This window comes from Citrobacter sp. Awk 4 (assembly GCF_028069725.1).
GTDB lineage: Bacteria > Pseudomonadota > Gammaproteobacteria > Enterobacterales > Enterobacteriaceae > Citrobacter_D.
Genome location: NZ_JANEWG010000016.1, coordinates 1 through 57,671, shown reverse-complemented (window position 1 = coordinate 57,671; position 57,671 = coordinate 1). Strand labels below are relative to the sequence as shown.

Annotated in this window: 50 protein-coding genes, 1 tRNA gene and 1 pseudogene (1 of these 52 running past the window's edge); 24 read left to right on the top strand and 28 right to left on the bottom strand. The window is 51.8% G+C overall.

The annotated features are described in order from the left end of the window. From cdd to NNO04_RS09050, 3 genes are all read left to right on the top strand, one after another. On the top strand, positions 1-710 hold the 3' portion of the coding sequence (gene cdd / locus NNO04_RS09060; RefSeq protein WP_271444369.1) for a cytidine deaminase. The gene continues 175 nt to the left of window position 1, outside the view; the window shows 710 of its 885 coding nt (coding positions 176-885); its start codon lies beyond the left edge, outside the window; the stop codon is at positions 708-710. A gap of 166 nt (positions 711-876) precedes the next feature. Further along, positions 877-1,596 (top strand): outer membrane permeability protein SanA, encoded by a 720-nt coding sequence (gene sanA / locus NNO04_RS09055; protein ID WP_192612801.1) that lies wholly within the window; start codon positions 877-879, stop codon positions 1,594-1,596. A gap of 2 nt (positions 1,597-1,598) precedes the next feature. After that, positions 1,599-1,838, top strand: coding sequence for a DUF2542 family protein (locus NNO04_RS09050; RefSeq protein ID WP_271444368.1), 240 nt, complete (start codon positions 1,599-1,601; stop codon positions 1,836-1,838). A 45-nt stretch (positions 1,839-1,883) separates the two neighbouring features. Here the strand turns inward: NNO04_RS09050 and mglC are convergent, their stop codons facing one another. From mglC to folE, 6 genes are all read right to left on the bottom strand, one after another. Then, complete coding sequence (gene mglC, locus NNO04_RS09045) at positions 1,884-2,894, bottom strand: galactose/methyl galactoside ABC transporter permease MglC (RefSeq protein ID WP_162379242.1); 1,011 nt, start codon at positions 2,892-2,894, stop codon at positions 1,884-1,886. Positions 2,895-2,909: 15 nt separating this feature from the next. Then, positions 2,910-4,430, bottom strand: coding sequence for a galactose/methyl galactoside ABC transporter ATP-binding protein MglA (gene mglA, locus NNO04_RS09040; protein WP_271444367.1), 1,521 nt, complete (start codon positions 4,428-4,430; stop codon positions 2,910-2,912). A gap of 79 nt (positions 4,431-4,509) precedes the next feature. Beyond that, positions 4,510-5,508, bottom strand: coding sequence for a galactose/glucose ABC transporter substrate-binding protein MglB (gene mglB, locus NNO04_RS09035; protein WP_271444366.1), 999 nt, complete (start codon positions 5,506-5,508; stop codon positions 4,510-4,512). Positions 5,509-5,805: 297 nt separating this feature from the next. Further along, the gene (galS, locus tag NNO04_RS09030; RefSeq protein ID WP_271444365.1) at positions 5,806-6,828 is read right to left on the bottom strand and encodes an HTH-type transcriptional regulator GalS; all 1,023 of its coding nucleotides are present in this window, start codon (positions 6,826-6,828) and stop codon (positions 5,806-5,808) included. A 149-nt stretch (positions 6,829-6,977) separates the two neighbouring features. Then, complete coding sequence (gene yeiB / locus NNO04_RS09025; RefSeq protein WP_271444364.1) at positions 6,978-8,135, bottom strand: DUF418 domain-containing protein YeiB; 1,158 nt, start codon at positions 8,133-8,135, stop codon at positions 6,978-6,980. Positions 8,136-8,149: 14 nt separating this feature from the next. Beyond that, positions 8,150-8,818 (bottom strand): GTP cyclohydrolase I FolE, encoded by a 669-nt coding sequence (gene folE, locus NNO04_RS09020; protein ID WP_043000121.1) that lies wholly within the window; start codon positions 8,816-8,818, stop codon positions 8,150-8,152. A 329-nt stretch (positions 8,819-9,147) separates the two neighbouring features. Between folE and fghA the strand changes: the two genes are divergently transcribed. Continuing rightward, positions 9,148-9,984 carry an S-formylglutathione hydrolase gene (gene fghA, locus NNO04_RS09015; protein ID WP_271444363.1) on the top strand — a complete coding sequence of 279 codons (837 nt, stop codon included), beginning with the start codon at positions 9,148-9,150 and terminating at the stop codon, positions 9,982-9,984. A gap of 287 nt (positions 9,985-10,271) precedes the next feature. Beyond that, positions 10,272-12,257 carry a ligand-gated channel protein gene (locus tag NNO04_RS09010; protein ID WP_271444362.1) on the top strand — a complete coding sequence of 662 codons (1,986 nt, stop codon included), beginning with the start codon at positions 10,272-10,274 and terminating at the stop codon, positions 12,255-12,257. 102 nt (positions 12,258-12,359) lie between these two features. Here the strand turns inward: NNO04_RS09010 and lysP are convergent, their stop codons facing one another. Beyond that, complete coding sequence (gene lysP / locus NNO04_RS09005; protein ID WP_271444361.1) at positions 12,360-13,829, bottom strand: lysine-specific permease; 1,470 nt, start codon at positions 13,827-13,829, stop codon at positions 12,360-12,362. Positions 13,830-14,150: 321 nt separating this feature from the next. Then, complete coding sequence (gene yieE / locus NNO04_RS09000; RefSeq protein ID WP_271444360.1) at positions 14,151-15,020, bottom strand: DNA-binding transcriptional regulator YeiE; 870 nt, start codon at positions 15,018-15,020, stop codon at positions 14,151-14,153. Positions 15,021-15,138: 118 nt separating this feature from the next. Between yieE and NNO04_RS08995 the strand changes: the two genes are divergently transcribed. Continuing rightward, on the top strand, positions 15,139-16,188 hold the full coding sequence (locus tag NNO04_RS08995) for a YeiH family protein (protein ID WP_271444359.1): 1,050 nt from the start codon (positions 15,139-15,141) through the stop codon (positions 16,186-16,188). Between the two features lie 79 nt (positions 16,189-16,267). Then, entirely contained in the window at positions 16,268-17,125 is an 858-nt protein-coding gene (nfo, locus tag NNO04_RS08990) for a deoxyribonuclease IV (protein WP_271444358.1), read from the top strand. Positions 17,126-17,198: 73 nt separating this feature from the next. Here the strand turns inward: nfo and fruA are convergent, their stop codons facing one another. The 3 genes from fruA to fruB are packed head-to-tail and all read right to left on the bottom strand — an operon-like array spanning position 17,199 to position 20,975. Further along, positions 17,199-18,890 (bottom strand): PTS fructose transporter subunit IIBC, encoded by a 1,692-nt coding sequence (gene fruA / locus NNO04_RS08985; RefSeq protein WP_271444357.1) that lies wholly within the window; start codon positions 18,888-18,890, stop codon positions 17,199-17,201. 16 nt (positions 18,891-18,906) lie between these two features. Continuing rightward, a complete protein-coding gene (gene fruK / locus NNO04_RS08980; RefSeq protein ID WP_192612813.1) occupies positions 18,907-19,845 on the bottom strand; it encodes a 1-phosphofructokinase in 939 nt (312 codons plus the stop codon). Continuing rightward, positions 19,845-20,975, bottom strand: a complete 1,131-nt coding sequence (gene fruB / locus NNO04_RS08975) for a fused PTS fructose transporter subunit IIA/HPr protein (protein ID WP_271444356.1) — start codon at positions 20,973-20,975, stop codon at positions 19,845-19,847. Before fruB ends, fruK begins: the two co-directional genes overlap by 1 nt. Positions 20,976-21,342: 367 nt before the next feature. Between fruB and setB the strand changes: the two genes are divergently transcribed. Next, complete coding sequence (gene setB / locus NNO04_RS08970; protein ID WP_271444355.1) at positions 21,343-22,524, top strand: sugar efflux transporter SetB; 1,182 nt, start codon at positions 21,343-21,345, stop codon at positions 22,522-22,524. Here the strand turns inward: setB and NNO04_RS08965 are convergent. After that, positions 22,521-22,775, bottom strand: a complete 255-nt coding sequence (locus NNO04_RS08965; protein WP_271444396.1) for a YkgJ family cysteine cluster protein — start codon at positions 22,773-22,775, stop codon at positions 22,521-22,523. The two genes, setB and NNO04_RS08965, sit on opposite strands and share 4 nt — an antisense overlap. Before the next feature lie 153 nt (positions 22,776-22,928). Between NNO04_RS08965 and yeiP the strand changes: the two genes are divergently transcribed. Further along, positions 22,929-23,501 (top strand): elongation factor P-like protein YeiP, encoded by a 573-nt coding sequence (gene yeiP, locus NNO04_RS08960; protein WP_271440077.1) that lies wholly within the window; start codon positions 22,929-22,931, stop codon positions 23,499-23,501. A gap of 66 nt (positions 23,502-23,567) precedes the next feature. Here the strand turns inward: yeiP and uxuA are convergent, their stop codons facing one another. Then, positions 23,568-24,758, bottom strand: a complete 1,191-nt coding sequence (gene uxuA / locus NNO04_RS08955) for a mannonate dehydratase (RefSeq protein WP_271444354.1) — start codon at positions 24,756-24,758, stop codon at positions 23,568-23,570. Between the two features lie 204 nt (positions 24,759-24,962). On the opposite strand from uxuA, the gene NNO04_RS08950 reads away from it, so the two are divergent. The 9 genes from NNO04_RS08950 (at position 24,963) to yejF (ending at position 36,653) form a co-directional block, all read left to right on the top strand. After that, on the top strand, positions 24,963-26,429 hold the full coding sequence (locus NNO04_RS08950; RefSeq protein ID WP_271444353.1) for a mannitol dehydrogenase family protein: 1,467 nt from the start codon (positions 24,963-24,965) through the stop codon (positions 26,427-26,429). A gap of 120 nt (positions 26,430-26,549) precedes the next feature. Beyond that, positions 26,550-27,536, top strand: a complete 987-nt coding sequence (locus NNO04_RS08945; RefSeq protein WP_271444352.1) for a CobW family GTP-binding protein — start codon at positions 26,550-26,552, stop codon at positions 27,534-27,536. Between the two features lie 34 nt (positions 27,537-27,570). After that, positions 27,571-28,284, top strand: a complete 714-nt coding sequence (locus NNO04_RS08940; RefSeq protein ID WP_271444395.1) for a phosphatase PAP2 family protein — start codon at positions 27,571-27,573, stop codon at positions 28,282-28,284. A 417-nt stretch (positions 28,285-28,701) separates the two neighbouring features. Further along, a complete protein-coding gene (gene mepS / locus NNO04_RS08935) occupies positions 28,702-29,271 on the top strand; it encodes a bifunctional murein DD-endopeptidase/murein LD-carboxypeptidase (protein ID WP_162379222.1) in 570 nt (189 codons plus the stop codon). A 189-nt stretch (positions 29,272-29,460) separates the two neighbouring features. Further along, entirely contained in the window at positions 29,461-31,017 is a 1,557-nt protein-coding gene (locus tag NNO04_RS08930; protein ID WP_271444351.1) for a cyclic di-GMP phosphodiesterase, read from the top strand. 110 nt (positions 31,018-31,127) lie between these two features. Further along, positions 31,128-32,942 carry an extracellular solute-binding protein gene (locus NNO04_RS08925; protein ID WP_271444350.1) on the top strand — a complete coding sequence of 605 codons (1,815 nt, stop codon included), beginning with the start codon at positions 31,128-31,130 and terminating at the stop codon, positions 32,940-32,942. Next, positions 32,943-34,037 (top strand): microcin C ABC transporter permease YejB, encoded by a 1,095-nt coding sequence (locus NNO04_RS08920; protein ID WP_271444349.1) that lies wholly within the window; start codon positions 32,943-32,945, stop codon positions 34,035-34,037. It begins immediately after the preceding gene. Beyond that, positions 34,037-35,062, top strand: a complete 1,026-nt coding sequence (locus NNO04_RS08915; RefSeq protein ID WP_271444348.1) for an ABC transporter permease — start codon at positions 34,037-34,039, stop codon at positions 35,060-35,062. The genes NNO04_RS08920 and NNO04_RS08915 overlap by 1 nt, the downstream gene beginning before the upstream one ends. A gap of 1 nt (position 35,063) precedes the next feature. Further along, entirely contained in the window at positions 35,064-36,653 is a 1,590-nt protein-coding gene (gene yejF, locus NNO04_RS08910) for a microcin C ABC transporter ATP-binding protein YejF (RefSeq protein WP_271444347.1), read from the top strand. A 3-nt stretch (positions 36,654-36,656) separates the two neighbouring features. Here yejF and NNO04_RS08905 read toward each other — a convergent pair whose 3' ends face one another. The 3 genes from NNO04_RS08905 to rsuA all read right to left on the bottom strand — a co-directional run bounded on the left by NNO04_RS08905 (position 36,657) and on the right by rsuA (position 39,273). Further along, the gene (locus NNO04_RS08905; RefSeq protein WP_192612826.1) at positions 36,657-37,001 is read right to left on the bottom strand and encodes a YejG family protein; all 345 of its coding nucleotides are present in this window, start codon (positions 36,999-37,001) and stop codon (positions 36,657-36,659) included. A gap of 334 nt (positions 37,002-37,335) precedes the next feature. Next, positions 37,336-38,526: a Bcr/CflA family multidrug efflux MFS transporter gene (locus tag NNO04_RS08900; protein ID WP_271444346.1), complete on the bottom strand. Its 1,191-nt coding sequence runs from the start codon at positions 38,524-38,526 to the stop codon at positions 37,336-37,338. A gap of 51 nt (positions 38,527-38,577) precedes the next feature. Beyond that, on the bottom strand, positions 38,578-39,273 hold the full coding sequence (gene rsuA, locus NNO04_RS08895; RefSeq protein ID WP_271444345.1) for a 16S rRNA pseudouridine(516) synthase RsuA: 696 nt from the start codon (positions 39,271-39,273) through the stop codon (positions 38,578-38,580). A 150-nt stretch (positions 39,274-39,423) separates the two neighbouring features. Here rsuA and NNO04_RS08890 point away from each other — a divergent pair, with 150 nt between their 5' ends. Together NNO04_RS08890 and rplY are read left to right on the top strand one after the other, a co-directional pair. Beyond that, complete coding sequence (locus NNO04_RS08890) at positions 39,424-41,184, top strand: DEAD/DEAH box helicase (RefSeq protein ID WP_271444344.1); 1,761 nt, start codon at positions 39,424-39,426, stop codon at positions 41,182-41,184. 124 nt (positions 41,185-41,308) lie between these two features. Further along, entirely contained in the window at positions 41,309-41,593 is a 285-nt protein-coding gene (gene rplY / locus NNO04_RS08885) for a 50S ribosomal protein L25 (RefSeq protein WP_162379212.1), read from the top strand. A gap of 147 nt (positions 41,594-41,740) precedes the next feature. On the opposite strand, the gene yejK is transcribed toward rplY, so the two are convergent. Continuing rightward, positions 41,741-42,748: a nucleoid-associated protein YejK gene (gene yejK / locus NNO04_RS08880; protein WP_162379211.1), complete on the bottom strand. Its 1,008-nt coding sequence runs from the start codon at positions 42,746-42,748 to the stop codon at positions 41,741-41,743. Between the two features lie 134 nt (positions 42,749-42,882). Here yejK and NNO04_RS08875 point away from each other — a divergent pair, with 134 nt between their 5' ends. The 4 genes and pseudogenes from NNO04_RS08875 to NNO04_RS22770 form a co-directional block, all read left to right on the top strand. Further along, complete coding sequence (locus NNO04_RS08875) at positions 42,883-43,110, top strand: YejL family protein (RefSeq protein WP_162379210.1); 228 nt, start codon at positions 42,883-42,885, stop codon at positions 43,108-43,110. A 31-nt stretch (positions 43,111-43,141) separates the two neighbouring features. Continuing rightward, complete coding sequence (gene yejM / locus NNO04_RS08870; protein WP_271444343.1) at positions 43,142-44,902, top strand: LPS biosynthesis-modulating metalloenzyme YejM; 1,761 nt, start codon at positions 43,142-43,144, stop codon at positions 44,900-44,902. Positions 44,903-44,975: 73 nt separating this feature from the next. Next, positions 44,976-45,052, top strand: a tRNA-Pro gene (locus NNO04_RS08865). Between the two features lie 150 nt (positions 45,053-45,202). Beyond that, positions 45,203-45,932 (top strand): annotated as a pseudogene (locus NNO04_RS22770) (phage integrase central domain-containing protein); the annotation flags it as partial. A gap of 299 nt (positions 45,933-46,231) precedes the next feature. On the opposite strand, the gene NNO04_RS08855 reads toward NNO04_RS22770, so the two are convergent. From NNO04_RS08855 to NNO04_RS08805, 11 genes are all read right to left on the bottom strand, one after another. After that, the gene (locus NNO04_RS08855; RefSeq protein ID WP_271444341.1) at positions 46,232-46,615 is read right to left on the bottom strand and encodes a DUF1090 domain-containing protein; all 384 of its coding nucleotides are present in this window, start codon (positions 46,613-46,615) and stop codon (positions 46,232-46,234) included. Between the two features lie 173 nt (positions 46,616-46,788). Continuing rightward, positions 46,789-47,304 carry a hypothetical protein gene (locus NNO04_RS08850; protein ID WP_271444340.1) on the bottom strand — a complete coding sequence of 172 codons (516 nt, stop codon included), beginning with the start codon at positions 47,302-47,304 and terminating at the stop codon, positions 46,789-46,791. Between the two features lie 256 nt (positions 47,305-47,560). Further along, on the bottom strand, positions 47,561-49,108 hold the full coding sequence (locus NNO04_RS08845; protein ID WP_271444339.1) for a PglL family O-oligosaccharyltransferase: 1,548 nt from the start codon (positions 49,106-49,108) through the stop codon (positions 47,561-47,563). A gap of 1,669 nt (positions 49,109-50,777) precedes the next feature. Next, a complete protein-coding gene (locus NNO04_RS08840) occupies positions 50,778-51,305 on the bottom strand; it encodes a fimbrial protein (RefSeq protein WP_271444338.1) in 528 nt (175 codons plus the stop codon). Positions 51,306-51,319: 14 nt separating this feature from the next. Next, positions 51,320-51,826, bottom strand: a complete 507-nt coding sequence (locus tag NNO04_RS08835; RefSeq protein WP_271444337.1) for a fimbrial protein — start codon at positions 51,824-51,826, stop codon at positions 51,320-51,322. Continuing rightward, positions 51,823-52,320, bottom strand: a complete 498-nt coding sequence (locus NNO04_RS08830) for a fimbrial protein (RefSeq protein ID WP_271444336.1) — start codon at positions 52,318-52,320, stop codon at positions 51,823-51,825. Before NNO04_RS08830 ends, NNO04_RS08835 begins: the two co-directional genes overlap by 4 nt. A 10-nt stretch (positions 52,321-52,330) precedes the next feature. Beyond that, the gene (locus NNO04_RS08825; RefSeq protein WP_271444335.1) at positions 52,331-52,960 is read right to left on the bottom strand and encodes a fimbrial protein; all 630 of its coding nucleotides are present in this window, start codon (positions 52,958-52,960) and stop codon (positions 52,331-52,333) included. A 29-nt stretch (positions 52,961-52,989) separates the two neighbouring features. Continuing rightward, positions 52,990-53,742 (bottom strand): fimbria/pilus periplasmic chaperone, encoded by a 753-nt coding sequence (locus tag NNO04_RS08820; protein WP_271444334.1) that lies wholly within the window; start codon positions 53,740-53,742, stop codon positions 52,990-52,992. 6 nt (positions 53,743-53,748) lie between these two features. Continuing rightward, entirely contained in the window at positions 53,749-56,295 is a 2,547-nt protein-coding gene (locus tag NNO04_RS08815) for an outer membrane usher protein (protein ID WP_271444333.1), read from the bottom strand. Positions 56,296-56,347: 52 nt separating this feature from the next. After that, positions 56,348-56,893 carry a fimbrial protein gene (locus NNO04_RS08810; protein WP_271444332.1) on the bottom strand — a complete coding sequence of 182 codons (546 nt, stop codon included), beginning with the start codon at positions 56,891-56,893 and terminating at the stop codon, positions 56,348-56,350. Between the two features lie 75 nt (positions 56,894-56,968). Further along, on the bottom strand, positions 56,969-57,493 hold the full coding sequence (locus NNO04_RS08805) for a fimbrial protein (RefSeq protein ID WP_271444331.1): 525 nt from the start codon (positions 57,491-57,493) through the stop codon (positions 56,969-56,971). Between the last annotated feature and the right edge of the window lie 178 nt (positions 57,494-57,671).

The following is a 57,671-nucleotide window of genomic DNA, read 5'->3' as shown; positions in this document are numbered from 1 at the left end:
TGGCGGCCGCCTGCGCGCGTACCGACCTTTCCCATTTTAACGTTGGCGCCGTGGCGCGTGGCGTCAGTGGGACATGGTATTTCGGTGGCAACATGGAGTTCCTGGGAGCCACCATGCAGCAAACCGTTCACGCCGAACAAAGCGCCATCAGCCACGCCTGGTTACGCGGCGAAAAAGCCCTTGCGGCCATTACCGTCAACTACACCCCTTGTGGTCACTGCCGTCAGTTTATGAACGAACTGAACAGCGGACTGGATCTGCGCATTCACTTGCCAGGCCGCGAGCCACATACGCTGCGTGACTATTTGCCAGACGCTTTCGGTCCTAAAGATCTGGCGATCAAAACGCTGCTGATGGACGCACAAGATCACGGCTTCGCCCTGAAAGGCGATGCACTGACTCAGGAAGCGATTCGTGCCGCCAACCGATGCCATATGCCGTACAGTAATTCCCCAAGCGGCGTGGCGCTGGAGTGTAAAGACGGGCGTATTTTCGCCGGCAGCTATGCTGAAAACGCCGCGTTTAACCCCACACTGCCACCTCTGCAAGGCGCATTAAACTTGCTGAATCTGAACGGTTACGACTATCCGGATATCCAGCGCGCCATTCTGGCCGAGAAAGCGGATGCGCCGTTGATTCAATGGGATGCCACCGCCGCGACGCTGAAAGCGTTGGGTTGCGACAACATTGAGCGCGTACTGCTGGCGTAAATCGTTGTGCCCGGTGGCGCAAGCTTACCGGGCCCGAAACGCAGCGCCTATTCAGGCAACGTTGAGGTATGTCGAAAATCCCCGCAATCAGACTACCGATTCTTGCGCAACGCCGCTGGGTAAAGTAGCCTGATTGAAATTTCTTCCTTTTATCGAGTTCTCCGTAATGTTAAAGCGTCTGTTTTACAGCCTGTTAGTCCTGGTCGGCTTGCTGCTGTTAACTGCGCTTGGCCTAGACAGATGGATGAGCTGGAAAACCGCCCCTTACATCTACGACGAATTGCAGGACCTGCCCTATCGCCAGGTCGGCGTGGTCTTAGGCACCGCCAAATACTATCGCACCGGTGTGATTAATCAGTATTACCGCTACCGTATTCAGGGCGCGCTTAATGCCTACAACAGCGGTAAGGTTAATTACCTTCTGCTTAGCGGCGACAACGCGCTGCAAAGCTATAACGAGCCGATGACAATGCGTAAAGACCTGATCGCAGCAGGCGTTGATCCTGCGGATATCGTGCTCGATTACGCGGGTTTTCGCACGCTGGACTCGATTGTGCGTACCCGTAAGGTCTTTGATACCAACGATTTCATCATCATCACTCAGCGCTTCCACTGTGAACGCGCCTTATTCATTGCGCTGCACATGGGAATTCAGGCGCAGTGCTACGCGGTTCCTTCGCCAAAAGATATGCTCACCGTGCGGGTGCGTGAATTCGGCGCGCGTTTTGGCGCGCTGGCCGACCTCTATATCTTCAAGCGTGAACCGCGCTTTTTGGGCCCGCTGGTGCCCATTCCCGCTATGCATCAGGTCCCTGACGATGCACAGGGTTATCCGGCAGTAACGCCTGAACAACTGCTGGAATTACAAAAGAAACAAGGAAAATAAGCGTGGAAGACAAAACCCTATTTATCGTAATTGGCGTACTGATGGTCGTCCTCTGGACCTTCCGGCAAGGGCTAAAGGGGATACGCACTGGCGTCATCGAGAAAACAGTCAAAGGCTCGCAAGAGCCACTCTTAATTCAACGCTCCGCTGAACCCACGACTTACTGGATCTATATCGGTGTCTACTTTGGGCTTTCGCTGGGCGCTCTGCTCGTGGGAATTTGGTTAGTCTTTATCAAATAAAAAACCGGTGCAGAACGTCTCTGCACCGGTTTTTCCGTAGATGAATTACTTCTTACGGGCGTATTTCAGAGAATCCAGCGCGACCGCGAAGATAATGATGCCGCCCTTAATGATGTACTGCCAGTAAGGGTTCACGCCGATATAGGTTAATCCGTAGTTGATGACGGTGAAGATAATCACACCGGTCACGACCCCAAAGACGGTCCCTACCCCACCGCTGAACGACACGCCGCCGACCACGCACGCCGCAATCGCATCCAGTTCGTACATAAAGCCGAGGTTGTTGGTGGCAGAACCGATACGACCGGCTTCCAGCAACCCACCAAAAGCGTAGAACACACCGGACAATGCGTAGATCATCAATAGGTTCAGCGCGACGTTAACACCAGAGACTTTTGCCGCTTCCGGGTTACCGCCGATAGCAAAAATATTTTTGCCAAAACGGGTTTTGTTCCACAGTACCCAAACAAACGCCACGGCAATTAACGCATAGAAGGTGATGTAAGAGAGTCGGAAACTGCCCAGCGCAATGAAGCCCTGCGCGAAAGTTGAGAAGCCGCTATCAAAACCCGAGATTGGCGACGCGCCCACGAAGTCGTAATAGAGGGAGTTGATACCGTAAACGATGATCATCGTGCCAAGGGTTGTGATAAACGGCGTCACGTTGAGGTAAGCAATAATGATACCGTTCACCAGACCGATAATGGCCCCCACCGCACAGACAATCAGGATCACCAGTGCAATTGGCATGGTCGCCATTTCAGGGAAGACTTTATTCGCGTTTTCCATCGATTGCAGCAGCGTCGCCGCAACTACCGCCGCCAGCCCGACCTGACGACCCGCTGACAGGTCAGTCCCCTGGGTGACAATCAGTCCGGCTACACCCAATGCAATAATGATACGTACAGAAGACTGCGTCAGGATGTTACTCAAGTTCAGCAGACTTAAGAATGTGGGGTCCTGGAAAATAATAATGGCCAGTAAGACTAAAAGAACAACGTAAATTCCGCCTTCCTTTAGATAAGTAAGAAAACTTTTCTTATTTAACGCACTCATGAGGAGCCCCTGATCTTAAAGGTGCAAAGACGCAAGACGCAGAATTTCGTTTTGCGTAGTCGTTTTGGTGTCAACAATTCCGGCAACGAGACCGTTACTCATTACCAGAATACGATCTGTAATCCCTAACAATTCCGGCATTTCAGAAGAGATGATAATGATTCCCTTCTCTTTCTTCGCCAGCTCCGCGATCAACTGATAAATTTCAAATTTCGCGCCAACATCAATGCCGCGCGTAGGTTCGTCCAGCATTAATATTTCTGGCTGGGTTAACAACCAACGGCCAATAATGACCTTTTGCTGGTTTCCCCCCGAAAGAGAACCGATTTGTGTACGATGGCCCGGCGTTTTTACCCGCATAGAGTCAATAACCCATTGGGTATCACTCTTCATTCGGGAATTGTCCAACAGACCGACTTTATTTTTGTAATTATGAATATTGGAAATCAAAGAGTTAAAGCCAATATCCAGATAAGCATAAATACCGGTCGAACGACGTTCTTCCGTCACCAGCGCAAAACCATGATTAATGGCTTCGTTGGCATTGTGGTTGTTTATCTTTTTGCCGTGCAACGTAATGGTGCCAGACGATTTTTCACGGATACCAAACAGCGTTTCAACGATGTCCGTACGTTTTGCTCCGACCAGACCAGCAATCCCCAGGATCTCACCTTTATGCAGATCAAACGAGATGTCGCGGATTGAAGGCTGACGTAAAGAGGTCAGATTACGCACTTCCAGAATCACTTCACCAGGCTTGTTCTCTTTGTCCGGGAAGCGCTGGTTCAGCGAGCGCCCGACCATCATGGCGATGATTTTGTCCATATTCAGCCCTTCCAGCGGCTGCGTTGCAATCCACTGACCGTCGCGCAGGACAGTAATCTCATCACATAACTGGAAAATTTCTTCCATTTTATGAGAGATATAAACAATACCGCAGCCACGCTCTTTCAGCTTACGGATAATGGTAAACAGATGATTAACCTCTTTTTCTGTTAGTGAAGAGGTAGGTTCATCCATAATCACGATTTTCGCGTTATAAGAGAACGCTTTCGCAATTTCGATCATCTGCATTTGTGAAACGGATAAAGTCCCCACTCGCGCCCGCGGGTCGATATCAATATCCAGTTCATCAAATATCGCTTTGGTATCGCGATACATTTTGTCCTGATCAACAAACATGCCTTTAGTGGGATAACGCCCCAGCCACATGTTGTCCATCACAGAACGCTGCAATACCAGGTTTAACTCCTGGTGAACCATCGAAATACCATTCTCCAGCGCTTCTTTGGCGGAATGAAAATCGATTTCTTTACCCTGAAATAAAATGCTGCCAGAATCTTTTTGATAGATTCCAAAAAGACATTTTAATAATGTTGATTTCCCTGCACCATTTTCTCCCATTAATGCATGAATAGAATGGGGGCGGACTTTTAAATTGACATTATCAAGTGCCTTAACGCCGGGGAAAGACTTGTTGATGCCGCTCATTTCTAACAAGAATTCGCCTGACGACTGAGTAGTAGTGCTGACCATAATTATACCTTGTTGGCCTCGCAGAGTGCGTTATTAAAGGGCGCAAGAGATATGCGCCCGAGAAAACGGATAACAACGATTATTTTTTGGTGAACTCAGCCAGATTATCTTTATCAACACCTACGTAAGGAACGCGAACAATTTTGTTCTCAATTTTCCAGTTGGTGCCATCAGCAGCGCCTTTGCCATCTGCCAGGTTTTTCGCCAGATCGAAGGTCGCTTTTGCCTGGTTGTTAGCATCGTTCAGCACGGTACCTGCCAGCGCGCCAGATTTCACCAGAGCCAGCGCTTCAGGCAATGCATCCACACCAAATACCGGTACGCTGGTCTTGTTGTGCGCTTTCAGGGCTTCAACAGCACCCATTGCCATGGCATCGTTGTTCGCAATAACCACTTCAATTTTGTTGGCGTTCGGACCGGACAACCAGGCATCCATTTTATCTTTCGCCTGAGCGGTATCCCACATTGCGGTATCTAACTGCAGCTGCTCGGTTTTGATGCCTTTATCGTTCAGCTCTTTAATAACGTAGGTGGTACGCGCTTCAGCATCCGGATGGCCTGGTTCGCCTTTCAGCAGAACAAACTGAATTTGGCCATCTTTGTTCAGATCCCAACCCTGATTCGCCTGCCAGTGTTTCGCAATCAGGTCGCCCTGAATAATTCCAGATTCTTTAGAGTCAGTGCCGACGTAATAGGCTTTGTCATAGCTGTCCAGCGCCTTACGGGAAGGTTCTTTGTTGAAGAAGACAACCGGGACATTCTGACCACGCGCTTTCTCAATCACTGTACCTGCCGCCGCCGGGTCAACCAGGTTGATTGCCAGCGCTTTCACACCTTTCGCCAGCAGAACGTCGATCTGGTCGTTTTGTTTAGACTGATCGTTCTGCGAGTCATTCATCAGCAGCTGTACGTCAGGTGCCGCTTTGGCATCTTGTTCGATAGCCTTACGTACCACGGACATAAAGTTATCGTCATATTTGTAGATCGTCACACCAATGCGGGTATCAGCAGCGTGCGCAGCCGCGCCGAATAACATGCTTGCCATCACAGCAGACAGAGTCAACACCTTCTTATTCATGGTATCTCCGGTTTTATTATGCAGGGTAGTACTTGAGAAAAATGCTCGGCAGGGCAGAACGTTAAATAAGTGTTACTGAATGCCGAAGCTCACTTTTAAAAAATCTTTCTTCCGTGCCCAGTAACGCTCTAAAACCAGGCTTTAATTTTGGTTTAAGGCGCTAATGCAGCGGTAAAACTGATTGCTCACCGTTACATAATAGTTACAGCGTTTCAAACGGTGCCATCATAGCCATCACATTGTTAAGATACTGTGAATTTACTCACACATTGAAAGCGGTTACATACAACGACATTTTTAGTTAGTGATCAGGGCCGCATTCTGTCGCAACGCCACGGAGTGCCGACGCACCAGAGTCGGCATAAAACAGTGCGTTGCCGACGCATCTAACATGCCAGAGGCGCCCTGTAACGCCAGTTCTGTTGCCATTTTGGCCATTGAAGCAATGGGATAACGCACCGTCGTCAGTTGCGGGTCGGTGTAACGTGCGATGGGAATATCATCAAAACCGATAATCGACAGATGCAGCGGGATGGCAATACCGTTGTCTTTCAACGCGGTCAGCGCACCGGCGGCCATGTTGTCATTGTAAGCAAACACGGCAGTGAGTTGCAGGTTACGTCCCAGAAGCTCAACCATTGCTGATTCACCCCCCGGCATATCAGGCGAACCTGTGCCAACCCAGCTCTCAGACGGGCTGATCCCTTGCTCTCTCAGTGCGGCTAACCACCCTTCTTTACGCATTGCATCATCTTCGATACGGTGGCTGGAGGCCAGATAGCCGATGCGTTGATGGCCATTATTAAGCAGCATCCGCGTGGCCATTTTTGCGCCGCTGATATTATCCAGACAGACGCAACGATGGGCGTAGCCGGGGATGAGGCGGTTGATCAGCACCATGCCGGGGATCTGATCCATAAATTCGCTCAGTTCCCGATCGCTTAGCGCTTTGGAGTGGACAATCAAGGCGTTGCAGCGTTGACGGATTAACACCTCAATGGCATGTCGTTCTTTTTCAGCCTCGTGATAACTGTTACCAATCAGCACATATTTCTGATGCTGCTGAGCCACCAAATCGACCGCTTTCACCAGTGCGCCAAAAAAAGCATCTGAAACATCCATCACCACAACACCGATGGTGTCGCTCACCTGCGTTGCCAACGCCTGCGCATTCGCATTAGGGCGATAACCCAGTGAACTGACTGCTTTCATGACTGCGTCACGCGTATCAGGACTCACCAACGTACTGTTATTCAGTACGCGCGAAACGGTCGCCACAGAGACGCCTGCCTGACGTGCCACATCACGGATGGTTATCATATTCACTACCCTGTTTTAAATTACCGTTGCTCACAGATACCCCTTTTGCAGGCGGCTATTTTGTCAGCGACGCGCGGAGGACTGCGTGAGTAAGGTCACAGGGTTGGAAACGGTTACATGCGTTTTGTTAATGAATGTGATCTAGATCGTTATCTGGATGTTCGAGATAGTGATGTCCCTGAAGCACGTAAGGTCAATTGCCGCCACAGCCATTCCACTGGCCCCTGGCGCCAGAAATGCAGCCAGATGACGGAGAAAAGCAGGTTCGCCAGCCACACGGGAACCACAAACAGCAACAGTTCCAGCCGGTCGAATTTCATAAACAAACCGAAATGATAAAACAGCGTGGTGCAGAAAAGCGTCTGCAAGAGGTAATTACTCAGCGCCATTCGTCCTACGCAGGCAATGGCGATAACCAGTTTGCTGCGGCTCAGTTGGGGCCAGAAGCCAAACATCAGCGCCGCGTACCCCAGCGTTTGAAACGGCGCGCTCAGCTCGCGCGGTGCCTGTAACAGAAAGCCGCACCAGCGCCAGGCCCAATCCAGCTGCCATTGCGCGACTATCGCAGGCAGATTAATCAGGACTCCAGTGACAATCAGAATGGCGCCAGTTCGGCGGTAGTGATGCAGGTTGTATTGACCTTTCAACCAGCCGCTGCGCATTAACGCCGCCCCCAGCAACATCATCCCCGCCAGTTGCCAGCCATACTGCGCTCCCAGCGCCAGCAAACTGTTCGACAACGCGTCAACGCGATTGCTGATGGCTTCCACTCCCCCGTTCAGCTTCCAGTATTTTTCATACAACAGCGCAGAAGCATCCGGGGTCCAGGCCCGGCTGATTTCATTGCCTGAGATCGTTCCCAGCAGCAGCAAAACACCAATCCCCGCCAGATAAAGCACGATGCCGGTGTTGAACAGGCTCTTCACAGATGGCGCGTCACGCACCAGTCGCCAACAAATCAGCCCAACAAGACCATAGGCCAGCAAAATGTCGCCATCCCAGAACAACAAGGCGTGAATAAATCCCAGCAACACCAGCAGCGTCAGACGTGACTGGATCCAGCGTTTACCGCGCGGCAGCAACATTTGCAGCCCTGCGCCGAACAGCAATGCAAAGAGTGTGAGAAATTTGGTCTGCGCAACGAGATCGAGGATTGCCCATGTCCAGGCATCCGAAGCGGTAATATCGCCGTACCAGGCAGGGTTGAGATAAGCGGCCTTTGGCAAACCAAAGGCGCTGATATTGAGTAGCAAAATACCCAGGATGGCAACGCCACGAACAAAATCCAGCGTGACATTACGCTCCATATTCTGGGCCTTAATCAGTTGTGGTGACGAACAGCGCGCAGGAACTCCTGGCGGGTATTCTGGCTGGATTTAAACAACCCGCCGAGCGAGGTGGTTGTCGTTGCGCTGGTCGCATCGCGAATTCCGCGCGCTTTCACGCAGTAATGCACTGCGTCAATCGACACCGCCACATTGTTAGTACCGAGTAATGTTTGCAGCGCCGTCAGAATTTGCTGGGTCAAACGCTCCTGAACCTGTGGGCGTTGGGCAAAAAACTGCACAATACGGTTAATTTTCGAGAGGCCAATCACCGACTCTTTCGGGATATATGCCACCGTCGCCTTCCCATCAATGGTCACGAAATGGTGTTCGCAGGTACTGGTCAGGGTGATGTCACGCACCGTTACCATTTCATCGACCTTCATTTTATTTTCAATGACGGTGATTTTAGGGAAGTTTGCGTAATCAAGGCCGGAGAAGATCTCATCGACATACATCTTAGCGATGCGGTGAGGCGTCTCCATCAGGCTGTCATCGCTCAAATCAAGATTCAATAGCTGCATGATCTCAGTCATGTGGCCTGAGATAAGACGTTTGCGCGTTTCGTTATCCATCTCATGTACGGGCGGGCGCAGCGGGGTTTCCAGACCACGCGCAACCAGCGCTTCATGAACCAGGGCCGCTTCTTTACTGAGTGATGACATTTCTTTTTCTCCTGCAGGTGTGGCGCCTCTGCCCTACATGGGACAAAGTTTTTAAGCTGTATGACAGCCCAAACATTGTGCGTGAGGCCGCGCACATAATCCAGTATTCGCAGTGATAATTATTGAAATTGACGCTGCCTTTCATCACCTGGATTTCACACGCCGCCCCTTGCCGGCAAACCTGATGGCTCACGATGCCTGAGTGTTAATGTAAAGTTGTGTAGATGATGAAGCATGTTAGCTAAATGCGGAAGTGAAAGTTACTCACAGCACTATGAATAATCTGTATTATGGGGAGTTCACAACGCACAACACAACAGGAGCCACGCATGGAAATGCTCGAAGAGCACCGCTGTTTTGAAGGCTGGCAGCAACGCTGGCGGCACAACGCCAGCACGCTGAATTGCGCGATGACATTCAGTATTTTTCTTCCCCCTCCCCGTGATACCGCGCCGCCTCCCGTGCTGTACTGGCTGTCAGGGTTAACCTGCAATGATGAAAACTTCACCACCAAAGCCGGTGCGCAGCGCATCGCGGCAGAACTGGGTATTGTGCTGGTCATGCCAGATACCAGCCCGCGTGGTGAACAGGTCGCCGATGATGAACATTACGATTTAGGCCAGGGCGCAGGGTTCTACCTGAATGCGACGCAGCAGCCCTGGGCCGCGCATTTTCGCATGTATGATTATCTGCGCGATGAACTTCCGGCACTGATCCAGTCGCAATTTAACGTCAGTAGCCGCTGCGCTATCAGCGGACATTCGATGGGCGGACATGGCGCGCTCATCATGGCGTTGAAAAATCCCGGTAAATACACCAGCGTTTCCGCTTTTGCACCCATTGTGAATCCGTGTCGCGTGCCGTGGGGAGAAAAAGCCTTTACCGCGTATTTGGGTGAAGAAAGAGCGCTGTGGGCAGAATGGGATAGCTGTGCGTTGATGTTGTCCAGCAAACCCGAGCACGCCATTCCAACCCTGGTGGATCAAGGCGATAACGATCAATTCCTCGCCGACCAGCTCCAGCCCGCAGTACTGGCGGAAGCGGCTCGCCAGACGGCGTGGCCAATGACACTGCGCATTCAACCCGGATACGATCATAGCTATTACTTCATTGCCTCTTTTATTGAGGATCATCTGCGGTTTCACGCGCAGCATTTGTTGACGTAATTTTGGAGGGCGCCAGCCCTCCTTCCCTCTCTACTCGCATATCTTCATTTTTCCTTCACATTTCCGCTTTATTTACACTTACCTATCTTATTGATTTAAAAGCATTCCAACTCAAATTCACACAAACACAAATGATTCCAATTATCATTTGTGTTTACAAAAAATCATTCTTTTGTACAATTCTCCCGCCTCATCTACGTAAAGAATACTTAAAAGACAAATACATACAGTCGTCGTGGATTTACACAGGACACGCAGTTTTTTATTCATTTAATGGAATGATACAAATGACCATACCTCACGTTAAGGCCGTTGCTGTCACAGTAAGCGTAGCCTGCCTCCCACCACTCGCCCAAGCTGCCGACCAGGACACCGTCGTTGTTACCGCGACGGGATTTGAGCAGAAGATTCAGAACGCCCCTGCCTCCATCTCTGTAATTACCAAACAGCAGATTGAGGATAAAGCCTACCGCGATGTCACCGATGCGCTAAAAGATGTTCCTGGCGTGGTAGTGACAGGTGGCGGGAGCAGTAGTGACATCAGTATCCGCGGCATGGCCTCGCAATACACGCTTTTCCTGGTCAACGGTAAACGCATCAGTACCCGCGGCACGCGACCGAACAGCGATAACGCCGGGATTGAACAAGGCTGGCTACCCCCACTGGAGTCGATTGAGCGGATTGAGGTGATTCGTGGACCGATGTCATCACTTTACGGTTCAGACGCGATGGGGGGCGTTATCAACGTGATCACCAAAAAAGTCTCTAATACCAAAGGCTGGACCGGTTCTCTGCATGGCGATGCCACCTTCCAGGAAAACAGTGATTCCGGCGATCTCTTCCAGACGAACGCCTATGCCTCGGGTCCGTTAATTGACGGACTGCTTGGCGCAAAAGTGACAGGGCTGCTGTCACGCCGCGCCGAAGATCAGATAGTCAATGGCTTTAATGAACAACGCCTGCGCAACGGCGGCCTGACACTTAACTTCACACCAGATGAAAAAAACGATGTTGATTTCGACATTGCGCGCGAATTGCAGGACCGCGACAGTACGCCGGGCATGTCAATGGCGGAAGTCACCTGCCGTGGCACCACCTGTAAACCCAACACCAAAAGCGAAAACCGCTACGAGCACACCACATACTCATTAACGCACAGCGGTTATTACGATGACTTCAACAGCACCAGCTACGTTCAGCAGGAAGAGACCAATAACCCGGGTCGCGAGATGAAGTCTTACAATACGATTTTCAACAACCAGAACCAGATATTCCTCGGCGCACATACTCTGACGCTGGGCGGGCAATACCGTTATGAAAAACTCCGCGATAACGGTAACCAGTTACAGGCGGCCGATGGTCTGAACAAATTGACGCGCTGGAGTTGGGCGCTGTTTGCTGAAGATGAGTGGGCGATCACCGACACCTTCACCCTGACCGGCGGTCTGCGCATGGATAAAGATGAAAACTACGGCGACAACTGGACGCCACGCGGCTACGGTGTCTGGCATCTGACGGAACAGTGGACGGTGAAAGGTGGCGTCTCTGCGGGCTACCGCGCTCCCGACCTGCGCCAGTCTTCAGCAAGCTGGGGACAAGTCACGGGTGGCGGTCGTCTGAATGGCATCATTGTGGGCAACCCGGATCTGAAACCCGAAAAAAGCCTGAGCGAAGAAATTGCCCTGCTATGGGATAACGGCGACAACCTCAATGCCGGCATCACCCTGTTTAACACCGATTTTAAAGACAAAATCACCGAAGTTCGCCGCTGCAACAGCAGCGCCGATCCTGCCTGTACAATCGGCGATGAAACCTATGACTTCGTCAGCGATCGTGTCAACGTTGATGAAGCAAACATGCGCGGCGTGGAATCGACATTTGGCTGGAAGGTCACTTCCGATCTGAGCTGGACAGCGAACTATACCTGGACCGATTCTGAGCAGAAAAGTGGCCAGTTCTCGGGCAAGCCATTGAACAAGATGCCAAAACACATGTTCAACACCACCCTGGACTGGCAGGCTACGCAGGATGTCGGTTTCTGGAGCCGCCTGAACTTCCGCGGTAAAACCTCTGAATACCTGAGCCGTACGTCGATGTCGCAGGGAACGCCTTCTTATACGCAGGTTGATGTGGGCATGCGCTACAACGCCAACAAGAATCTGCTGGTGACCGCCGGCGTTTACAACGCGCTGGATAAACAGATTGATTACGACACCTACGACACAATCCTCGATGGTCGTCGTTATACGGTAGGTTTAACGTACAGCTTCTGAGTTCAGTGCAACAAAAAACCCCGACATCTCTGCCGGGGTTTTCTTATTCATCGTTGTCGAATGGCAGCGCAAATGCCAAATCCTGCCGACAACCGATTCATATTACTTCTTGACGCGTTTCGGGAATTGCATTTCGCTGTAACGAACGAAGCGCGTACCCCGGGTCAGTTTGTAGCCGAACCAGATAATCAGGAACAACGGAATACCGATATAGGTCGCCATCACGCCGCCCCAGTCAATGGTGTCTTGCAGGAACGCTTCGTAGTTCTGGCCCAGAGTAATCGTCAGACACAACACGAACGCAAAGATCGGCCCCAGCGGGAAGAAACCTGAACGATACGGTAAGTCCTTAATATCATGACCCTGCATCACATAACCGCGACGGAAGCGGTAGTGACTGATGGCGATCCCCAGCCAGGCGATAAAGCCCGTCATCCCGGACGTGTTCAGCAGCCACAGGTAGACAGTCTGGTTGCCAAACATAGAGGTCAGGAAGCACAGACCCGCAATCACGGTGGTTGCATACAGCGCATTACGCGGTACCCCACCACGAGACAGCTTCGCGAAAATACGCGGCGCTTTGCCATCACAGGCCAGGGTATACAGCATACGGGTAGAGGCATACATCCCGGAGTTACCCGCCGACAGTACCGCCGTCAGGATTACTGCGTTCATTACCGCAGCGGCAGAGAGCAGACCCGCGTGCTGGAATACCAGCGTGAACGGACTCACGGAGATATCTTTTACATCATTACGCAGCAGACTCGGGTCAGTGTACGGAATGATCAGGCTGATGATCAGGATGGCGAACACATAGAACAGCAGGATACGCCAGAACACCTGACGCACCGCGCGCGGAATGTTCTTCTCCGGATCTTCAGACTCACCCGCCGCAATACCAATCAGCTCGGTGCCCTGGAAAGAGAAGCCGACGATCATCGCCACACCTATCATCGCCGCAAAACCACCGGCAAATGGTGCATCGCCCGTTGTCCAGTTACTCCAGCCTACCGGCTGCGCGCCTTTGAAGATGCCGAAGATCATCATCACGCCAACCACGATAAAGATAATCACGGTGGTGACTTTGATCAGCGAAAACCAATATTCCGCCTCACCAAATCCGCGCACAGAAATGTAGTTCAGCAAGAAAATAACGCCCAGGAACAGCGCACTCCAGATCCAGCCTGGCGTGTCCGGGAACCACCAACTCATCACCAGTTGCGCCGCCACAAGGTCAACGGCGATCGTCACGGCCCAGTTGTACCAATAGTTCCAGCCCAGCGCGAAGCCAAAGCCTTCTTCTACATAGTTCTGACCGTAGGTTGCAAACGAACCGGAAACCGGCATATAAGCAGCCAGTTCACCGAGACTGGTCATCAGGAAATACACCATCAGGCCAATCAGAATGTAGGAAAACAGCGCGCCACCTGGGCCTGCTGCAGAAATCGTTGCACCAGATGCAACGAACAAACCTGTACCGATGGAACCACCAATGGCGATCATCGTCAGGTGGCGCGCCTTAAGTTCGCGACGTAACGCGGGCGCTTCTGTGGTTTTAATTTCGGAAACCATGTGAAAATGCTGTCCATCCAAAAAATGAGGGGCGATTGTAGCAGACGAATACCATTCCTTCCGGCACAAATACGCTGTTATAAGAGACCTTCATGACTGGCCGTGGATTATAAGTAAAGCAGAGAATTCAGGATGTGCAGGCGCAGGACTGAAAGGATCGCGCCTCCCGGATAACGCTGTTAGTTTAGGATAGAGATATACGGAGCGACCACCGGGTTTGGCATCCCTCCGGGAACCCAATCCCGGTGTTTCCCCTCATTCATTGACTTAAGTGAGCGGTGTTAGCCTCCAGGGCACAATCCCGGAAGGCTGCTCGCCTTATCAGATTGACTCGCTGTAACGCAAAAAGCGCAGCAAAGCGTTGGAAAGGTGTTTTTGACGATGATGGATGCGCCACAGCGTGCGCACCAGGCTGGGCAGCGGTACGGAAACTTCGCTCAGCGTCCCTGCCTGCAACTGTTCTTCAATGACTCTACGTGAAAGGCAGCTGATCCCAAGACCGTGACGCACAGCATGCTTGATCGCCTCGGAATTACCCAACTCCATCGCCATCTGGAATCTCGGTAGATGCGACAACAGTAAGTAATCGACAATTTCCCGTGTACCCGAACCGCGCTCACGCAGGATCCAGGGCGCGGCCGCCAGTTGCGCCAGCGTCACCGGTCCCTGAACTAACGGAGATGTTGGCGCGGCAAACACCACCAGTTCATCTTCCAGCCACGGTTCAGAGATAATTTCTGTGCTGTGGCAAGGTCCCTCAATAAGACCAATGTCCACGCGAAAATCCAGTACCGCATTGATAACGTCCAGGCTGTTGCCGACGCTCAGTTCCAGCGGCAAATCGGGGTAATCCTGTCGATAGCGGGCAATCACCGCCGGTAAAATGTAGTTGCCAATGGTGCTGCTGGCGTACACGCGGATGGCGCCATTGTCTTCGCGAAACAGTTGCTCAATTTCGACGGTCTGCTCGAGCAACGCCAACGCTCGGGGGTATAACAGACGCCCATGCTCGTTAACCACCAGCCGCTTCCCGACCCGGTCAAAGAGCTGAACGCCAAGCTGGCCTTCCAGATCGGTCAGCGCTGCGCTCACGGCAGACTGCGACAACGACAACATCACGGATGCCTGGGTTGTCGAACCGCTTTTCAGTACTTCGGTAAAGACTTCAAGTTGTCGCAGCGTAATGTGCATCGTCGTTTTCCCCTGACAGCGCCTGCTTACCACTTATAATGATTAATTATAAATATATAATCAATTTTATTTTTAAACCAGTTCGCCGTATTCTTTCCTCCAACTAAAGGAGGCGGTTATGACAGAACTCACCTTACAGAATCATCGTCGTACAGTGTGGCATTTTCTTCCAGGGCTTGCCCTGAGCGCAGTAATCACTGGGGCTGCCCTGTGGGGTGGTTCCATTCCCGCCATCGGGGGCGCCGGATTTAGCGCCCTCACCCTGGCCATTTTGCTGGGGATGGTTATCGGTAATACGGTCTACCCGCAGATCTGGAAGCAGTGCGATGGCGGCGTATTGTTTGCCAAACAACATTTATTGCGTCTGGGGATCATTCTCTACGGCTTTCGCCTGACCTTTTCGCAAATTGCTGATGTCGGCGTCAGCGGCATTGTGATCGACGTATTGACGCTCTCCAGCACCTTTATGCTGGCCTGTTTTCTGGGGCAGAAAGTCTTTGGACTGGATCGCCACACCAGTTGGCTGATTGGCGCCGGGAGCAGCATTTGCGGAGCCGCCGCCGTACTGGCGACTGAACCGGTCGTTAAAGCTGAAGCCAGTAAAGTCACGGTAGCCGTTGCAACCGTCGTTATCTTCGGCACACTGGCTATCTTTCTTTATCCGGCGATGTATCCGCTGCTGGCGCACTGGTTCAGCCCGGAGACGTACGGTATCTATATCGGTTCGACCATGCATGAAGTTGCGCAGGTGGTTGCGGCAGGACACGCGATTAACCCGGATGCCGAAAACGCGGCGGTCATTGCGAAAATGCTCCGTGTGATGATGCTGGCTCCATTCCTTATTCTGCTGGCTGCCCGTGTGAAACAACTGTCACCCGCCAGCGGTTCGGAAAAAAGCAAAATCACCATTCCGTGGTTTGCCGTTCTGTTCATTGTGGTTGCCATCTTTAACTCATTCCACCTGTTACCGCAGGCGGTAGTGAACATGCTGGTAACACTGGACACCATTCTGCTGGCAATGGCGATGGCGGCACTGGGTCTGACCACTCACGTCAGCGCATTGAAGAAAGCAGGTGCGAAACCGTTACTGATGGCACTGGTACTTTTCATCTGGTTAATCGTCGGCGGTGGCATGATAAACGTCGTGATTCATAGCCTGATGGCATAAACCACTACATCCTCCCCCTGTTAACCCGCTATCATTGGGGAATGCTTTTTCTCCCATGTGGGGTTAACAGGAGTCTTTCATGAAATATATTGGAGCGCACGTCAGCGCCGCTGGCGGTCTGGCAAATGCCGCGATTCGCGCCGCTGAAATCGAGGCGACGGCATTTGCGCTTTTCACTAAAAATCAGCGTCAATGGCGCGCTGCACCGCTCAGCACCGAAACCATTGATGACTTTAAAGCCGCCTGCGAGAAATACCACTTTTCCTCTGCGCAAATCCTCCCGCACGACAGTTATCTGATCAACCTCGGCCACCCGGTCAGCGAAGCGCTGGAAAAATCACGCGATGCTTTTCTTGATGAAATGCAACGTTGCGAGTTGCTTGGACTCTCGCTGCTGAACTTCCACCCAGGCAGCCACCTGATGCAGATCCCGGAAGACGAGTGTCTGGCGCGCATTGCAGAATCCATCAATATTACTCTGTCACAAACAGAGGGCGTCACCGCGGTAATTGAGAATACGGCAGGCCAGGGCAGCAATCTTGGCTTTAAGTTTGAACATCTGGCCGCCATCATTGATGGCGTGGAAGACAAGTCGCGCGTTGGCGTTTGTATTGATACCTGCCACGCTTTCGCCGCAGGCTACGATCTGCGCAGCGCCGCCGAGTGCGAGAAGACGTTTGCGGAGTTTGAACGCATTGTCGGGTTTAAATACCTGCGCGGAATGCATCTGAATGACGCCAAAAGCACTTTCGGCAGCCGCGTCGACCGCCACCACAGTTTAGGCGAAGGCAACATTGGCCACGATGCTTTCCGTTGGATCATGCAAGACAATCGTTTTGATGGTATTCCACTGGTTCTCGAAACCATCAATCCCGACATTTGGGCGCAAGAGATTGCCTGGCTGAAAGCACAACAGACTGAAAAGGCGGTGGCGTAGTCGCCATCAGCGGGTAAATCATAAAAAAGGGCAGAGAAATCTCTGCCCTTTTTATGCGAGTGTTATGGAAAAATCAGGCGGCTTTCGCGGTAACCTCTGTTTCCGGACGCTTCAGGAAAGCATATCCCAGACCGGCCACCAGCGTACCGGCAACGATAGCCATCAGGTATCCCAGCACTGGCGTAATTGCTCCAGGAATCAGCAGAACAAACAGGCCGCCGTGCGGTGCCATTAGTTTCGCGCCTACCGCCATAGAGATAGCGCCAGTCAATGCGCCACCGACGATACAGCATGGCAGAACACGCATCGGATCGCGCGCGGCGAATGGAATCGCACCTTCAGTGATAAAGCACAGCCCCAACACTAACGCCGCTTTTCCCCCTTCACGCTGCGCCGTATCGAACTTGCTACGCGCAACCAGCGTCGCCAGACCCAGCGCCAGCGGTGGAACCATCCCTGCCGCCATAATCGCCGCCATCGGTGCATAGGTTTGCGTACTGAGCAGGCCAACACCAAACGCGTAGGCCGCTTTGTTAACCGGACCGCCCATATCGGTACACATCATGCCGCCCAGAATTGCGCCCAGCAGCACTGCGTTCGCTGTCCCCATTGTTTGCAGCCAATGAGTCAACCCTTCCAGAATACCGGCAACAGGTTTACCGATGAGGTAGATCATCGCCAGACCGACAACCAGACTGGAAATTAATGGAATGATCAGGATGGGTTTCAGCGCTTCCATGCTCTGCGGAAGCTTCAGCCTGGTGCTAATCAGTTTCGCAATATAACCCGCAAGGAAACCAGCAATTATCCCACCAATAAAGCCGGAACCGGTACTCACGGCCAGCATACCGCCGATAAGGCCTGGCGTCAGACCCGGACGATCTGCAATTGAGAAGGCGATGTATCCAGCAAGAACCGGCACCATCAGCGCGAAAGCCGAGCCGCCGCCAATCTGCATCAGCGCCGCAGCCAGCGTTCCTTGCTCTTTAAATGCCTCGATACCAAATGCGAAGGACAACGCAATACACAATCCCCCCGCAACAACCATTGGCAGCATATAAGACACGCCAGTCAGCAGGTGACGATAGGCCCCCGCCCCCTCTTTCTTGCCTTCCGATCCCGCCGCCTGTGTGTTCCCTGCTGGCTGATACGGCACCGCCTCAACGACCGCTTTATCCAGTTCTTGCGCTGTTTTTTTCAGTGCCAGACCGGTTGAGGTACGGTACATCGGTTTTCCCGCAAACTTCGCCAGGTCAACTTCAATATCCGCTGCCACAATCACCAGATCCGCCTGCGCCACCTCTTCCGGGGTGATAGCATTACCAGCGCCAACAGAACCACGGGTTTCAACTTTAACCCACCACCCGCGTTTTTTCGCTTCAGTTTCAATGGCTTCTGCCGCCATAAACGTATGGGCGACGCCTGTCGGACACGCAGTGACCGCCACAACCCGTTTCGGACCGCTGGCGACAAGCGCAGGAGCTGCTGTTACCGGCGCGCTGTAGGGTTTGGCATGACCTTTCGCTTCGCTCAGAAACAGTTCCGGATGTGAGACAGCGCGTGCGATATCACCCAACCAGACTTTTTTACCGTTTAGCGAACTGTCATTTGGAACGGTTTCTCCTAAGATAATGGCCAGCTCGGCATCATTCGGATTGTCGATAATTTCCAGTTTTGCTTTACGTGCCGCTGCTCCGAGCAGGGTTTTCGCCATATAAGCGCGAGCCTGGCCAAGATTAGCGTCAATAATCAGCAGCGTTTTCATTCTGCTTCTCCTGCTGTCAATTAAACGGTTGTAAATCGACCCTCGCCATCATTGCGGCCAACTGAGGACGATCGGTGATGCCCACGTTGCTTTGACTTACGGCCAGGGCAGCAACCGCTGTCGCCAGACGCAACGTATGTTCACTGGACTCGCGCATCAGCAGGCCATAAATCAGACCGCCAACCATCGAATCCCCCGCGCCAACGGTACTCACCACCTCGACAGACGGCGGTTTGGCGATCCACTCACCTGACGCATTTACCCACAACGCGCCTTCCGCCCCCAACGAAATCACCACGTGGGCGATCCCTTGTTCGCGCAGGGCGTGTGCCGCGTCGATAACATCTTTCATCTCGGGTAACTTACGACCAGCCCAAATCTCCAGCTCACGACGGTTGGGTTTTACCAACCAGGGAGCCGCTTTCAGCCCGGCGACTAATGCTTCACGACTACTATCAAAGATAATGCATGGACACTGACTACGCAGGCGCGTCATCCAGTCAGTGAATGCTTCAGGGCTGACGCCGGATGGCAGGCTGCCGCTGACGCAAACCATGTCAAACTGACCCAACCAACTTAGCGAATCATTAACGAAACGTTCCCAGTCTGTTGGCGTCACTTCAAAACCGGAGAAGTTGAAATCGGTCACTTCTCCGTCTTTTTCGGTCAATTTGACGTTAATACGGGTACGGCCCTGCACCACCTGGAAACGGTTGGCAATGCCCAGTTCGCTGAACAATTGCTGAAAGCCGTCCTGGTTATCCTTGCCCAGGAAACCGCCGACCGTGACATCGATACCTAAATCTTTCAACACCTTGGCGACATTGATGCCTTTACCCGCCGCATGCAGGCCAGTGGTCTTCACAAGGTTAACTTCACCCCGTTCAATTTCCGGGCAAAAACCCACCAGGTCGTAAGCCGGATTCAGGGTGATGGTAGCAACACGTCTGCTCATTATGCGCCCTCCCCAAGACCTGCCGCGATGGCATCGCCAATCGCTTTCAGCGCCTGTTCAGCATCAGCCCCCTGGGCGGTAAAACGCAGGCGGTGGCCTTTCTTCACGCCCAACGCAACCACTTTCATCAAACTGCGTCCATTCGCCGGTTTTCCGGTTCCATCAAGATTTGTCACGGTAATTTCACTATTAAATTGTTTAATGGTATTGACTAACAGGGTACCGGGACGGGCATGCAAGCCATGCTCATTGCGCACGACAAACTCCGCGTTCAGCACATCATCAGTCAATGTTTCATCGCTGGTCAGCAGCGCCAGCACGGTTGCGGCGTCTGCTTTCAGCAATCGGTCAGCTTTGTTGTCCAACAGCAGATCGCCAAGACGCTTAAGGACCGCGACAGGCTGATCGTCATTCATCGCGACAGTCACCAGCATGGATGCCGCTTCGCCCTGCACCTCAAATCCTCGGATTGCACGACTGACGGCGATAGCGCTACGCACATTGCCTGTTGCGCTGTCATTCAACCAGATCCCCTGGCCCAGGTTCATGGGGTGCTCGTTAATCGCGTTTGCGACAAATGCCGCATCCACCGACCCTGTTTCTTTCAGACGTGCCGCGTTGAGCGCCTGTAGCGTCAACAGATCGCGGGCCTCGACATCCAGCATCAGGGTTTCGTTATCAAGTTTGAGCTGCTCACTCTGCTTTTCTCCCATCAGCAATGCGCGCAGCTCATCCGCCGTCGTGGCTGATTTCAGCTGTTCAGCCACGGAATCATCGCTTAGAACATGCGTCAGTTGACGCAGCAGCCCGAGATGTTCATCGGAGCTGGCGGCAATACCTATCGCCACATAAGCGACCTGCCCCTCTCCCCAAGTCACACCCTGCGGAAACTGAAACACCTGAACACCGGTTTTCAACACCTGATCGCGTGTATCCGTAGTGCCGTGCGGGATAGCAATCCCATTGCCGAGGAAGGTGGATGTCTGTAGCTCACGCGCCAGCATGCCGGCAACGTAACCCTCCGCCACATTGCCCGCCTGCACTAATGCCGCAGCAACCTGGCGAATGGCCTCGTCTTTGTTTCCGGCTTGCTTGCCCGGATGAATATCCTGAACAGATAACTGGAACATGGTTCTCCTCTCTTGCTGAATTGAAACGATTCAGCCATTATGAGAAAAAAGACGCTGATCTGGTTTATCACGAGAACAAGACAGCGCTGAAACGTTTCAATTAGTCTTGCTCTTTCTGCGTCAACACGCAAGTAATGTGAGATTTTTAGTGATAAAAGTTAGATATAAACCACATTTCCTTGTCCCAGCCAGACGTTTTGCTGACGCAACGCATGCAGTAACACCTTCACTTCAGCAGCGTCAGCAGTGGAAATAAAAAGAGTGAAATGCCATTTTGATTTTTCGTGGCGATTTTGATTTAGGTATCTGTTTATTTTTTAACGAGCAGCGTAAACTCCGCGTCACTTCACATTATTGATATAAAAACATGCATAACACCCCCGTTGCCGCCACACCGAAAACGTTTGATCTGACGTCGTGGGCGTTCCTGCTCGTCGCGTTTCTCACCGGTATCGCCGGTGCGTTACAGACACCAACGCTCAGCCTCTTTCTGACTGACGAAGTTCATGCCCGTCCGGCAATGGTCGGTTTCTTTTTTACCGGGAGTGCAGTGATCGGCATTCTGGTCAGTCAGTTTCTGGCGGGGCGTTCAGATAAGAAAGGCGATCGCAAAAGTTTGATCGTTTTTTGCTGTGTACTGGGGATGCTGGCCTGTGTGCTGTTCGCCTGGAACCGTAACTACTTTATTCTGCTGTTTATCGGCGTTTTCCTCAGCAGTTTTGGTTCGACCGCCAACCCGCAAATGTTCGCTCTTGCCCGCGAACATGCCGACAGGACCGGCCGTGAAGCCGTGATGTTCAGTTCCATATTACGCGCGCAGGTTTCGCTGGCGTGGGTAATAGGTCCACCGCTGGCCTATGCGCTGGCGATGGGATTCAGCTTCACTGTCATGTACCTGAGCGCGGCGGTGGCGTTTATCGTCTGTGGCGTGATGGTATGGCTGTTTTTGCCTTCCATGCGCAAAGAGGCGCCTCTTGGGAGCGGCACCCTGGAAGCCCCCCGCCGTAATCGTCGCGATACGCTGCTGCTTTTTATTATTTGCACATTAATGTGGGGCACCAACAGTCTCTATATCATTAATATGCCACTGTTTATCATCAACGAATTGCATCTGCCTGAGAAGCTGGCAGGTATCATGATGGGCACCGCTGCGGGGTTAGAAATCCCGACAATGCTAATTGCAGGCTATTTTGCAAAACGACTGGGCAAACGTCTGCTGATGCGTATTGCTATCGTTGCAGGGTTTTGTTTTTACGCAGGGATGTTGCTGGCGCACTCTCCTGCAGTGTTGCTCGGTTTGCAATTGCTGAACGCCATTTATATCGGGATATTGGGTGGGATCGGCATGCTCTATTTTCAGGATTTAATGCCGGGCCAGGCGGGGTCAGCCACAACGCTCTACACCAATACGATCCGTGTCGGCTGGATTATTGCCGGTTCTCTGGCAGGCATTGCAGCAGAAATCTGGAGTTTTCATTCCGTCTTTTGGTTCGCCCTGGTGATGATCGTCGTCACAATGGGCTGTCTGTTGCGGATTAAAGATGTTTAAGGTGCCGTAAGCGCTTCCAGCGTGATCAGAAACGTCATCGCCTGCTGTGCAGACTGTCCACACATTTCGGCACTGGGTTGTAATCCCGCGCAGACTTTGGGGCGCAGCGGAGAAGCAAAAATCTTACAGCGCAGACGCTCGTCAAGCTGGATACAGGGGGTGTTCGCTGGCTTGCCGTCAGGCATGCCAGGGATGGGGCTGGAAATCGAAGGGGCCGTGCAACAGGCTCCGCAATCCGGACGGCATTCCATACTGTTTTCTCTTTTATTCACCACCGGATCGAAGGCAACGCACAGTATCACCTTTTTTGCACCAGCAAAAGTGTGAATTCCGCTTGCCTGAATGACCGGGCGCGAGTAGTTTGACGCGATATTTTTGACATTCTTCACAACAGGATTTTTTCAATGCCAAGAGCGAACGAAATTAAAAAAGGTATGGTACTGAATTACAATGGCAAGCTGCTGATTGTAAAAGATATTGATATTCAGTCTCCTTCCGCCCGCGGTGCTGCAACACTGTACAAGATGCGTTTTTCCGATGTCCGTACTGGCTTGAAAGTCGAAGAGCGCTTCAAGGGCGACGACATCGTGGATACCGTAACCCTGAGCCGTCGCGGCGTTGATTTCTCTTACGTCGATGGCAACGAATACGTGTTCATGGATAAAGAAGACTATACCCCGTATACCTTCACCAAAGATCAGATTGAAGAAGAACTGCTGTTCATCCCGGAAGGCGGTATGCCAGATATGCAGGTTCTGACCTGGGATGGACAACTGCTGGCGCTTGAACTGCCGCAGACGGTGGATCTGGAAATTGTTGAAACAGCACCTGGCATCAAAGGCGCTTCAGCAAGTGCCCGCAACAAACCCGCGACGCTGAGCACGGGTCTGGTGATTCAGGTTCCTGAATACCTGAGCGCCGGAGAAAAAATCCGCATCCATATTGAAGAACGTCGTTATATGGGTCGTGCTGACTGAGTCAGCAGCACCATAAATGCAAAAAAGGGACGGCGCATTCAGCACCGTCCCTTTTTTATTATTGATTTACAGCAGATCGCGGAATTGCGTTTGTTTCAACGCCAGCTCAACCCCGCGAACCTCAGCCAGCCCTTTCAGACGGCCAATCGCGGAATAACCCGGGTTGGTTTTCTTGTGCAGATCGTCAAGCATCTGATGCCCATGATCCGGGCGCATCGGAATGGGACGCAGATCGCCCGCTTTCTTACGACGCTGTTCTTCCGTCAGGATCGCCGCGACCACGGCCACCATATCGACATCACCCTGCAGGTGCGCGCCTTCATGGAAGGTTTTCGGATTCTCTTCGCGGCACGTGGAGCGCAGGTGGGTAAAATGAATACGATCGCCGAAGGTTTCAATCATTTTCACCAGGTCGTTGTCAGCACGCACACCGTAAGAGCCGGTGCACATCGTAAAGCCGTTGTGAATGCTGTCAACAGTCTCTTTCAACCACTGCATGTCTTCAATGGTAGACACGATACGCGGCAAACCCAGGATCGGGCGCGGCGGATCGTCCGGATGCACCGCCAGGCGCACACCAGCCTCTTCCGCAACCGGTACGATTGCGCGCAGGAATACCGCCATATTGTCACGCAGATCGTCTTTGCTGATGCCATCATATTCCGCCAGGCGTGCGCGGAACTGGTCCAGCGTGTAGCCTTCTTCAGCGCCCGGTAAACCGGCGATAATATTACGCGTCAGCTTCTCAACATCGGCTGCGGTCATGGCATTGAAGTACGCCAGCGCCTGACGCTGCTCTTCTTCTGTATAATCGGCCAACGCACCTTCACGTTTCAGAATGTGCAGTTCAAACGCAGCAAAAGCGATCTGATCGAAGCGCAGCGCTTTAGAGCCATCTGGCAACTGATACTCAAGGTCAGTACGCGTCCAGTCGAGGATCGGCATGAAGTTGTAGCACACGGTATCAATCCCGCATGTCGCCAGATTACGGATACTCTGCTGATAGTTTGCAATCCACGTCTGGTACTGCCCGGAGCGGGTTTTGATATCTTCGTGCACCGGAATACTTTCCACCACAGACCAGGTCAATCCTTTCTCCGCCAGAATCGCCTGACGCTTTTGAATTTCTTCGACTGGCCACACTTCACCATTCGGAATGTGGTGCAATGCGGTCACAACACCCGTTGCGCCAGCCTGACGCACATCATCAAGAGATACCGGATCGTTAGGCCCGTACCAACGCCAGGTTTGTTCCATTGCTTCACCTCACAAGTTGTTATACCAAATTAATTTACCAGAATGACGACTACCATACATGCATCTCACCAATGATCAATGCAACCCCTATCATTGATTGATCCAGCTCACATTCTACGGACAAATACGGCATACCAATTTAATTTGTTGTCATATAACTTTACACTGCCATTGTTAATTTATGGTTAATCAGGTGTGTGCTTAATGAATACTATTGCTTCCGTCCGACTTCCGGAAAATGTGCAGTTGCCGCAATACGACCGCCGACAGTTGCAAACGCGGATCGTCCATTTGGGCTTTGGCGCTTTTCACCGTGCCCACCAGGCGTTACTGACGGACAGGGTTCTGAATTCACACGGCGGAGACTGGGGTATTTGTGAGGTAAGCCTGTTTAGCGGCGATCAACTGATGAGCGACCTGCGCGCGCAAGATCACCTCTATACCGTGCTGGAGAAAGGCGCACACGGCAACCAGGCCATTATTATCGGTGCCGTTAATGAGTGTCTGAACGCAAAACTGGATTCACTCGCCGCGATTATCGAAAAATTTTGTGAGCCGCAGGTGGCGATTGTTTCACTGACGATCACCGAAAAAGGTTACTGCATCGATCCGGCGACCGGCTCTCTTGACGAGACAAACACCCGAATCCTCCACGATATGCAGAACCCGTCCGAACCCCACTCGGCACCGGGTATTCTCGTTGAAGCCCTGCATCGCAGACGTGAACGCGGGCTAAAGCCCTTTACCGTGCTTTCGTGCGATAACATCCCGGACAACGGCCATGTCGTGAAAAACGCCGTGCTGGGCATGGCGGCAAAACGTTCTGCTGAACTTGCAAAATGGATTGCGGAACAAGTCAGTTTTCCCGGCACGATGGTGGACAGAATTGTGCCTGCCGCCACCCCCGAATCTCTGGGCGAAATTACCGACGAACTGGGGGTGCCGGATCCCTGCGCGATCAGTTGTGAGCCCTTCATTCAGTGGGTAATCGAAGATAACTTTGTCGCCGGTCGCCCGCAGTGGGAAGCCGCTGGCGTGCAGATGGTGACGGATGTGTTGCCGTGGGAACAGATGAAATTACGCATGCTGAATGGCAGCCACTCGTTTCTGGCCTATCTCGGTTATCTGGCAGGGTTTCGGCACATTAGCGACTGCATGCAGGACAGCGCATTTCGCGAGGCAGCATACCGTTTGATGATAGAAGAGCAGGCACCGACACTGCGCATCACAAATGTTGATCTTGCGCAGTATGCCGACAGCCTGCTCGAACGCTTTGCTAACCCGGCGCTGAAACACAAGACCTGGCAAATTGCGATGGACGGCAGCCAAAAGTTGCCGCAGCGGATGCTGGAAGGCATTCGCGTGCATTTGGCGCATCAAAGTGACTGGCCGTTACTGGCGCTGGGCATCGCTGGCTGGATGCGTTATGTCAGCGGGGTGGATGATGCAGGAGCGCCAATTGAGGTTCGCGACCCAATAAGCGAAAAGATCCGCGCTCTTGTTGAAAACAGTCACGAGACACAAAGAGTGTCTGCTTTGCTTTCATTGCATGAAATTTTCGCGGCCGACCTCGTGGAAAACCCGCTATTTGTGCAGGCGATTGAACACGCCTGGCAACGTATTGTGCAACAAGGCGCGCATCAGGCCGTCATCGATACGTTAAAAAATTAACAATTTCTGCCATTAACGCGGGTGATGAGTTTCTTCATCCGCTCCCCCTCTTCTCTTTTTCTCTTTTTTTCGCCAGGATGACGGGAAACCGTTATGGTATCGATTCATTCTGGAGTAGATGTGACCAAAACCAACCTCATTATCGGTTTTCTCGGTAGCGGAAAAACCACTTCCATTCTTCATCTCTTAGCGAATAAAGACCCGGCGGAAAAATGGGCTGTGCTGGTCAATGAGTTTGGCGAAGTCGGTATCGACGGCGCCTTGCTCGCCGACAGCGGCGCGCTGTTAAAAGAGATCCCGGGTGGTTGCATGTGTTGTGTTAACGGTCTGCCAATGCAGGTCGGGTTGAATACCCTTCTGCGTCAGGGTAAACCCGACAGATTACTGATTGAACCCACAGGGCTTGGACATCCCAAACAGATTCTGGATCTGCTCACCGCCCCTGTTTATGAACCGTGGATCGATCTTCGCGCCACGCTTTGTGTCCTTGATCCGCGTCTTTTACTGGATGAAAAAAGCGTGGCCAACGAGAACTTTCGCGATCAACTGGCGGCCGCCGATATCATTGTGGCGAATAAGTCCGATCGCGCCACGCCCGAAAGTCAGGCTGCGCTGCACACCTGGTGGCAACACTATGGCGGTCATCGTCAGTTGATCCATACCGAACAGGGGAAAGTAGAGGGCCATTGGCTGGACTTACCCCGGCAAAACCTGGCAGAACTGCCCTCCAGTGCCGCGCACACACACCAGCACGCTGACAAAAAGGGGCTTGCGGCGCTGAGTTTACCGGCGCAACAACGCTGGCGCCGTAGCCTGAACAGCGGTCAGGGTTACCAGGCCTGCGGCTGGATTTTCGATGCGGAAACCGTATTCGACACCATTGGCCTGCTGGAATGGGCTCGCCTGGCGCCTGTTGCGCGCGTCAAAGGCGTAATGCGTATAAAAGAGGGATTAGTGCGCATTAACCGCCAGGGGGATGATCTGCACATTGAGACACAAAATGTCGCGCCGCCAGACAGTCGCATCGAACTTATCACTAACTCGGATACCGACTGGAATGCGCTACAGACAGCATTGTTGAAGCTTCGTTTAGCCGAAAACACGTAAGGTTGCTTCCGATTTTTTAAACGACGAAACGATGATGAAAACCCGGTATCCCCTCATATTCCTGCTGAATCTCGCTGGACTGGCGTTGTTTTTGTCATGGTATCTGCCTGAAAATCACGGGTTCTGGGCCTTCCTCGACGTCGAGGTCTTTCGTTTTTTCAACCACATACTGGGTGAAAACCGTGCATTCCTGTGGGCGGTCGCCATTACCAATAATCGGGCGTTTGACGCCTGTTCGCTGCTGGCGATGGGGTGTCTGATGTTGCACTTTTGGCTAAAAGAGGCACCAGCGGGCCGTCGACATATTGTCATTATGGGCCTGGTAATGCTGTTGACCGCCGTCGTGCTAAATCAACTGGGCCAGGCGCTGATTCCTGTTACACGCGCCAGTCCGACGCTCACGTTTGATAATATCTATCGTGTAAGCGAACTGTTGCATATTCCCACCAAGGATGCCTCCAGAGACAGTTTTCCCGGCGATCATGGAATGATGCTGCTTATTTTTTCCGCATTCATGATGCGATATTTCGGAAAAATCGCAGGCATTACCGCCCTTATTATATTTGTGGTTTTTGCGTTTCCCCGCGTGATGATTGGAGCCCACTGGCTGACGGATATCGTCGTGGGTTCGCTAACGGTGGTACTGATTGGATTACCCTGGTGGTTAATGACGCCTTTAAGTGATCGTGTTATTTACTTATTTGATCACTACCTCCCCGGCGAAAACAAACAAATTTTAAACAAATAACTCACAGTAATTAACATCGACATCAGGGATTGTTCTTATCTCCTGAGAGTGAATCTGGATAATTCATCACTGAAACTATCACTCAACGGGTCATCACATTCCCGTTAAAAATTAATTAATTGCCTATTTTTTACCCCGGCTGTACTTAATTTGTTCAATGCCGATTCTTCACTTTCTGTATCACTTTTTCTTATAAAAAATCACGTAAAATCGCTCGCAATAGCAGGAGTGATCGGGTAATCTCGAACTCGTTTTGCCTCGCCTGGTCATTATTCTCTTTATGAATAAAATTGTGCGTTCCACCACAATTTTGACCTTAAGGAATTGTCTCATCATGCGTAGGTAATTAGTCTCGTCACGTTTGGCATTTTTTATAACGATATTTATCGTTAAGGACTTCAAGGGAAAACAAACAAAATGGTCAGATCTCAACCGATTTTGAGATATATATTGCGGGGAATTCCTGCGATAGCAGTGGCAATTCTGCTTTCTGCATGTACGACAACGAACACCGCGAAGAATATGCATTCTGAGACGCATGCTGTGGGTAATGGAGAAAACTCTTCACTGCAAGCCTCTCAGGATGAATTTGAAAATATGGTTCGTAACCTCGATGTGAAATCGCGGATTATGGATCAGTATGCTGACTGGAAAGGTGTGCGTTACCGCCTTGGCGGCAGCACCAAAAAAGGGATTGATTGTTCCAGCTTTGTACAACGTACATTCCGTGAACAATTTGGTTTAGAGCTTCCACGCTCAACCTACGAGCAACAGGAAACGGGCAAATCCGTTTCGCGCAGCAATCTGCGCACCGGCGATCTGGTGCTGTTCCGGGCAGGTTCGACAGGTCGTCATGTCGGTATTTACATCGGCAACAACCAGTTTGTTCATGCTTCAACCAGCAGTGGCGTGATAATCTCCAGTATGAACGAGCCTTACTGGAAAAAGCGTTACAACGAAGCGCGCCGGGTTCTGAGCCGCAGTTAACCGTTCGTTTGAAAGCTATCCCTTGGCTATCCTGACGAGACATATAAAGAAGCACTGCAGACGCAGTGCTTTTTTTTTCGCGGTAATAATACCCAGCAGAAAAGTATGACTATGACTGGTGTTCCAGGCTATAGTCTTGTAAATCAATCAGTTTAACCTTAAGTGATATGATCGGGTAAACCAGGAAATATGTTCACAAGCAGCGCCTCGTCCGGTAGAAAAATCCTGCTCACCTGTGTAGCGACGGGGATTGTTGTCACATTGCTTATCACTAGTCTGCAGTTTTTAATGTCATGGCACAAACGTGAAGTCAAATACGACACCCTAATTTCAGATGTTCAACACTACCTGGTGGGCTACTTTGCCGACCTCAAAGCTACCACCGATCAGCTCCAGCCGCTGACGTTAAATACCTGTCAGCAAGTCGCTGCTGACCTGACCTCCCGCGCGGCATTTAGCCTTAACGTGCGCGCCTTTTTGCTTATCAAAGATAAAAAAGCATTCTGTTCCTCAGCCACCGGGACGATGGATATGGCGCTGAAAGAACTGGTGCCCGACCTCGACACACGAAAAAAAATCGACATGGCCATATTGCCTGGCACCCCGATGATGCCGGATAAACCCGCAATAGCAATTTGGTACCAGAATCCTTTATTACCGGAAAGCGGGGTATTCACCTCACTCAATATCAATCTGACGCCTTATCTGTTGTACACCTCCAGACAGGAAGATTTTGACGGAATCGCAGTTATTGTGGGTAATACTGTCCTCTCAACGTTTTCTACCCGTCTAATGACATTAAACGAGCTGACGGACACGCCAATACGTGAGGTCGCGGTGGAAGGCGTCCCTCTTAAAATTCGCCTGTATGCGAACAACTGGACCTACACCGACTTGTGGTATGCCTTGATGCTTGGGTGTATGGGGGGAATCGTTGCGGGATTGCTTTGCTACTACATCAACTCTATCCGGATGCGCCCCGGAAAAGAGCTTCTGACGGCCATCAAGCGCAATCAGTTTTATGTGGTTTACCAACCCGTCGTAGAGACGAAAACCTTGAAGATTAGCGGTCTGGAAGTACTCTTACGCTGGCGCCATCCAACAGCCGGTGAAATTCCGCCTGATGTCTTCATCCATTATGCAGAAACGCAACAACTGATTGTGCCGCTGACACAGCACCTGTTCGAGTTGATTGCCCGCGACGCGCCTGCATTGCAAAAAGTGCTCCCCGCCGGCACGAAGTTTGGCATCAATATTGCCCCGGACCATCTGCACAGCGAGAGCTTTAAAGACGATATTCGCCACCTGGACGCATCCTTACCGCCGCATCATTTTCAGATCGTACTGGAAATGACTGAACGCGACATGCTCAAACACCAGGAAGCCACGAAACTGTTTGAATGGCTGCATTCTGCAGGATTCGAAATTGCCATTGATGATTTCGGGACAGGCCATAGCGCGCTGATTTATCTGGAACGTTTCACGCTGGACTACCTGAAAATCGATCGGGGCTTCGTCAATGCCATTGGTACGGAAACCGTCACCTCTCCGGTGCTGGATGCAGTACTGATGCTATCTAAGCGTCTGAATATGCTTACCGTTGCAGAAGGCGTTGAAACCCCTGAACAGGCAAAATGGCTACGCGACCACGGTGTTAATTTCCTCCAGGGATACTGGATAAGTCGGCCTTTACCGCTAGACGATTTCTTACTCTGGCTTGCCAATTCCCATACGCCCAGGTGGTAACAGTAACCTGCTGTGTCGAATGGATTCACAATGCGCACTACGTCACTTATTATTCAGTCATGACGCTTGCCGGGCAGTGGCAGGTGCTGAAAAGAGGAAAGCACGCCTAAATGATGACTCGCGTAATAATGTTGTTTGTCGCCCTGTTGAGTTTCGGTGTTCAGGCTCAGGCCATCAAAGAAAGTTACGCCTTTGCCGTTTTGGGTGAACCAAAATACGCCATCAACTTTGAACACTTTGATTATGTGAATCCTGCCGCACCAAAAGGCGGTCAAATGACGCTCTCTGCCATTGGCACATTTGATAACTTCAATCGTTATTCCATGCGGGGAAACCCCGGCGTTCGCACCGACTCTCTCTATGACACTCTGTTTACCACCTCTGACGACGAACCCGGAAGTTACTACCCGCTGATTGCCGAAAAAGCACGCTACGCGGATGATTATTCATGGGTAGAAATCGCCATTAACCCGCGCGCACGTTTTCATGATGGATCTCCGGTCACTGCCAGCGATGTTGCATTCACCTTCCACAAATTTATGACCGAAGGCGTACCGCAGTTTCGCCTGGTTTACAAAGGAACGACCGTTAAAGCCATAGCGCCCCTCACCGTGCGCATTGAGCTCGCAAAACCCGGCAAAGAAGACATGCTCAGTCTGTTTTCTTTACCCGTCATGCCGGAAAAATTCTGGAAAAATCATAAGCTCAGTGACCCACTCTCTTCCCCTCCGCTTGCCAGCGGTCCCTACCGCATCACTCAGTGGAAAATGGGTCAGTACATTGTCTATTCACGGGTTAAAGATTACTGGGCGGCCAGTCTGCCGGTAAACCGCGGACGCTGGAATCTCGATACCATTCGCTATGACTACTACCTGGATGACAATGTGGCGTTCGAAGCGTTTAAAGCCGGAGCGTTTGATCTGCGGCTGGAAAACGATGCTAAAAACTGGGCAACCCGTTACACCGGTAAAAACTTCGCCAATCATTACATTGTCAAAGAAGAACAGAAAAATGAGTCCGCTCAGGACACGCGCTGGCTGGCTTTTAACATTCAACGCCCGGTGTTTCAGGAAAGGCGAGTACGTGAAGCCATCACCCTCGCCTTTGATTTTGAATGGATGAATAAGGCATTGTTTTATAATTCCTGGAGCCGCACAAGCAGCTATTTCCAGAATACCGAGTATGCCGCCAGCCAGTATCCTGATGCGGATGAGTTAGTCCTGCTCGCCCCGATGAAAAACGATCTTCCGCCGGAGGTTTTCAACCAGATTTACCATCCTCCGGTGTCGCGTGGAGATGGCTACAATCGTGAAAATTTGCTTAAAGCCGGAGAGCTGCTCACTCAGGCGGGATGGATTCTCAAAGGACAACAGCGAATCAGCAGTACGACGGGTAAACCGCTGACGTTTGAACTGCTGCTTCCGGCGGGGGGGAACAACCAGTGGGTTCTGCCCTTCCAGCACAATCTGCAGCGTCTGGGAATTACGATGGCAATCCGCCAGGTCGACAATTCGCAGCTCACCAACCGCATGCGCAGTCGCGACTACGACATGATGCCGAGGCTGTGGCGCGCCATGCCGTGGCCCAGCTCCGATCTACAAATCTCCTGGGCCTCTGAGTATATTGATTCAAGCTATAACTCCCCCGGCGTGCAGAGCCCGGTGATTGATAAGCTGATTGTGCAGATCATTGCCGCTCAGGGTAATAAAACCAAACTGGTTCCGCTGGGACGGGCGCTGGATCGGGTGCTGACATGGAATTACTACATGCTGCCCATGTGGTATATGGCGGAAGACAGGCTGGCCTGGTGGGACAAATTCTCCCATCCGGCCATCCGTCCCATTTACTCCATTGGGCTGGACACCTGGTGGTATGACGTCAATAAGGCCGCGAAACTGCCGGCGGCCAGACGACAAGGAGAATAAATGGGCGCCTATCTGATTCGACGCTTGTTGCTGGTGATCCCCACGCTCTGGGCCATCATTACCATCAACTTTTTTATCGTGCAGATTGCGCCGGGAGGACCGGTTGATCAGGCCATTGCCGCGATTGAATTCGGTCAGTCAGGCGCACTACCCGGCACCGGAGGCGAAGGTTTACGCGCCAGCCACGCGCAGACAGGCGTTGGCAATATCAGCGACAGCCAATACCGTGGTGGTCGCGGGCTTGACCCTGAAGTGATTGCCGAAATTACCCGGCGTTACGGCTTTGATAAACCGCTTCACGAACGTTACTTCACCATGCTGTGGAACTATATTCGCTTTGATTTTGGCGACAGCCTGTTTCGCAGCGCGTCTGTGCTGACACTCATTAAAGACAGCCTGCCCGTTTCCATCACGTTGGGTCTGTGGAGCACGCTAATCATCTACCTGGTATCGATCCCGCTGGGCATCCGTAAAGCGGTCCATAACGGCAGCCGGTTTGATGTATGGAGCAGCGCCTTTATCATTATCGGTTACGCCATCCCGGCATTTCTGTTCGCCATTCTTTTGATTGTGTTCTTTGCCGGCGGCAGCTACTACGACCTCTTTCCGCTGCGGGGGTTGGTCTCCGCCAATTTTGACTCACTGCCCTGGTATCAGAAAATCACTGATTATCTTTGGCATATCGCGTTGCCGGTACTGGCGACCGTGATTGGTGGTTTTGCCGCCCTGACCATGCTCACCAAGAATTCATTTCTCGATGAGGTTCGCAAACAGTATGTGGTCACCGCGCGCGCCAAAGGTGTCAGCGAAAAAAACATTTTGTGGAAGCACGTTTTTCGTAACGCCATGCTACTGGTCATTGCCGGTTTTCCGGCCACCTTTATCAGCATGTTTTTCACCGGCTCACTGCTGATTGAGGTGATGTTCTCATTAAATGGGCTGGGATTACTGGGCTACGAAGCAACCGTATCCCGGGACTATCCGGTGATGTTTGGCACGTTATATATTTTCACCCTGATAGGTTTACTGCTGAACATCCTCAGCGATATCAGCTATACGCTGGTTGATCCACGTATTGATTTTGAGGGACGCTAATGCCGCGATTAAGACCTGTAAACCAGGCCCGCTGGGCGCGTTTTCGCCACAATCGTCGGGGCTACTGGTCACTGTGGATTTTCCTTGTGCTCTTCAGCCTGAGTCTCTGCGCTGAACTCATCGCCAATGATAAACCGCTGTTGATTCGCTATGACGAGAGCTGGTACTTCCCGCTGGTGAAAAATTACAGTGAAAGCGATTTTGGCGGACCGTTTGCGACCCAGGCAGACTATCAAGACCCCTGGCTGCAACAGCAACTTGAGCAACGAGGTTGGGTGCTCTGGGCGCCTGTCAGATTCGGCGCCAACAGCATTAACTTTGCGACCCGACAGCCCTTCCCGTCGCCACCGTCGACGCAAAACTGGCTGGGCACCGACGCCAACGGCGGCGATGTATTGGCGCGGATCCTGTATGGCACGCGTATCTCCATCTTGTTCGGGCTGATGCTCACCCTTTGCTCCAGCATCATGGGGGTTCTGGCTGGTGCCTTACAGGGATATTACGGGGGAAAGGTCGATCTGTGGGGGCAGCGTTTAATCGAAGTCTGGTCCGGAATGCCAACACTGTTTCTGATAATTCTTCTCTCAAGCGTCGTGCAGCCCAATTTTTGGTGGCTACTGGCGATTACGGTGATCTTTGGCTGGATGAGTCTTGTCGGGGTGGTGCGCGCGGAATTTTTGCGCACCCGCAATTTTGACTACATTCGCGCGGCACAGGCGTTAGGCGTCAGCGATCGCAGCATTATTCTGCGCCATATGTTGCCCAACGCGATGGTCGCCACGCTGACCTTTATCCCCTTCATTTTGTGTAGCTCGATTACGACACTGACATCGCTCGATTTTCTGGGGTTTGGTTTACCGCTGGGTTCCCCCTCTCTCGGTGAACTACTCCTGCAAGGCAAAAATAACCTGCAAGCGCCGTGGCTCGGGATCACCGCATTCTTGTCCGTGGCGGTGCTACTGTCACTGCTGATTTTTATTGGCGAAGCCGTGCGCGACGCGTTTGATCCCAACAAGGCGGTATAACATGACGCAACCTCTGTTAGCGATAGAGCGTTTATCGGTCGGTTTTAGCAAACAAGGGATCGTACGCACGGTTGTCAACGATGTCTCTCTGAGCGTTGAGGCAGGCGAAACGCTGGCGCTGGTTGGCGAGTCGGGCTCGGGGAAAAGCGTGACAGCGCTTTCTATTTTACGCCTGCTGCCTTCGCCACCCGCAGTGTACCTTGCTGGCGATATTCGTTTTCATGGCGAGTCGCTGCTGCATGCCAGCGAGCAAACCCTGCGCGGCGTGCGCGGGAATAAGATTGCCATGATTTTCCAGGAACCCATGGTGTCGCTCAATCCGCTGCACTCTCTGGAAAAGCAGCTCTATGAGGTGCTCTCTTTGCACCGGGGTATGCGTCGGGAAGCCGCCAGAGGCGAAATCCTGAGCTGCCTGGATCGCGTCGGTATTCGTCATGCCGCACAGCGACTGGGAGATTATCCGCATCAGCTTTCCGGCGGCGAACGTCAGCGCGTGATGATTGCCATGGCGCTGTTAACACGTCCGGAGCTGCTGATTGCTGATGAGCCGACCACGGCGCTGGACGTCTCGGTACAGGCGCAAATCCTGCAACTGTTACGTGAATTGCAGCGCGAGTTGAATATGGGAATGCTGTTTATTACCCATAATCTGAGCATTGTGAAGAAGCTGGCCGACACCATCGCCGTCATGCAAAACGGCCAATGCGTGGAGCAAAACCGCGCACAGCCGTTGCTTAGTGCCCCTATCCATCCGTACACGCAAAAATTGTTAAACAGCGAGCCCTCTGGCGATCCGGTACCTTTATCCACTCAGCAGGCACCGCTTCTCGAAGTCGATCAACTCCGCGTCGCCTTCCCTATTCGTAAAGGCATCTTAAAACGCATTGTCGATCATAACGAAGTGGTGAAAAACGTCAGTTTCAGTCTGCAGCCCGGCGAAACGTTGGGACTGGTGGGTGAATCCGGCTCAGGTAAAAGTACCACCGGCCTGGCGCTTTTGCGGTTAATCGCCTCGCAAGGCCGTATTGTGTTTGATGGGCAACCGCTGCATAACTTAAACCGCCGCCAGCTTTTACCGGTACGTCACCGTATTCAGGTGGTTTTTCAGGATCCGAACTCTTCCCTGAATCCACGTCTCAGCGTTTTGCAAATTATCGAAGAAGGGTTACGTGTCCACCAGCCCGCGCTTTCAGCACAACAGCGCGAACAGCAGGTCATATCGGTGATGGCGGAGGTCGGTCTGGACGGTGAAACCCGTCATCGCTACCCCGCTGAGTTTTCCGGCGGCCAACGTCAACGAATTGCTATCGCCAGGGCGTTAATTTTAAAGCCCTCGCTGATCATTCTGGACGAGCCCACCTCTTCACTGGATAAAACGGTCCAGGCGCAAATCCTGGCGCTATTGAAATCACTGCAGCAAAAGCATCACCTGGCCTATATTTTCATTAGCCACGACCTGCACGTAGTACGCGCATTGTGCCATCAGGTTATTGTGCTGAGACAAGGAGAAGTTGTAGAGCAAGGGCAGTGCGAGCGGGTATTTACCGCACCGCAGCAAGCGTATACGCGTCAGTTGCTCGCGCTAAGTTGACACTCAAAATGGATTGTTGTTTGAAAAAGGCTCTGCGATGGCAACACCAAAATTTTTCAGGCGACAGGTCGCAGCGAACTCATCCTGACGGTTAACGAACAGGCACGGTTCGCCTTCGCATTCCAGAACAGAACAAGGGACTTCGATATCGCTCAGCGCCTGACTGAGTTTATGCATCACCGGCCACGCGCTGTCGCCATCCGGGCTCAGCAATTTAAGCGCCACCAGGCTGTTTTCAGTGCTCTGGCCATTTTGCGGAATCGGTTCAACTTTCGAACCTGCAAAACCCGCTGACCAACGATAGTTCTGTGGCAAGCGATGAACGATTGAGAGCTGTAATGTATTCACTTTTATTCCCCGGAAGCACAATAACTTCACAATTTATTTACATCCATTTTAACACATCATTGACAACCCGTCCTTAAACAGATCGAAAACGCCGGTATCCACGACTCGTGCGGCTTATACTGCCGATTGTTAAAATATTATTGACCGGTGCGGACAGATTTGCGGGCTATATGTACCCGTTTCTGCGATCTAACTCAACCTTTTTAACTACAATGATGTGACTTTTTACATAAATTGATTTTACATAAAATAAACATCTTTAGGTTGAATGAGCGATTTGAGGTTGATGTACATCAACAAAGGGAGCCCTAAAGCTCCCATGTTGTGCATTTTATCACCTTTTTTTCGGGCGACTCGCGTAGAGGTAGAAGAGGATCGAGCCGGTTGCGCAAAATGCAATCGACCAAATCATCGGCCAGGCCGAGTTAAATGTCGCCAGCGACAGCAGTGCGCCAACAATGGCACCGATACCGAAACGAAAAGTCCCCGCCAGTGAAGAGGCGGTCCCCGCCATGTGGGGGAATTCATCCAGAATGACGGCCATCGCATTGGATGAAACCATCGAAACACATCCCACAAACGCCGCGACTCCCACGACCAGCGCCCAGAAACCGATCCCAAACAGCGCGCTCACAACCAGCCAGCACGCCATGACAAACTGGATCCATAACCCGGTGCGGAACATGTTTAATGCCCCGACCCGGCGCACAAATCGGCTATTAATTATCGTCATCACAAATAAGAACACGATGTTCAGCGCGAAGTAATAGCCAAAATGTTGTGGAGAGACGTGATTTACCTCGATGTAGACAAACGGCCCGGCGCTGAGGAAGGAGAACATCCCTGCAAAGCTAAAGCCGCTGGCCAGCATGTAACTCAGCACCCGTTTATGACGAAACAGCGAGGCAAAGTTCCCTATGGTCGTGCGAAGACGAAACGGCTGACGGCGCTCAACGGGAAGCGTCTCTTTAATCAGCGTGAAGATCATGGCGGATGCCAGAATCGCCGCTACCGCCAGGATCCAGAAGATGTAGTGCCAGCTCAACCACACCAGCACCCACCCGCCGACAATCGGCGCCATCAACGGTGCGATGGTTGTAACCAGCATGACAAACGACATCATGCGCGAGAACTCTTCTTTCGGATAAATGTCGCGCATCAGGGCATTGATCACCACGCTCGCCGCCGCTGCCGCCAGACCGTGGAAGAAACGCATGATAATCAGTTGATCAATGGTTTGCGCCAGCGCGCAGGCCACCGCCGCAGCCGCAAAAATCAGCGTCCCTCCGAGGACCACTGGTTTACGCCCAAGGCTGTCCGCCATTGGGCCGTAGATCAACTGCCCCACCGCGAATCCCAGAATATAAGTACTGAGCGTCATCTGCGCGCTACCGGCTGGCACGCCAAACTGTTCGGAGATCACCGGCAGCGCGGGAAGATACATATCAATCGACAATGGCATCAGCATGGCCAGCAGGCCAAGGATAAAGACAATGGCAAATGATGAGTGCTGTCGGGTGGTCACAAAGAGACTCCTGAATTTAGTTAGCTGGAGGTTAAAACCTGGCCACCAGGTTTAGCCAACGCTGGCTATTTCTGCTTCTGTCAGAGGGCGGTATTCGCCCGGTGCCAGATCAGCATCCAGTACGATCGCGCCGATACGTTCACGGTGCAGTTCCACAACGTGGTTTCCGACAGCGGCAAACATACGTTTTACCTGGTGATAGCGCCCCTCACTGATCGTCAAACGCACCTGCGTTGGCGTGATCACCTCAAGCATCGCAGGTTTAGTGAGATCTTTCTCGTTATGTAGCTGAACGCCTTGTGCAAATTGTGCGGCAGTCTCCTCTGCCACCGGTGATTCCAGCGTCACCAGGTAGGTTTTTTCGCAGTGATGACGCGGAGACGTTATCCGATGCGACCACTGTCCGTCATCTGTCATCAGCACCAGTCCGGTGGTATCAATGTCCAGACGCCCTGCCGCATGCAGCTTATACGCAACCGGTTCATCAAGAAAATAGAGCACGGTCGGGTGATCCGGATCGTCCGTCGAGCAGACATATCCCTGGGGTTTATTAAGCATGAAGTAGCGTGGTCCATTTTGCTGAACCAGCGAATTGCCGTCATATTCTACGGCATGTTCTGGCAGCAGTTTAAACGCACTATTTCTGATGATTTCTCCATCCACAGTAACGCGGTGAGCACGGATTTCGCGCCCGGCAATAGCACGGCTGACGCCGAGTTGCTGAGCGATAAATTTATCAAGTCGCATGAGAGTGATTTTGCCTGTAATAATACGGAAATCGAGCGTTTCGCCCGAGAATTGAAGCCGTTATCTGTTCAGTATAACGGGCTCTATACTTCGCTCAAAGGAAATGATTCATGGCATACTAAACGCGAGATTCATTATCGCAGCGAGACCATGACTTTTACACTTCGTCCTTACCAGCAAGAAGCCGTGGATGCCACGCTCAACCATTTTCGCCACCATCGCTCCCCAGCGGTCATTGTCTTGCCAACCGGCGCAGGTAAAAGCCTGGTGATAGCCGAGCTGGCGCGAGTAGCGCGTGGACGCGTGCTGGTACTGGCGCATGTAAAGGAACTGGTCGCGCAAAACCACGCAAAATATTGTGCGTTGGGTCTGGAGGCAGATATCTTCGCCGCCGGATTAAAACGTAAAGAAAGCCACGGCAAAGTCGTCTTTGGCAGCGTACAGTCGGTCGCCCGCAACCTGGAACATTTTCAGGGTGAATTTTCCCTGCTGATCGTCGATGAATGCCATCGTATTGGCGACGACGACGAAAGTCAGTATCAGCAAATCCTCACCCACCTGAGTCAGGTTAATCCCCATCTTCGCTTGCTCGGTTTGACCGCCACGCCATTTCGCCTGGGCAAAGGCTGGATTTACCGTTTCCATTATCACGGTATGGTACGCGGCAATGAAAACGCCATTTTTCGCGACTGTATTTACGAACTGCCGCTGCGCTACATGATCAAACACGGCTATCTGACGCCGCCAGAGCGTCTGGACATGCCGGTCGTGCAGTATGACTTTAGTCGTTTGCAGCCACAGAGTAATGGCCTCTTTAGTGAAGCCGACCTCAATCAAGAGCTGAAAAAACAGCAGCGAATCACGCCGCATATCATCAGCCAGATAGTTGAGTTCGCCCAGACACGTAAAGGGGTGATGATTTTCGCCGCCACCGTTGAACATGCGAAAGAGATTGTGGGTTTGCTGCCCCGCGATGACGCCGCACTGATCGTTGGCGACACACCGGGCGCTGAACGCGACATGTTGATTGAAGATTTCAAAGCACAGCGCTTTCGGTTTTTGGTCAACGTTGCGGTGTTGACGACCGGTTTTGACGCCCCGCATGTCGATCTCATCGCCATTTTACGCCCCACGGAGTCCATCAGCCTTTACCAGCAAATCGTCGGACGCGGCCTGCGTCTGTCACCCGGGAAAACCGACTGTCTGATCCTCGATTATGCCGGTAACCCTCATGACTTATACGCGCCGGAGGTTGGCGCGCCGAAAGGTAAAAGCGACAACGTGCCCGTGCAGGTCTTCTGCCCTGCCTGCGGCTTTGCCAATACATTCTGGGGCAAAACCACCGCCGACGGCACGCTGATTGAGCACTTTGGCCGTCGTTGCCAGGGATGGTTTGAAGACGATGAGGGTCATCGCGAACAGTGCGATTTTCGCTTTCGCTTTAAAAACTGCCCGCAATGCAACGCGGAAAACGACATTGCGGCACGTCGCTGCCGCGAATGCGATACCGTACTTGTCGATCCGGACGATATGCTGAAAGCGGCGCTAAAACTCAAAAACGCACTGGTGCTCCGCTGTAGCGGCATGGCGATGCAACACGGACAGGATGAAAAAGGCGAATGGCTGAAAATCACCTATTACGATGAGGACGGCGCCGACGTCAGCGAACGCTTTCGTTTGCAGACCCCTGCCCAGCGCACCGCGTTTGAGCAACTGTTTATTCGCCCACACACCCGCACACCAGGCGTTCCGTTACGCTGGATTACCGCCGCAGATATTCTCGTGCAACAACCGCTATTACGGCATCCCGATTTTGTTGTCGCACGCATGAAGGGCCAGTACTGGCAGGTACGTGAAAAGGTCTTCGATTATGAAGGTCGCTTCCGACGGGCACATGAATTACGCGGATAATCGTACTTTTGATTGATGTGACGGGCATTTGAGTATAGAATTCCGCCCGCTTTTGCATACGCAAAGCAGATCACTTACCTGTTGCTGGGTCGCCTGTAGCAGGAATTATTTAAGAGAGATTTAAATGTTTACTATCAATGCTGAAGTACGTAAAGAGCAGGGTAAGGGTGCGAGCCGCCGCCTGCGTGCCGCTAACAAGTTCCCGGCAATCATCTACGGTGGCGCAGAAGCCCCGATTGCTATCGAACTGGATCACGACTCTGTGATGAACATGCAAGCTAAAGCTGAATTCTACAGCGAAGTTCTGACCATCGTTGTTGACGGTAAAGAAGTTAAAGTTAAAGCTCAGGCAGTACAGCGTCACGCTTACAAGCCGAAGCTGTCTCACATCGACTTCGTTCGCGCGTAATCGCCAACAAGTTGAAGAAAAACCCCGCCTCGGCGGGGTTTTTTTATGGCTCCAGGTCGGATAAGAGTCGCTAGCATCAACATCTGACAGTGCGTTATTGCCTGATGACGCTACGCGTATCAGGCCTCAACAGTATTCTCCAGCCGGTTAATTTCCGCCTGACGTCCGGCGTTGCAGCTGATCGCGCAGATTCGGCGGCGTGCCTTTGATGGTTAAGGTGTCAGTCGCCGGATCCCAGAAAATGCGCTCGCCTAACAGCATGGCATCAAAGTTAATGGTTAACCCACCGCCGCTACCGGCGTATTTGGTCAACTGGCGTAATGTACTGCGATCGGCCGGGAAACTCTCTTCCAGCTCATAGCCTTTATCCGCCGTAAACTCACTGAAGCTGACCTCACTCACGCCAGAAAGCTCTTTTGACAGCGATTCGAGTTCAATCTCTTCACCTGCCTGAAGCTGTTCATTACAGTAGCTGTACACCTGCTGACGCACATTTTGGCGTTCCGCTTTCCCCAGTTGTGCTTCTGCCGTGAAGTCATCCACCGCCTGCAGCAGACCCCGGTTCTGCGCTTTCGCGTTCAGCCCTTCGCTCGCACCAAGGAAATCCATAAAGAAATCAGCAACTTTTCGCCCTACCCGACCTTTCAGGAAGGTCAGATATCGCGTGGATTCCGGATTAGTTTCCCACTCGGTTAAATCAATACGCGCCACGATATCCGCATGATTGATGTCCAGGTAGTGCGTTGGGTTAATGTCCAGGTTTTCATTCACACGCATACTGCTTAAGTTGTTCAGCACCGCGACCAGCAGATACTCCACCGCCAGATAGCGATAGTGGCAGAACAGCACAATACCGCCGTCAGCAAACGGATACTTAGCCAGCTCATCACGTAAACGACCGGTTGCCGCACGGCTAAAGGCAAGAAAATCTTCCTCGCCCTGACGCTGCAACCGCAGCGTTTGCGCCAGTTCGCTCTCTTCGCTGAACAGGCCATACGCTTTGTTTTTCGCGCTATAGACCCGGTGCAGTTCAGCCACCATCTCGACAACGGTGGTTGTCGGTTCCAGTAATGAATCGCGCAGGACCAGCTCAAGGTTTTGCTCATCACGCTTGATAAGCTGGTGCAGGGCAATCTGGTTGATATCCAGACTCATGATAAACTCTCCTTTAAGACCGGGCGGTATTCAACCACCTGCTGGTCAGTGACGCAATAGAAGATAAAAAAGCAGAAAAAAAACTGTTGCTACGGTAATATGTTGCCCTTTCATGAACAAACTGATTTCGATTTATGCCACAACACTCCCGCTACAGTGACGAACACGTTGAACAATTACTGAGTGAACTGCTCAACGTACTGGAAAAACATAAGGCGCCGACCGACCTTTCCCTGATGGTATTGGGAAACATGGTGACGAACCTGATTAACACCAGCATCGCTCCGGCCCAACGCCAGGCGATTGCAGACTCTTTTGCCCGTGCCCTGAAGTCCTCGGTTAACGAAGACAAAGCGCACTAAGAACCGGCTCCGGGGAAAATAACGACAGTTTATGGTAACTCATCGTCAGCGCTACCGTGAAAAAGTCTCTCAGATGGTTAGCTGGGGGCACTGGTTTGCTCTGTTCAACATTCTGTTGGCCATGGCGCTTGGCAGTCGTTACCTGTTTGTCGCAGACTGGCCGACAACGCTTGCGGGTCGTATCTACTCCTACCTGAGCATTGTCGGGCATTTCAGTTTTCTGGTGTTTGCCACCTATCTGCTGATTCTGTTTCCCCTGACGTTTATCGTCATGTCCCAGCGGCTGATGCGTTTCTTATCAGCCATACTGGCGACGGCGGGCATGACGCTGTTGTTGATCGACAGCGAAGTCTTCACCCGCTTCCACCTGCATCTTAATCCCATTGTCTGGGAACTGGTCATTAACCCAGACCAGAACGAGATGGCGCGTGACTGGCAACTGATGTTTATCAGCGTGCCCATTATTCTGCTAATCGAAATGCTGTTTGCGACCTGGAGCTGGCAGAAACTGCGCAGCCTGACGCGTCGCCGCCATTTTGCCAGACCGCTTGCCGCCTTCCTTTTTGTCTCGTTTATTGCTTCACACATGGTGTACATCTGGGCTGATGCTAACTTCTATCGCCCGATCACCATGCAGCGCGCAAACCTACCGCTCTCTTATCCAATGACGGCGCGCCGCTTTCTTGAGAAACACGGTTTGCTGGATGCGCAAGAGTATCAGCGCCGTTTGGTGGAACAAGGGGATCCGGAAGCGGTATCCGTACAGTATCCATTGAGCGATCTGCAATACCGTGACATGGGAACGGGGCAAAACGTTCTGCTGATTACCGTGGATGGTCTGAACTATTCCCGTTATGAAAAACAGATGCCTGCGCTTGCCCGTTTTGCGGAACAGAGTATTTCGTTCACCCGTCATATGAGCTCGGGCAACACCTCGGATAACGGCATTTTTGGTCTGTTCTATGGCGTCTCCCCCAGCTATATGGACGGCATTTTGTCGACCAGAACGCCAGCAGCCTTGATTTCAGCACTGAATCAGCAAGGCTATCAGTTAGGCTTATTCTCGTCAGACGGATTCACCAGCCCGCTCTATCGCCAGGCGCTGCTGTCAGACTTCTCGATGCCGACGGTTCAGACGCAGTCTGATGCGCAAACAGCGAGTCAGTGGATTAACTGGCTGAGCCGCTACGCCCAGGAAGATAACCGCTGGTTCTCGTGGGTCTCCTTCAACGGCACTAACATTGACGACAGCAACCAGAAGAATTTTGCTAAACGGTATGCCCGCGCCGCGGAAGATGTCGATGCGCAAATTAACCGTGTGCTTACCGCGCTACAAGACGCCGGTAAACTGAACAACACAGTAGTGATCATTACTGCGGGGCGTGGTGTACCGCTGACTCAGGAAGAGAACAATTTTGACTGGTCCCGCGGACATCTGCAGGTGCCGCTTGTCATCCACTGGCCGGGAACACCAGCACAGCGGATTAACAGCCTGACTGACCATACCGACCTGATGACGACATTGATGCAACGGTTACTGCACGTGAGCACGCCTGCAAACGAGTACTCTCAGGGGCAGGATCTTTTCAATGCGAAGCGCCGCCATTACTGGGTGACGGCAGCCGACGGCAGCACAATGGCGGTGACCACGCCGGAAATGACGCTGGTGCTGAATAATAACGGCAACTATCAGACGTATGATCTGCGTGGAGAGAAGATAAAAGACCAGAAACCACAGCTGAGTCTGCTGTTGCAAGTATTGACGGATGAGAAACGGTTCATTGCTAACTGATTAATTATAAATCAGTTAGCATGACATCCCCTTGCAATCGTGGTGGAAAGCGGTAGTATTAGCACCCACGAGTCGGCACGTAGCGCAGCCTGGTAGCGCACTGTCATGGGGTGTCAGGGGTCGGAGGTTCAAATCCTCTCGTGCCGACCAAATAAATTAACTGTAACGCTCTATAGCGTTCAGTAACCCTACTAAACCCGCAACCAATCATGGTTTGCGGTTTTTTTTATATCCTTTTGTGCACACTAATGTCTACTTACATGCTGTTTTTTAGGGACTAGTATCGGGACCAGGAAATCTATAGTCCCATATGCCAGTAAAGACCGCCCCCTTAACGCCACGCAGATTAAAAACGCCATAGCTACTAGCAAAGAGATCACTCTGACGGATGACGGGGGATCAATCCTTCTCGTGAAGCTAAACGGCGTTAAGACCTGGCAACTGTGTTAGTACAAACCCGGAACTGATAAGCGCACAACGTGGACGTTAGGCAATTATCCTGTTTTATTTTTAGCCGATACCAGAGAAAGACGGGATGCAGCCAAAGCATTATTGGCGGTAGGAACAGACCCGCAGCATCATAAGCGCCAGCAGGAAGAAGCAGAGGAAGTGCACAAAGGACATACGTTTCGAACTGTCGCAACAAGTTGGTACGAAATGAAGAAAAGTCAGAACCTTGCCGCCAACACAATAAAAGACATATGGCGCTCACTGGAAAAGTATGTATTTCCAGATCTGGGTGATCGCCCAATAACAGAACTCACCGCACGTATGTTTGTTTTGATGCTGGAGCCAATCAAGGCACGAGGAAATCTGGAAACACTGAAACGGGTGCTACAACGTATTAATGAGGTTATGGACTGCGCTGCAAACAGTGGGCTTATTGAGGTTAACACCGCCTCAAATGTTCGCAAGGCGTTCCCTACTCCGGTTAAGAAACCCGTGTCTACCATCCGCCAGAGCAATTACCGGAGCTGATGCGGGCTACCTCATTGCCAGTATTGAACGACAACTCAGCCTGCTGATTGAGTGACAATTGTTGACTGTTGTTGACTGTTACCCGTTCAGCCGAAGCCAGGTGGCTTGAGTGAAGCAATCAGCCGCAGGATATCATCCCAATAATGATGATGTTTTTCCCATAATTAAAGCGATGCGAAGATATTTTCATGGGCGCGTCATCCCTGTGCAGTTGAGCCAAATGACGTCTGATTGTTTTTTTGCTCAAACCTAAATTAACCTCCATCATCCAGATACAGCCCCGCGTCTTCCTCAGTATTTTCAAGCCAGGAGCTGTACATATACCAGATTTGTTATATTAATCGATGCAAATTATTCGCCTATATAACTCATTACCTCAGCCAATTCTGCTTTTGCCTGTTCCAGCTTTCGTTTTTTATTTGCAATTTTAATCTTGTCCCCTGTTTCCCTGGCATTCCTCAGTTCAGTTGTACGTTCTATGACTTTTTGTTCTTTCTCTCTGATTTTTTCATTGCATTTATAAACAACATCAGAATCGTTACAATATCGGTTAACCTTCATTAAAGCCCTTTCAAGTCCTTCTACACGATAATGATTACCATATGTTTTAGCATATTCTATCTGTCTTTGTAACCGTTGTTTTTTGACTGCACAATCTGTAGAGGCCGCAGCACTACTTGCCGATATAAATACGAACATGGTAATAGTTGCCGTTGCTTTCATATATTTATTCATTTAATTAATCTCCGTATAACTCATGAGTTTGTTTATATTCTTGTGCAAAAAAAATGTAAACCCCCTCTTTTGTCATAATTAACAAAAGAGTTGACAATGAAATTTAAGAAAATTTCCGACATTATGTTTTTCTGTACACAACATTTATGCGGCGAAACAGTTTCCTCCTTCATCTATAGCAAAGTGGCAAAATAGCGCAGTTCCTTAATATTTTTTAGGTTAAGTTTTGAGATGATTTCCCTGGCATGATAATAACAGGACTTAGATCTCATCCCTGTTATATCGGCCACTGCCTGAATATCTAACCCGTATTTAAACCCTTCCAGCACAGCGTTTTGTTTCGGGGATAGCATCTTACAGAACCTGACTTTAGTACATTGTGCAAGCCAGAATTCTTTCGATGTTTTAACCTTACTGAGGCGATGTAATTTATTGCTAACTGACAATACAGGTGTATCTATACTGACAGATGGAACCTGCTTGAACATTCTCGACATGATACCATCCCGGCTTATCCCAAATATAATCGATGACGACGGCGTTCTTTCTATATAACATTCAAGAATCGCCACACTACCGATACGATCAATATCAACAATTACTATCGGGTATGATAGCAAAGGAATTTCTGCTGTCTGAACAAGTAACGAAATTCCATTTACCAGGAAGTTATCATCACTGATGACCATTATATTGCCTTTATTCACATTTCTATCGTAAATATCTGTATTTATATTCATACTCTAATCACAAGAAATTTATATTATTGAATAATTCAGATGTTTCAGAACTATCATCGTTGGCATTATCTATACTGGAGATAATGGAGTCATTCCACTCGATAATTAACAGGCGGCTCTTATAATAAACGCAGTCATTCTGGTTTTAACATTATCCTCTGAACGCTGAAACAATATTCATCCTACTCATTTTGATTTCAGCTAGTCAGTAAGCACTCTGAGTAAAACGCTTATCAAAAGGAAATAATAACGCTGCTTCATGACGTAGTTCCTCAGCCCGCAAGTATTGCCGCTGCAGTAACAAGACAACGACCTGGTTGGCATAAACATTTTTGTCTATACGATGATTTAAATATGCCTGCGCCCACTGTGCATAGTCTTCCAATAACTGTTCATCATGCGAACGATTGAAGACCAACAATCCGGCCAGTTGCAGATCAAACTGTAATCTTTCACTCTGTGTCCAGCTCACCCATACCGGCATATCCTCCACCCATTGCATGTCTAGTAATCCGTAACGTTCCGCCTGAGTGAGTTTCTGACCACTGTATCCACCTGCTACTGCAACGAATAACCCCGCCAACGACAGTGCCAGCATTGGGTATTTCCATCGTTTCAGCTTCCCGCCTTTGCTAAGACGTGGGCTAACCAGCCGATCGAGCATCGCTAGTAGCAACAAAAAAACCAGCCAGTGCAGCGTAGAAAGGTAAAACGGATATTCGGTCTGGCAATGTAACACTATTGGTAGCAGTGCGATAAACAGCGCCAACGCCTCCCCGGCGGAGGTTTTCCCATGGGAAAATGCCCGGCTGTCACGCCAGTAGGCACGCACCATCAACCTCAGTCCCCCCAACACTAACAACAACATTCCCAGAAGACCGGCAATTCCACCTTCTACCCACCACAGCAACAGCTCGTTATGAGGATGGCGGACAATACCCACTCCTTGCGTTGATAGCCCTTGCGCCATACGAAAGTGCTGAAAACTATATTCGAATCCCCCATAGCCCCAGCCAGATAGCGGTTTCTCAGCAATCATTTTCAGTGTAGAAATCAACATCGCGTAGCGTGCATTGGTGGGGCCTGTGTGGCTGGAGTAGCGTAATACGCTGCTCAAATCATCTCCCCACCACAGCAGCGATACCCCCACCAGAGTGCTACCTACAACTAACAGTGATGCAATGGCAACAAACCGAAAATAACGGCGACCAAAGCACAGAATAAACGCCCCCAGCACCAAAGCGCCAGCCAGCCAGCCGGTTCTGGATTGCAACCACACCAAAACCATTGTCAGTACTACCAGCAGCACAGCCAGTACACGGCGGCGCCAGTATTCAGCGTTCAGCTTCAACAAATGGAATTCCGGCAACACAAAGGCCGAGACCGCCAGAGCCAATCCGGTAGCGATAAAGCTGGCAGTCACATTCGCCTGTTGAAAAATCCCCAGAGAGCGCCCCCCCACCGGGATCCAGTGTTGGGTAAACTGTGGCGCAAATAACTGCAGCAATACCATCAACGCCTGAACTGTTGCCGCAAGCAAAATCAAATACAGCACAGCCTGCCGATACCGCGCGGTCATACGTACTTGTAGCCATGTGAAGTAGAACAATCCCCCTCCCCACAGCCCTACCAACCGCCAGGCGGCGGTGCCCTGCCATTCAGGCCGGGTAAAAAGGATCGGCAGCAACAACACCAGGCAGGCGAGAAACACTATGCGGCAAGTGGTCGTAATGACTGTTTGTCGCAGTGACACGGCTAGCCAGCAAGCCACCATGACTAAGGCCGCCCCAACGCAGAAGAGAACGTTAAAGGGCAGCGCCCACCCCACACCGCCAGGATTGGGCAGATAAAAAAATGTGGGGATAAAAAGCAAAAATGTAAATAAGAAAAAAACGCGACCAAATATCATCAAAACGACCAAATCAGCTTATTAAGGGCGTAACATTCCAATAGTCCACATCCACACCGTATTAAAACCAAGCACTAATGTCGCCCCCAGCGCGGGAACAGGCATTTCTCGGTTACTACACCACCGTGCAGACTTATATCTTTCGACGACGTGCCCATGGATGAAGAGGCTTTTTTATACATAGCACTCCCACGCGCATGTTTGTGGGATCCGGGTATATCTGAGCGCACACGGCTTGACCTGGAGTTCAGCGCGATGGGGATCAGGCATTTTTGCATGAGCCCCCCCTCCCAATGAAACACCCGGCATACGACCTCGCGTACCATCGTCACCACCTGGGCCCAGCAGCGGAATGCAGCTACGCAACGGTAGACACCCGACACGAAGATGATGCCCAGGAATAGCGGTCGGGTTGTCCGCCCCTTATTGGTACGAAACATTCACGATAGAACTCCCAGACAGGGACCCTGCGACACCATATGCAGCTAGCCCTTGCGTCATCACCCTAAGCGGCAGGGGTACATCGCCGGGTTCAGAAACACTAATACGACCGGGTTTCCCAAACCCGTTCCCCCAGTCTAGTACAGCGGAGGTCAGGGAATTCCCCCCAAGTGGTATGATTTCACCACTATTAGTCTCTATGATAATGTTCGCAGGCGACGTACATGACAGCTTTACCCCCCCCACGCTTTGTTCTCCCACATCAGAACCTAACGTAGCCTGTAGCTGCACGGAGATTGTATTGGGTGTGATAGTACAGCTCGTCGCCTGTACTATGCCCCGTGCGCAATTCGATATGATTGTCCCGGCGGTCATGGCGGCCCCATACTGATCGGATGCGGCAACCGCTATACACGGTGAATATTCTTCACCTGGTTGTAATGGAAGATAATCTTGCCCGACGCGCTCTTTGTCAGTGACAGCTGCCCACCATTCCCCAACAGTTTTATACGACGACTGGGGGCCCGGGGTCTGCCAGCCTAAGTCCGCAGATACATACCCCGCCTTACCATCTGGAAGCCACGATTCGTTTATCGTGAACATTATCAGTTTGCATCTCGGTTTTCCGTAGCATGGGTTGGGAGTCGGGTCTATCGTCGACGCCCCCGAAATCTTCGCTGAAAACGGGCCCGCTGGGATGTAAGGTACTTCGGTCACTGCCAGCATCACATTGGCGGAGCAGGTATTCGACAGCACAGTGCTGCTGAGGAACGCCATTAGTATTAGTTTTGAAAGTTGCATTCGAAGTGCCACGTTTTTGGTCTCTGAATTTTATCTATCCGGCTGTACCATCCAATGGATGACCCAGCATTCGTTACGCCCATATTGTCCGCCATGCTTCGTACATTCGCCCCCGTAACTTAGTCTCTGCCGGTCAGGTTCTGTACTCGAACTGGCTCGTAAAGCCGCGCGTGTCGCGCAGGATGGTTGTCCCGCGCTCTGGGCACTATGGAGGCCGCCGCGGGACTAAACCCTATCCCCAACCAGCCAAAACTCGGTGTAATCCATTCGGTTATTCATATTCCAGGCTAAAGGTGGCCACCGCGCTAAACGGCCCGCGTTCTATCGTTTTATGTTTCAATGCGTCCGGCTCCCCCTGCACATAGGCCTGCGCCACAAGAATGTTGGTACCGCTGACCAATGCCTGCTGCTTACCTTGCTGATTAATCGGTAACGGTTCGCCCTGTGGGGTCTCCATCCCGATGGCTATACCGCTGGCCTGACTGCTGCCGCTCAGCGCCAACATCCCCGGTAGCGCCGCACTTTCCGTGCCGCTAAAAGTCACCCTGACCGTTTTCCCCAGGCTGAGATCGCACTGCACCAGATGCAGCTCAAACGTCTGACCGAGCGTGCGGGTATTTATATACAGGTACTTGTCTATTACCGTGTTAAAATCCAACACTACCGTTTCATCCCCCGGCGGGATCACGCAGGGCTCTGCGACCAGAACACCGTGCAGGCGCATATTCTCCACCGCCAAACTCAAATGGCTGCACAGCAGCAGCGCTGCCGTTGCGCACCAAGTCACCTTGTTAACCATGGCTATTCTCTGCCTCATTGGTACACCGCCAGCAAGGTGGCGCTCGCCTCAAACGCCCCTTCCTTCAGCACTGCTCCTGGTCGCCTGACCGGCACAGCCTTCAGCGTGGGAGCCTCGTTCAAATTGATCGGGATCGGTTTATTCAACGTAAACCGCTCGCCGTTTTGCAGCAGGCGGATAGCCAAATCCTCCACGTTGCTCTTAATCGCTGATTCATCGTAATCAGCCGGGGTACCGACGACTTCCAGCGTCATGCTCCATTCACCAGCACCGGCACCGGCACCGGCACCACAGATGATCTGATAGTTCACCTGTTGCAGGTAGTTAACGCCGTCGACTCTGTTAACCCCAACATGGCTACCGAAATCGATATCCACCATGCCGCCGTCGTTGATGGTGCATGGTGGTGGTTCGATCAGGGTGCCGAAAAAACGCATATTGTCCACCGCTGCTACCGGACCTCCCAGGACCATTAACAGAAAGATGCTGCCAAACCGCGCCACTACCTCAGCTCTTTTCACTGGAATTCCACCTCCATAGTCGCCCCGGCGGAAAAATCCCCACCACTCAATGTGACCCCGGCCTGCCTGATCGGTACCGCCTCAAACGTTGGCAGACTGGGATAGGTAAAATTCACCCAACTATTGATCGGCTGCCGATTGCCGTTACGCAGCAATGCCACCCCCAGACCGTCCTTGTTGGTTTGCAGCACGTCGCCATCAAACTCTGCGCCGATCCCCTGAATCTGCATTTTCATCGCATTATTCGACACGTTTTTACACTCCACCGAATACACCACAGGCTGTTTCCTGTAGCTACCATCGATACGGGTGGTCATCACATCGTTGCCGAAATTCACCTCGATCGGGATATTGTTGTTAATCACACAGGGTGGTGGCGCGACAATAGTCACCGTCACGTTGATCGTAGCAATTGCCTGCACCTGCGGGCCGTAGAACAATACACACGTCGCCAGTACACAACCGGGCAAACACCATCTAAACTTTGCCTTCATGACACTTCCCTTAGTCATAGCTGAGCTGGAAATCCACCACTGCCGCATAGGCTCCGGGTAGCAACGGTGCGGGGGTACGTTCCAGCGTGATGGTGTAGTTCAGCGCATTTTGCCCCACAGCCAGGGCCAACGGCGCTCCCCTACTGCCGAGGCGAATATCCCGGCCACGTTCGTCAGTCATGCGCAATGCCACCCCGGAGGCACCGCGTACCTTCACCAGTTTCGGATTATCGACGTCTGCCAATGCGATAAAGCTGACCGACACCGCTGGCTGATAGGGAATCCACAACCGATTGCCGTTACGCTCATCCCGGCTATCCGCAGGGCTCCGCAGGCAGTCTCGCAATAGCAGTTGGACATCCACCGGGACACCACGATCGCCAGGTTTCACCAGTTGTGCCGTGGAGGTACCGCCCAGCCACACCGACTGATAAGCGCTTACCATCTCGAGACGGCAGGCACTTTCCGTTATTTCACCGTTCACATGCAGCACGCCGTGGGCATCGTCTACCTGCCAGCTGTTCTCCGCCATTGCTGGTAATGGCAGCCATAACATCGCTGTAAGCGTCATCACCAGAGCTTGTCGCCACGCATATCGAGGATGATCACCGCCGTTCCACCGCCGGGAGTTTGTTCGCATCGCTTATCTGCCTGTTGTTTCAGTGAACCTTATTTGCTACCTGCCACTGCCAGGCAGCCTGCACCATTACAGTTAAAACTCAGTTGAGGCCGGCCGCCGTAATCGTTGACATAAGTCAGCACTGGCGCCTTGCCCAGCGCAGAAGCGACGACCTTCAGCGGCGCACTGCCTTTGGGAGCCACCATCAGCGGTTCGAAGCCCGGAGCGCTGGCCCCCCCTTTTTTGCTGCTGGCGTCAACCAGCGTCACGTAATAGGGTGTTGGGTTGTTCACCAGGTAGCTGTCATCAGCCAGTCTGGTCAGCGTCAGCTTTTCCTGCCACGGCGCGCTGGCTTCCGGATTGGCTACCGTAATCGCTTTCGGCCGGTAGAACAGCTTAATACGGGTTTGCAGCGCCAGTTGCAGCGTATTAGGCTTGTCGCTCTTCGGTGGAATTTCGCGCAGGTTGAAGTAGAACAGCGTCTCACGATCTTGCGGCAGCGAACTGGCGGCTGGCATCCCCTGAACTTTCACCTGACTTTTGGCTCCCGGCTCCAGGCGCTGCACCGGCGGTAAAACAGTCAGGGGACTGGTGATTTTTTTGCCGTAGGCATCTTCGATCCAACCCTGAGCCAGGTAAGGCAAATGTTTGTTCTCGTTACTTATATTCATGCTCACCGACTTGTCGCCGCCGTTGAAGATCACCCGGGTGCGGTCCAGTGCAATAGCGGCCGTCGCCTGTTGAGCGCCCAGTAGGCCCGTCAGGATGCCGACAATTAATGTCACTACATGGTTAGTTTTCATTGTTCTCTACTCTTCAATAGTTTTTAACACTTTGCCGCTGGCCACCGGGCCGCAAGGCAGAAACAGACTACTCAACTGGTCAAGCGACAGCGTCTGCGGCAAGATAAAGCTGCACTGCTCCACGCCGCCCCAGCTCACATTCATGGCTTCTCCGGCGTTGATGCCACTCAGGTACACTTCGCCGTTGTCATTGATAATGCCTACCTCCTGCCGTTTCTCGTTGTGCACCGTGGCACCAAACGGCGGGGCAGAGCCGTCCGCCAGTCGCACCACCGCCGTCGCTTTCTCGCCAGCGATCACTTCAAAGTGCCGGTAGCCGATGGCACCTTCGGTTAGGGTGGCCTGCGCCACGCTCTGACTGACTTCGGCGTTTTCCGGCAGCGCATTCAGATCGATACTGAACTGGTTGCGGTAGTAACTCCCGATGTCCACCACCACCGCTTTGCCGAAGGCGTTACTCAGAGTCGGTGAGCTATAACCGCGGATCGGGATCCCCGGTACTCCGTCGGTATCCAGCAACATGCGGGTACCACCGCTCATGCTATTGCGGTGCAACGCAGCCCCTTTCAGGGTGGCGGTCGCGCCGCCCTGCATCGACAGCCCCAGTGAGCTGTATTGCCCCGCCAGATAGCTGGCGCTGACGTTCACCTGGCTGAGATCGCCACTGTGGCTGTAGTAGCCGCTGGCAGTCGCACCGCTGCGCGCAGTGCCGGCGCTCACCTGATAGGTATCGCGCTCATTGAGTCGGTCGTAATACCCTATCTGGTGGGTATTATCGTTGCGGTTGTAACTGCCGCTGTAGCTCAGCGAGCCATCGCGGCCCCACGGCAGTGACATAGTCAGATACATGCCGTCGTCGTTGGTGCCGTTATATTTGTTGCGATAACCGGTAAGCGACAGGCTAATATTCCTGAGTCTCCCCAGATCGAAATACCGTGACAGCGTCAAGTTGTAACGGTCATTCGCTGGCCGATCCCAATAGGTCTGGTGGTTATAGTTGAGATACGCACTTAACCCCAGGTCGCGGAACTGCTGGTTAAAGGTGATGGTGTACATCTCCTTGCTACTGTTAATTCGTGTACCGTCCCGACGTGCATCCAGGTAATCACCCATCGACATATAGTTGCGCTCCGAGAAACGGTAGCCGGCAAAGGTCACCTGGCTGTCATAGTCGTCAAAACGTTTGGAATAGCTCAGGCGGTACGAACCACCGCTCAGCGTGCTATGTTGCGGTAAGCTGGCGCGTGACAGAGTGGTGTCGAACGACAGTGCGCCGAACATCATCAGGTCGCGACCCACCCCCAGCGCCAGCGCATTGTAATCGCCGCCCGCTATGCCGCCGCCGTACAGCGACCAGCCGTTGCTCACACCCCAGGAAAACTCACCGGTGCCGAACAGTGACCCGTCGCTATGATGTGCCCAGTCCACTGGCCGGCCGGCCGCCACTTTGTAACGTACCGAGCCGGGGCGGGTCAGGTACGGAATACTGGCGGTGTCCATCCTGAACTCCTGCACGCTGCCATCCTGCTCTTCCACCCGAACATCCAGTTGACCGCTAACCGCGTCGTTGATGTCCTGAATGCGAAACGGCCCCGCAGCCACCTGAGTTTCATACAACACTCTCCCTTGCTGGCGAATAATTACCCTGGCATTACTGCGCGCCACGCCAGTCACCTCCGGCGCATAACCACGCAAATTGGGCGGCAGCATGTTGTCATCAGTCACCAGGCTGGCACCGGCAAAACGCACACTGTCAAAGATATCGGAGTTTAAATAGTCCTCACCCATCGTCAGTCTGGCGCCCAGCGTAGGCAATGCACGGTAAGCGTAGTAGCGGCTCCAGTCCCAGCTGGTTCGGGTCAATTCCCCCGTGCCGCCCTGGTGGTCCAGCCGCGATTGCCAGTCAGCCCTCAGCCGCCAGGCCCCAAGATTTCCTCCCAGGGTCCCATTGCCGCTGAGGTTATAACTTTGCGTGCCCTGTTTTTGTTGGCGCTGGCTCAGCGCATTCAGGTTGTAATCAAACAATATTCCCGAAATTCCCTCGTCCCAGCGCGAAGGCGGATCCCAGTTTTCCGCGGTATATTCCAGATACGCCTGCGGAATATTCAGGTACAGCGCCGCCGCGCCTAAATCGCCGCGCACTTCCATCCCTTCCAGACTATGAGGATCCAGACACTGGTTCTGGTGCCACCATGTCAGTTTCAGTAACGCAGATTCTTTTAAGCCCAGTTGTTCAACCAACTGCGACGTAATACAGGCTTCACTGCCTTTGGCATCGTTATCCGGCGGGTAAAACGCTACCGGCTGTTCGGTTAATGTCTGTTTATTAATATGCACGGCAAACAAATAGTCTCCGGGCATAATAAAGTTGTTTCGAGAAAACTGTCCGAGGTCAATATTGGCACGATCCGTCACATCCAGCACGTCGGTATTGAATTCAATATCAGAAGCTGCGGCGCGGACGGAATTTCCCGTCAAAATAAAGGAGATTAACAGTCCCAGAATTCGTGGTGGAACTTTTCCTATATAGCCATACGACGGCATAGTTGACATCCACAGTCCCTTTTATTAATGATATTTCCACAGTTACAACATTCAGGTAGACTTAGTAGTAATCCATTTTAAATCGCACGGTGGAATAATAGTTACCCGCTTTCATTACCTGATTATTACCTATCAACCGCAGACTATAATTAAACTCCATAGTACCCGGCTGCAGCTCATTTTTAACCATAGGGATACCCGGCGAGGCAATATTACCCTGCGCATCGGATATTTGCAGAGCAATGCCCTTCGCACTTCCATCAACACCAAATAATCCGGCATCCTCTCTGCCATCAAAAGTTACGAAAAAAAATCGCCAATTCTGCAGCGTAGGGTTAAAATTTTCTAACGTGCAATTTACTAAGGTAATACTAAAATAATGCCGTTCACTTTGACCATCACGCATAATTTGGCTGATGGGAGTCGTTTTCATTTTAATAGTTTGATCGAAGCTTTTTGTATCAATCGCACAGGCCGAAGTAATAATCTGACCATTTATGCTCACTTCGCCACGCCCCGGACTAAAAGATAATGCCAGATGTGAATACAGTGTAATCAGAGCAGTTATAATAATCAGAATAAAAACTTTACTCTGCAATAGATACATGCTCTCCCCCGAACTACGATAATTAAACACTTCAAGTCGCATGCGTCTTGAAGTGTGGGAAATAATAGCTACGTGTTACTGGTAAGAGAGTTTAAAATCAGCAACAGAACTGAATTCACCGGGGACGATAGCAGCTGAAGCACCGTCGCCCTGCAGGTTTGCGCTGAAGCGCAGAGTCTCTTCACCGTTTGAAATTTCTTGCATCTTACTGGCTTGGGTCAACGGCAGCAGTTTACCGTCGATGTCGTTGATAGCGATGCTGGCACCGCGTGCAGTACCTCTCATTGCCAGCAAACCAGGCGCAGCTTCAGACTCAGCACCACTGAAGGTGGTAGTCACATTTTTAGCAGTTGCAACATCACACCCAACCAGCTTGATCAGAAAATCCTGTGGCGTAGACTTGCCGCCGTCTTTCAGCTGTGCAGAGGCGATAGCGCCCAACTGTATAGTCTGGTCTATGCTGCCTGGCTCAATAGAACATGGTGCATCGATGATTGTTCCTTTAAAAGTCACGGTACCGGCCCCCTGATTAGCCGCGTTAGCCATGGAGATGGAGCCCAGAGCCATTACGGCTGCCAACATAATCTTGTTCATTTCCACTTGATATTTATCCTTAATAAACAGTTTTCTTTTATCTAACTACTACGGTCACTGAACACATTCACATATAAGAAGCACACGATTAATTAGCGGCTATGTTGATATATAGAATGCACTACGCAAGATACGTTTCGTGACGAGGGAAATAGTATCACCCGCCCCCCCCCCCGGAATATTT

Coding starts and splice junctions, on each gene's coding strand:
- NNO04_RS08995 (WP_271444359.1), top strand. CDS start 15,139: ATGACAGAACTCACCTTACAGAATCATCGTCGTACAGTGTGGCATTTT.
- NNO04_RS08825 (WP_271444335.1), bottom strand. CDS start 52,960: ATGCGAACAAACTCCCGGCGGTGGAACGGCGGTGATCATCCTCGATAT.
- yejM (WP_271444343.1), top strand. CDS start 43,142: ATGGTAACTCATCGTCAGCGCTACCGTGAAAAAGTCTCTCAGATGGTT.
- yeiB (WP_271444364.1), bottom strand. CDS start 8,135: ATGGAGCGTAATGTCACGCTGGATTTTGTTCGTGGCGTTGCCATCCTG.
- yeiP (WP_271440077.1), top strand. CDS start 22,929: ATGCCAAGAGCGAACGAAATTAAAAAAGGTATGGTACTGAATTACAAT.
- NNO04_RS08830 (WP_271444336.1), bottom strand. CDS start 52,320: ATGAAGGCAAAGTTTAGATGGTGTTTGCCCGGTTGTGTACTGGCGACG.
- yieE (WP_271444360.1), bottom strand. CDS start 15,020: ATGCACATTACGCTGCGACAACTTGAAGTCTTTACCGAAGTACTGAAA.
- fruB (WP_271444356.1), bottom strand. CDS start 20,975: ATGTTCCAGTTATCTGTTCAGGATATTCATCCGGGCAAGCAAGCCGGA.
- NNO04_RS08925 (WP_271444350.1), top strand. CDS start 31,128: ATGATGACTCGCGTAATAATGTTGTTTGTCGCCCTGTTGAGTTTCGGT.
- folE (WP_043000121.1), bottom strand. CDS start 8,818: ATGTCATCACTCAGTAAAGAAGCGGCCCTGGTTCATGAAGCGCTGGTT.
- rplY (WP_162379212.1), top strand. CDS start 41,309: ATGTTTACTATCAATGCTGAAGTACGTAAAGAGCAGGGTAAGGGTGCG.
- NNO04_RS08840 (WP_271444338.1), bottom strand. CDS start 51,305: ATGGTTAACAAGGTGACTTGGTGCGCAACGGCAGCGCTGCTGCTGTGC.
- NNO04_RS08815 (WP_271444333.1), bottom strand. CDS start 56,295: ATGTCAACTATGCCGTCGTATGGCTATATAGGAAAAGTTCCACCACGA.
- NNO04_RS08915 (WP_271444348.1), top strand. CDS start 34,037: ATGCCGCGATTAAGACCTGTAAACCAGGCCCGCTGGGCGCGTTTTCGC.
- NNO04_RS08850 (WP_271444340.1), bottom strand. CDS start 47,304: ATGGTCATCAGTGATGATAACTTCCTGGTAAATGGAATTTCGTTACTT.
- NNO04_RS08940 (WP_271444395.1), top strand. CDS start 27,571: ATGAAAACCCGGTATCCCCTCATATTCCTGCTGAATCTCGCTGGACTG.
- mepS (WP_162379222.1), top strand. CDS start 28,702: ATGGTCAGATCTCAACCGATTTTGAGATATATATTGCGGGGAATTCCT.
- NNO04_RS08820 (WP_271444334.1), bottom strand. CDS start 53,742: ATGAAAACTAACCATGTAGTGACATTAATTGTCGGCATCCTGACGGGC.
- fruA (WP_271444357.1), bottom strand. CDS start 18,890: ATGAAAACGCTGCTGATTATTGACGCTAATCTTGGCCAGGCTCGCGCT.
- uxuA (WP_271444354.1), bottom strand. CDS start 24,758: ATGGAACAAACCTGGCGTTGGTACGGGCCTAACGATCCGGTATCTCTT.
- NNO04_RS08920 (WP_271444349.1), top strand. CDS start 32,943: ATGGGCGCCTATCTGATTCGACGCTTGTTGCTGGTGATCCCCACGCTC.
- NNO04_RS08855 (WP_271444341.1), bottom strand. CDS start 46,615: ATGAATAAATATATGAAAGCAACGGCAACTATTACCATGTTCGTATTT.
- lysP (WP_271444361.1), bottom strand. CDS start 13,829: ATGGTTTCCGAAATTAAAACCACAGAAGCGCCCGCGTTACGTCGCGAA.
- nfo (WP_271444358.1), top strand. CDS start 16,268: ATGAAATATATTGGAGCGCACGTCAGCGCCGCTGGCGGTCTGGCAAAT.
- NNO04_RS08890 (WP_271444344.1), top strand. CDS start 39,424: ATGACTTTTACACTTCGTCCTTACCAGCAAGAAGCCGTGGATGCCACG.
- NNO04_RS09010 (WP_271444362.1), top strand. CDS start 10,272: ATGACCATACCTCACGTTAAGGCCGTTGCTGTCACAGTAAGCGTAGCC.
- fruK (WP_192612813.1), bottom strand. CDS start 19,845: ATGAGCAGACGTGTTGCTACCATCACCCTGAATCCGGCTTACGACCTG.
- NNO04_RS08950 (WP_271444353.1), top strand. CDS start 24,963: ATGAATACTATTGCTTCCGTCCGACTTCCGGAAAATGTGCAGTTGCCG.
- NNO04_RS08930 (WP_271444351.1), top strand. CDS start 29,461: ATGTTCACAAGCAGCGCCTCGTCCGGTAGAAAAATCCTGCTCACCTGT.
- rsuA (WP_271444345.1), bottom strand. CDS start 39,273: ATGCGACTTGATAAATTTATCGCTCAGCAACTCGGCGTCAGCCGTGCT.
- NNO04_RS08875 (WP_162379210.1), top strand. CDS start 42,883: ATGCCACAACACTCCCGCTACAGTGACGAACACGTTGAACAATTACTG.
- NNO04_RS08965 (WP_271444396.1), bottom strand. CDS start 22,775: ATGGAATGCCGTCCGGATTGCGGAGCCTGTTGCACGGCCCCTTCGATT.
- mglB (WP_271444366.1), bottom strand. CDS start 5,508: ATGAATAAGAAGGTGTTGACTCTGTCTGCTGTGATGGCAAGCATGTTA.
- fghA (WP_271444363.1), top strand. CDS start 9,148: ATGGAAATGCTCGAAGAGCACCGCTGTTTTGAAGGCTGGCAGCAACGC.
- mglC (WP_162379242.1), bottom strand. CDS start 2,894: ATGAGTGCGTTAAATAAGAAAAGTTTTCTTACTTATCTAAAGGAAGGC.
- yejF (WP_271444347.1), top strand. CDS start 35,064: ATGACGCAACCTCTGTTAGCGATAGAGCGTTTATCGGTCGGTTTTAGC.
- sanA (WP_192612801.1), top strand. CDS start 877: ATGTTAAAGCGTCTGTTTTACAGCCTGTTAGTCCTGGTCGGCTTGCTG.
- yejK (WP_162379211.1), bottom strand. CDS start 42,748: ATGAGTCTGGATATCAACCAGATTGCCCTGCACCAGCTTATCAAGCGT.
- mglA (WP_271444367.1), bottom strand. CDS start 4,430: ATGGTCAGCACTACTACTCAGTCGTCAGGCGAATTCTTGTTAGAAATG.
- galS (WP_271444365.1), bottom strand. CDS start 6,828: ATGATAACCATCCGTGATGTGGCACGTCAGGCAGGCGTCTCTGTGGCG.
- NNO04_RS08810 (WP_271444332.1), bottom strand. CDS start 56,893: ATGTATCTATTGCAGAGTAAAGTTTTTATTCTGATTATTATAACTGCT.
- setB (WP_271444355.1), top strand. CDS start 21,343: ATGCATAACACCCCCGTTGCCGCCACACCGAAAACGTTTGATCTGACG.